Source organism: Staphylococcus sp. EG-SA-15 (genome assembly GCF_017151895.1).
Classification (GTDB): Bacteria; Bacillota; Bacilli; order Staphylococcales; family Staphylococcaceae; genus Staphylococcus; species Staphylococcus aureus.
This window is the reverse complement of the sequence record NZ_JACVZN010000006.1, coordinates 19762-77432: the sequence shown is the minus strand read 5'-3', so window position 1 is coordinate 77432 and position 57671 is coordinate 19762. Positions and strand designations below refer to the sequence as shown.

The following is a 57671-nucleotide window of genomic DNA, read 5'->3' as shown; positions in this document are numbered from 1 at the left end:
GCGTGAAGTTTAGGGATAAAGATAATCGTCAAGTTAATTTGACATTTAAAAAGGATAATGAGATAGCAGATGGCAATCATGTGCTAGCTATTCCAACGTTTAAAAATCAATTGCTTTTTACCAAACATAATTTACGGGGGATTGAATTTCCTGGTGGTAAAAGGGAACGCGGGGAAAGTAGTGCTGAAGCAGTTACACGTGAATTATATGAAGAAACAGGCGCCAAAGTTAAAAATATTCATTACATAGCACAATATACCATTGAAACACATGATCAAACTGATTTTGTAAAAGATGTATATTTTATCGAAGTTGAATCATTGGTAAGCAAGAACGATTATTTAGAAACAGCAGGGCCAGTGTTGTTTAACTGTATCAATGATATTGAACTCGCACAACGGAGTTTCTTACTGCAAGATAGTACCATTTTAAAATGCGTAGAGAGGGTGCAATCACTTGGATTTTATCAAACGTAAACGAATGCCAATTGAATCTTTTACGCATCAATTCGAAGAAATTACATATTTGTCAGATGACTTACAAGTAAAAGCTTTAATGATGACACCACATCATGAAGTAAATCGCATTGTAGTATATTTGCGAGGTGGCAAAGGTCAAGTAGGACGTGTGCGCGCAGGTAGATTAATGCAATTTTCAGATAGTCAAACTTTAGTGATTGGGCCATACTACCGAGGTAACAATGGGAGTGAAGGTAAAGACGAATTTTATCGTGGCGATTTAAATGATGTGACGCAACTATTAAGATTGCTACATGATAAATATCCACATGCATTTATCCACATGGTTGGTTTTTCGCGAGGTGGTTTACAAGGATTGTTGACATTTCAAGACTTACCAGTAACAAGTTATACAATCTGGGGTGGTGTCTCAGATATTGATTTAATGTATGAAGAACGTGTCGATTTAAGAGGCATGCTACGAAGAATGATTGGTCATCCGAAAAAAGATCGAGCGGCATATGAGGCACGCCAAGCGATTCCAAACATTAATGAAAACAGTCCGCCAATATTAATTGTACATGGAGGGAAAGACCAGCAAGTTGGTATTCATCATGCGTATTATTTAGCGGACCAACTAGAGTTAAAAGGTGCCACGCATGAAACATTTTATCAAATGGCAGAAGGACATGTGCCAAGACCACCAGCGATGGTTGAAACATTGACTTATATTAAAGAGTTTATGAACCAAGTAGAGTTGCATAGCTAGTATGAAACGTGGTGTGCGCATGGGAACTATCAAGCTTTGAAGATGTGGTACTACATGCGTTGAATTAGGGATCGGTACTTTATATGAAGACGTGCTGCTTCCATTAAATGAGTGATGCGATTTTGGCATGAAGGTCACCTTAAATGTACATTGTTGTAATAAAATTGCCTATAAATTTTTAGCACATAAAATAAGAGGAGCCAACCATTGTTAGACTATAACAACGGTTGGCTCTTTAATTAGTATTCAAATTTATTTGTTGAAGCTACCTTTTTCAGCAATATGTTCAACTTTTTCACCAAATTTTTCGAAGTTCTTTTCAAAACGTTGAATTAAATCTTCTGCTTGTGCTTTATATTTCTCTTTGTCGCTCCAAGCATTAATTGGATTTAAAATTGTTTTCGGTACATCTTCAATTTCTACAGGAATGCTTAAACCAAACGTACTATCTTTTGTATATTCTGCATTTTTCAATTTGCCAGAAATCGCTTGGTTTACCATTTGACGTGTGTAATGTAAGCTGATTCTACGTCCTACACCATATTTTCCGCCAGTCCATCCAGTATTAACAAGATAAACATCAACATCATGTAAATCGATAAGTTCACCTAATAGATCAGCGTAAACAGTAGGGTGTAACGGGAAGAACGGTGCTCCGAAACATGTTGAGAATGATGGTTCAGGTTCTGTCACACCACGCTCTGTACCAGCTAATTTAGAAGTGAAACCACTCAAGAAATGATACATTGCTTGGTCTTTATTTAACTTTGAAATCGGTGGAATAACACCAAATGCATCCGCAGTTAAGAAAATAATTGTATTTGGATGTGCTGCTTTTGATGGTACTACAATATTGTCAATGTGATTAATTGGATAAGCGGCACGCGTGTTTTCTGTATAACGATTGTCTTCAAAGTCCACTGAACCATCTTCTGCAACTACAGTGTTCTCTAAAATTGCACCATATTTGATTGCGTCAAAAATCTGTGGTTCTTTTTCTTTGGAAAGATTAATTGCTTTTGCATAGCAGCCACCTTCGATATTAAAGACCCCGTTTTTATTCCATCCGTGTTCATCATCACCGATTAGTTTACGGTGTGGGTCAGCCGATAAGGTTGTTTTACCAGTGCCAGATAGACCAAAGAATAATGCAACATCGCCTTTTTCACCAACGTTTGCTGAGCAATGCATGCTCATAATATCTTGCATCGGTAAGAGATAATTCATTACAGAGAAGATACCTTTTTTCATTTCACCAGCGTATTCAGTACCGCCGATTAAAATGACTTTGTGTTTAAATGAAATAATGACAAAGGTTTCAGATTTAGTACCATCAACTTCTGGATCTGCTTTAAAATGTGGTGCAGAAACGATAGTGAAGTTAGGTTTAATCTTTGTAGCTTCTTCTTTTGATTCAGGTCTAATAAACATATTTTTAGCAAATAAATTATGCCATGCTAATTCATTGATGACTGTAAGTTTTAACATTGTATCTTTATCGCTACCAGCGTAGCCTTTAAATACGTATAGTTCATCTTTTTTATCTAAATAGTCTAGTACTTTATGGTATAACTTCAAGAAAGTTTCTTCATCGATAGGTTGATTAATTTCTCCCCAATCAATGTTATCTCTATATGAAGGTTCAGAGACAAAAAATTTGTCTTTAGGCGAACGACCAGTATATTTTCCAGTACTTGCATTAACAGCACCAAGTTCTGTTAATACCCCTTCGTTATTGTCTAAGATTTTATTATAAAGTTGTGTCGTCGAAAGTTGAAAATGTGACGTTGGTTTTTTCAGTAATTTGTCAATTTTAGTTGTTTCAGTGTATGTGTCTACTGACATCCTAAATCCCTCCAAAGCGATAATTTAAATGTAAGCCTTTACATTTAATTAGTATAACACATTAACATAATTAATCTACAATATTTTACTGTAAATTTATTTGTGAAAAATTGACATTAATTCATTAATTAGGTACTATTATTTTTAACGGATTCTCTTATCCTGAGTGGTGGAGGGACATGGACCCAATGAAACCCAGCAACCTCTTTTTTTATAAAAGAAAGGTGCCAAACCGTTTGCAGACAAATAGGTCTGAACGATAAGAGCGAATGGACGTATTAGGCCTTCTCTCTATATTAATAGTTAGAAGGTCTTTTTTATTTAGCTCACAGAGAGAGAATTTTCGTAATATAAATTTAAAGGAGCAAACTATGTTAAATAACAAACGATTATTTACTTCAGAGTCTGTTACAGAAGGACACCCAGATAAAATCGCTGACCAAGTGTCAGATGCAATATTAGATGCTATTTTAAAAGACGACCCAAATGCACGTGTAGCTTGTGAAACAACTGTTACAACAGGTATGGCATTGATCGCCGGCGAAATTTCTACAACAACATATGTTGATATTCCGAAAGTTGTTAGAGAAACAATTAAAGAAATTGGATACACAAGAGCAAAATATGGTTATGATTATGAAACAATGGCAATTTTAACTGCGATTGATGAACAATCACCTGACATTGCACAAGGCGTGGATAAAGCATTAGAGTATCGTGATAAAGATAGCGAAGAAGAAATTGAAGCAACAGGTGCAGGTGACCAAGGTTTAATGTTTGGTTACGCAACGAATGAAACAGAGACATATATGCCTCTAGCAATTTATTTATCACATCAATTGGCAAAACGTTTATCAGATGTGCGTAAAGATGGTACGTTAAATTATTTACGACCAGACGGTAAAGTTCAGGTCACTGTTGAATATGATGAAAATGATAACCCAGTACGTATTGATACGATTGTCGTATCAACACAACATGCTGAGGATGTGACACTTGAACAAATTCAAGAAGACATTAAAGCACATGTCATTTATCCAACTGTTCCAGAAAACTTGATTAATGAACAAACTAAATTCTACATCAATCCTACAGGACGCTTTGTAATCGGTGGACCTCAAGGTGATGCAGGATTAACAGGACGTAAAATCATTGTTGATACGTACGGTGGCTATGCACGTCATGGTGGCGGATGCTTCAGTGGTAAGGATCCTACAAAAGTAGACCGTTCAGCTGCATACGCTGCACGTTATGTGGCTAAAAATATTGTTGCAGCAGGTTTAGCAGATCAATGTGAAGTACAATTGGCATATGCGATTGGTGTTGCAGAACCAGTGTCAATTGCAATTGATACATTTGGAACAGGTAAAGTTTCTGAAGGGCAACTTGTTGAAGCAGTTAGAAAACACTTTGACCTAAGACCTGCTGGTATTATTAAAATGCTTGATTTGAAACAACCAATTTACAAACAAACTGCTGCTTATGGTCATTTTGGACGTACAGATGTCTTATTCCCATGGGAAAAATTAGACAAAGTGGAAGAATTAAAAGACGCAGTAAAATAATAAGATGAATTGAATATAGCTAAATAAAAGATTTTCGATATATAAATGATAATATGTATCGAAAATCTTTAGCTTTTCTATTATAATTAAAGTTATTCATATATTAAAAAGGAGCGTTGTTGTGATGGATTTATCTTCACCGGTAGTCATTGGACTCATTATTGCAGTAGTCATTGCATTAATCTTTTTTGTCCTTTTCTTAGTTGCCTTAGGTAGTAAGAAAAAAGTTAAGCGACAAACAGAAGAAAAGTATGAACAACAAGAACAAAACATTAAAAAGTCTCATGAAGAAGCTTTAGAGAAAGAGCGTATTCAAAATAAAAAGACAATTACAAAACAACAAGAAGATTATAATCACATGGTTAGTACAAAAGATCGTGAGATTGACGCATTAAAATTGTTCTCGAAAAATCATAGTGAATATGTAACGGACATGAGATTAATTGGTATTCGTGAAAGATTAGTTAAAGAAAAACGAATTCGACCAGAAGATATGCACATTATGGCAAATATCTTTTTACCAAAGGATGGCTTTAATAATATTGAACGAATTAGTCATTTAGTATTAACAAGAACTGGTCTTTATATTATTGATTCTCAATTGTTAAAAGGTCATGTTTATAATGGTATTAGTGGCGGTCAATTTAAAGATTTACCACCAATGGAACAAGTATTTGATACATTGGATTTAGATAAATCTAGACCACAAACTATTGTGATGGATCAAAATGATGACAAACGTTCATTATCTTTTGTAAATTATTCAGATCAAATTGAGGCGATTAAACAATTGGCTGAAGACTTACAAAAAGAATTAGGTGCCAAATATACGCCAACTTCAATTTTATACTTTAATCCTAAAAATGAAGGCGATGTAACGATTTCAAATTATAATCAAAATAGTGCTGTCAAAGTGCTTGTCGGTGCTGAACAATTAGACGAGTTCTTTAACAAATTTGTATTCCATGGTCGTATTCAATACAACGTGGAAGACTTACAACAAATGATGGATAAAATTGAATCATTCAACTAAATGTTAGGCTGAAGTGATGACTATATGTTGTGACTTCGGCTTTTTTAGTTTGTCATAATTTAAACAGAATTGCTTTTACATTTTGATTAATGTTTGAGAGATATTACTAGAATTTTAGTGGTTGATTTCTCTAAGTGTTTTTTCTCATGTATTCAACTCAGATTTGTTATGATAACAGGGTATAATACATCAAAAAGGTGAGGCGATATTTATGGAGGTTAAAACATTTTATAATGGAAACACGATGCCACAAATTGGTTTAGGGACATTTCGTGTGGAAAATGATGAAAATTGCATGGAAAGTGTTAAGTATGCCATTGAACAAGGATATCGTAGTATTGATACCGCAAAAGTTTATGGGAATGAAGAACAAGTAGGTGCTGGCATTCGTGCCGGATTGGAGTCAACTGGTATTGCTAGAGAAGACTTATTTATTACTTCAAAATTATATTTTGAGGATTTCGGTCGTGAAAATGTAGCAGTTGCTTACGAAGCTAGTTTATCTAGATTAGGTTTAAAATACTTAGATTTGTATCTAGTACATTGGCCAGGTACGAACGAAGCCGTAATGGTTGATACATGGAAAGGTATGGAAGATTTATATAAAAATAATAAAGTTAAAAATATAGGTGTCAGCAATTTTGAACCTGAACATTTGGAAGCTTTGTTGGCACAAGTGTCAATTAAACCTGTAATTAATCAAGTTGAATATCATCCATATTTAACGCAACATAAATTGAAATTATATTTGGCAGCACAACATATCGTGATGGAATCTTGGTCACCATTGATGAATGCACAAATTTTAAATGATGAGACAATTAAAGACATTGCTCAAGAATTAGGAAAGTCACCTGCCCAAGTTGTTTTAAGATGGAATGTGCAGCATGGTGTGGTTACAATCCCTAAATCGGTAACACCAAACAGAATCTCTGAAAACTTCCAAATATTTGATTTCGAATTATCAGATGAACAAATGACGCGAATTGATGGTTTAAATCAAGATAAGAGAATTGGACCTGATCCAAAAACTTTTGAAGGATAGATTAAAATCACTCAACTGATGAAAAGGTTAGATGGATTGTCACAGGCTGGGACATAAATCAATGTTCTATGCTCTACGAAGTTATATTGGCAGTAGTTGACTGAACGAAAATGCGCTTGTAACAAGCTTTTTTCAATTCTAGTCAACCTTGCCGGGGTGGGACGACGAAATAAATTTTGAGAAAATATCATTTCTGTCCCACTCCCTTTATTTTCGACTAGTTTGGAGAATTTATTGACATTCACATTATTTAAACGGTAACAAAGATTATTGAAATTTGGTAGGCATTTTATGGTGCTAAAAAATTTGCATGAAAATTAAAAAATGCTTCGTTCAGGAAGGTGTCGTAATTTACCTATTTGCTGAATGAAGCATTTTATTTTTAAATATGATAGCCAATATAACAAGCTATAAATCCAATGATGAATTGTAAAAGTGAATAATTGAGAAAAAGGTTAATATTAAATTTTGGCGTCATCATTAGTGTAAGTTCCTTGGCTAACGTTGAGAAAGTTGTTAAGCCACCTAAAAAACCGGTAACAAAGAACGCAGGGAACCATGAGATTGAAATTGATAAGCCTATAGTTAATCCAATTAAAAAACTACCAACTAGATTTACTATCAATGTTGCGATAGGTAACTTTGAAGTAAATTTATGATTAAAATAATCAGTAATGGCACTTCTAGTAATTGCACCGAAACCGCCGCCAATCATGACTAAAATGATTGATATCATGATAAACCACCACCTAGTTTTATACCGACGTAACATAACAAAATACCAAAGACATAACTTGTTACAGCATATAGTAGTAAAGTTATAAATTGTTGATGATCAAACATATGTATTAATTCTAATTGAAATGTTGAAAAAGTCGTTAAAGCACCAAGAAAACCAGTCGTAATAGCTTTTTTTAGCGTCGGATGGTTTGAAAAAAATGCAATTGTTAAGGCTGTTAGCAATCCCATTACAAAGGCACCAGTCAAATTGGCTATCAGTGTTCCGATTGGAAAACCTCCGTCAGTATTCAGAAAAGAAATGAGGTAACGTAATAAAGCGCCTAAAGCACCACCGATAAAAATATATACATATTGCATTTGGTTCACCTCGAAAAGAAGTAGTTTGAATTTAAAAAAGAGGTTTTGGCAACGCGACGACAAAAATTGTCGATGCATTATCAAACCTCATTATATGTTATATCTTGTTGTATAACTATAGCGATTAGATGTATAGTTATGATTTCGAAAATCTAATATTTTTTATACGCAACAACGTCATCAAATTGTTTTACTCATTATAGCATGATACATTGTATTGTTTTGTATTAAGGCTACATTGACATTTTATCTTTTTTAAATAAAACCGAATGTACGAACAATTGAAAAGATATGTACTAAAATAACAATTAGAATAATCCAAGGCAAACTTTTACTCGCAATTCTAATCCAATCTGCATCAGGCTTTAGTGATTTAATTGAACGATCTGCAAAAATTATAGACAAAATTAGTACAATTGAGTTAATAACACTGCAGAAAAGTATTAATTTAATAAAAGAATTAAAAAGTCCACTTAGGAAAACGTTATTTGTATTAAAGAAAAAGCTTAAAATAATCATTAAGCTAGATAAGTAAAAGTATTTTTTTGAACGAGACATGCTAGACCTCCTGGATGGTTATCATTTACATATCGTATCATAAACAATCATAAAACAATAGTTTTATTAACTTGTAGACACAATGTTTACTAAAGTCATTTTTTAAAAATATAGGCAAAAAATTAGCTATATATTATAAAAGCGTGATATAAATGTTTTATATAACAAAGAAATAAAAATCATTTTTTACAAATGGTTGTAAGAAAAAGACATGCAGATGTTGTTAAAATTTTAATAAGAATCAAGGAGGCTATATTATATGGCTAAACTAAATGTAGAAGTATTTGCGGACGGTGCAGATATTGAAGAAATGAAAGCAGCTTATAAAAACAAACAAGTGGATGGTTTTACAACAAATCCTAGTTTAATGGCGAAAGCGGGCGTAACAGATTACAAAGCTTTTGCTGAAGAAGCTGTGAAAGAAATTCCAGATGCTTCAATTTCATTTGAAGTATTTGCAGACGATTTAGAAACTATGGAAAAAGAAGCAGCAATTCTAAAACAATATGGCGAAAATGTATTTGTTAAAATTCCTATTGTAAATACAAAAGGTGAATCAACGATTCCTTTAATTAAAAAGCTTTCAGCTGACAATGTGAGATTAAACGTTACGGCTGTTTACACAATTGAACAAGTTAAAGAAATAACTGAAGCAGTAACTGAAGGTGTGCCAACATATGTTTCAGTATTTGCAGGACGTATTGCAGATACAGGCGTAGATCCATTACCATTAATGAAAGAGGCTGTAAAAGTTACGCATAGTAAAGACGGCGTTAAATTATTATGGGCAAGTTGCCGCGAATTATTCAATGTGATTCAAGCTGATGAAATTGGTGCAGATATTATTACATGCCCTGCAGATGTTGTGAAAAAAGTGAATGCAAACTTAGGTCGCGATATTAACGAATTATCAGTAGATACAGTTAAAGGCTTTGCGAAAGATATTCAATCTTCAGGTCTTTCTATTCTATAATATATAAATATATTTAAACCCTCATAGGCATTGTGCTTATGGGGGGTTTTTCCATAATAGTTATTAATGAAGAAGAAGTCAAAATTCAGCTAAGTAAAAGCTCGAGTTATAAAAAAGTCTAAATTGATTCAACAGGAGTAGAAAAGGAAATTAGTCTCGCATATTTTAGAAAATGAATAAAAACAATTACTATATGCAACTTAAGAATTAAATATTATTTAAGCCACATACCTATTAGAGTACAAAATATACAAGTTGTACTTATATCTAGGTATGTGACTTTTGATTTTAAGCGTAAAGCAAAAGTTTTTATGTTTGTATTAGTTCTAAATTATTTTGCACTTGATGACACGTATTTTTGAGTTTAAGTGGTGACTCAAGTTCAATAAAATAAATATCAGATAGATAATTTGAAAATAATATGAAAGGTTATCTCAAAATTATCCCCATATTATAAAGAGCAGAGCTAACAAGTTATTTAAGAAGTGCATGAATATTACCACTTCTAATCGTTTTGTTTTTATATAAATTATACCAAAAATCAAACCAGAATATAAGTAAGGTAAATAACCAATCCAAGTGTCAGATTCGTGTAATGATGCAAAAACTAAACTAGACACAATTAACCCTAAAAACAAGTGTTTTCTGAAGATAACCCTTATTATCATACCGCGAAAAACAATTTCTTCCACAATAGCGGGGATGATGGTAACAGTGAAAATAGAAATATAGAATGGTGTATTTCGTATTTCTTGCTCTAATTGTTGTTCATTTGCCGGTACGTCATGAAAATATAAATAAAGATTATCTAACCCATAAATTAATAGTGCACCGCCTATAATATAAATAACTTGAGACAATGTTAATTTTTTAAAAGAGAATAAATTGATTTTGAATAGCCTCAATAGAATTAAACCTACTAATACAATTAGCATGCTATAAAGTAAATGTACTTCACTGACAACTATGCCGATAAATAAAATGATAGTAATAAAAAATGCTGCCATTAAAGTTAAAAAATAATTTCCTCGTGTAACCGATAAATCATCGTAAAAAAAGTCTTTGAATTTTTGCATGCTAAATCCTTTCTTTTCATTTTTTAAAATTATTTTGAATGCAATATGTTTAAGGATAGATTCATTATATATGAAACATATATACGATTAAAATTTATCATTGTACCTACCTAAAAAGCATTAGTTTGGAAAATTAGCAGACTGTATTTTAGCGTCAAATCACCATAAATGAAATTGTAATATGGATTTTTGTAGATTTGATACATATATTTCTGTAAAATATATAAAATACACTTTCAATTGACGCTAATGTTTAAAATTACGTCAATATTATAAAGGAGAGAAATCCTTAATTATGAATAAAGCATCATTTGATAAAAAAGTTAAAAAGCAATTATGGTTTTTGAACAAGAAGGAGAAACAAGCATTAGATCAACGATTGTCTTCTATATCTGATGATGACAGCGTTAACTTAAATAAGCCTGTTACCTTTGCTAATGCTTACTTAAGACAAAATGTATTTCGAAATAAAGAAACAAAAAGTTATAGTATGTTTGTTACATTAGTAGTGATGATGTTTGCTTATGTTGCTTTATTAGGCTTGTTTTTATTTGGGCTAATTACAAGTCTATCTGGCGTACAATTTTTCGTTAGTCCTAAGGTAGATTTATCAACAACTGTTGTTATTTTAACAATTATTGGAGCGATTTTATTAATGATTGTTAGCATATATTTTATAAAAATTGTGACATCATACTTTACTAAGAAACTTTTAGAAATTAAATTTAATTCGAAATAGTATTTTCAATGAAGTGCTTCAAAGCTAAACTTTCATGACATTTTTTTGAAACTAGTGAAAATGGCTCATCAACTTCTAGCTGAATGCCTTCTTGAAAATGTATTAATGTTGAATTCTCTATGGCAGTCATACCAACAATATAATGTGCATTGATATAAATTTGTATCGGTGCACGTTTATGTTTTAACGGAAAAAGTATAGTTTTTGGGTTGATGTAAATAGGAACCAGTTTATTAATATTTAGTATGTTTTTTGCAGTCTCAATTAGCACACTTTGTGATGATAAATGCAATTTCGCATAATATGAAACGAGTTTGTTAATTGGAACTTTAAGAATGTAATCGCAATGTAAAAAGACACAATTTGTTTCGAGATGGTTTGAAGTAGCAGTTTGGATATAAAGTAGATATTTAGTAGAATTGTCTTGCAAATATATTACTCCTCGTATAATAAGTTGTTAATTTAATGGTTAAAATAAATTTATATGAAGATGTTAGGGTGTTTCAACATCATTAACACATCGACCGAAATTTCACAATAAACTAATTAAAATTATGTTGGCATTTACGCTTAACGGACATCTTAATTAATTTAATCGTTGAAAGCGATAATGACATGATTTCAGCAATTTCAAATTGCTTGTATCCTTCAAGGTATAGTTTGAGCCATAGTCTTTCTCTTTGATTTAAAAGCTTGAAGATATCTTGTAAACGAAGGTCATGTTCATTAAAGTATGTTGGTTGTTCAGTTAATGTTGGTGAATTATTCTCACATAAAATGACATCTTTTAATTGATTTTGTTGTCTGAATAAATCGATAAGGTAAAAATTTAATCGAGTGAATAAAAAAGAGGATAAAGATTGCTTGCTTGAGGGTTTATATATCTGACTCAATTGCCACATTTTTATCAAGAGTAGTTGATAATACTCATCATAATTATAGCTAATATTATATTTTTTTAAAAGATGGTGTATGATTTTGTGGTGTTTGTTGTATACGTCATTAAATTTCAAGTAGTCATTCTCCAAGTTATACGTATAACAAATATTTCCGGATAAAGTTAGAATAAAATATTTAGAAAAATCATTCATTTGCGTAATCGCTAAATTAAGTGTTAAATATAAGACATAAGTAATTAATTTAATGTGATATGATGTATTATTACTTTGCTAAATAGTAGATAGAACAAAATTTGTAATCGGGAGGTAACAATGGATTACGCACATTTAAATTTAGAACATTTTTTTGCACGAAACGACGATTTAGATGTTATAAGAGATCGCGCTGATTTCGTGATGATAAATAACTTCACTAATGAAATGATGTATCGTGATGGTCAAATTGAAGGCACGATTGATTTAAATCAGTACTATTATAAAAATAGATCAAATGCAGCAAGTTTTATTATGATGGATTATAAAAAAGAAACTAAGTAAACGAACAAAAGAATTTTTTGTTTTTTAATACGTGAATAATAAGATTATTGATATAAAGGTTTTCAAAGGTTATACAAAAAGATAAAACATTTATGATTCGTAGATCAACGTAAAGTAATGTTGATAAATGGTTTAAAACGTTTCATTTACATTACTGTTTATTTATGAATATGTAACAATGCATAGATAAAATTGTTAAACGGTTTTAATAATGTTAAACTTTATTATCGTAGTCAAACTGAATGTATAACAACAATGACCTAAGAGGTGTGGATATGAATAAACACAAGAAAGGTTCTATTTTTGGAATAATAGGACTTGTTGTCATATTTGCTGTTGTCTCATTTTTATTTTTCTCAATGATATCCGATCAGATATTTTTCAAACATGTTAAATCCGACATTAAGATTGAAAAGTTAAATGTTACATTAAACGATGCAGCAAAGAAACAAATAAATAATTATACGAGTCAACAGGTATCAAATAAAAAGAATGATGCATGGAGAGATGCATCTGCAACTGAAATTAAAAGTGCAATGGATAGCGGTACTTTTATCGATAATGAAAAGCAAAAATATCAATTTTTAGATTTATCAAAGTATCAAGGGATTGATAAAAATAGAATTAAACGTATGTTAGTAGATAGACCAACGTTATTGAAACATACGGATGATTTCTTAAAAGCTGCTAAAGATAAGCACGTTAACGAAGTTTATTTAATTTCACATGCATTATTAGAAACTGGCGCAGTTAAAAGTGAATTAGCTAATGGAGTCGAAATTGATGGCAAAAAATACTACAATTTCTATGGAGTAGGAGCCCTTGATAAAGACCCAATTAAAACAGGTGCAGAATATGCTAAAAAGCATGGTTGGGATACACCTGAAAAAGCTATTTCAGGCGGTGCTGATTTCATTCATAAGCACTTCTTATCAAGCACAGATCAAAATACATTGTATAGTATGAGATGGAATCCAAAAAATCCAGGAGAACATCAATATGCTACTGATATTAAGTGGGCAGAAAGTAATGCAACAATTATCGCTGACTTTTATAAGAATATGAAGACTGAAGGAAAATACTTCAAATACTTTGTGTATAAAGATGACAGTAAACATTTGAATAAGTAATTTGATAGAGTTAAGTTATGATATAACTTGCTCAAGTATAAAAAGACGCTTTCTATCGCAATAAATAGAAAGCGTCTTTTTATTTCTTAAAATATGATAAGTGTTAGATACAACCCTATGAGGGTTATAAATAGTACTGGAATTGTAATGATGATACCAGTTTTAAAGTATGTGCCCCAAGAAATCTTAACATCTTTTTGTGTTAAGACGTGTAACCACAGTAATGTAGCTAAAGAGCCTATCGGTGTAATTTTTGGACCTAAATCAGAACCGATAACATTCGCATAAATTAGGCCTTCTTTTAACATGCCATGGACATTTGATTGACCAATAGCAATCGCATCTATTAAAACTGTAGGCATATTATTCATTATTGATGATAAAAACGCTGAAATGAAGCCCATTCCCAAAATGGTGCTAAATAGACCGTAATTGGAAATATATTCTAATATTTTAGCCAATATTAAAGTAATGCCAGCATTTCTTAAGCCGAATACGACGATATACATACCAATTGAAAATAATACTATATTCCAAGGTGCGCCCTTAATGACTTGCTTAATATTTACAGCATTTGATTTACGAGCCAACATTAGAAAAATAAAAGCAATGATTCCAGTGAAAATTGATACCGGAATTTTAGTAAATTCACTGATTAGATAGCCGAAAAGTAATATAACTAGAACAATCCATGAAATTTTAAATAGCTTTAAATCATTAATGGCATCTTTAGGATGCTTTATATTATTATCATCAAACGTTTTAGGTATCGCCTTTCTAAAATATAACCACAATACTATAATACTTGCTAAAAGCGAGAATAAATTAGGTATAATCATTCTACTAAAATATCGAACGAATCCTACATGAAAATAATCAGCAGATATAATATTCACTAGATTGCTCACGATCAAAGGTAAAGAAGTTGTGTCAGCTATAAAACCACTCGCAATAATAAAAGGGAATATGGCCCGCTTACTAAAACCTATATTTTTAACCATCGCTAATACAATAGGCGTTAAGATTAACGCTGCGCCATCATTTGCGAAAAATGCAGCAACAATGGCACCCAATAATATGATATAAACGAACATTTTTAAACCATTTCCTTTTGAAGCATGAAGCATGTGAATAGCTGACCATTCGAATAATCCAACTTTATCTAATATTAATGAAATAAGAATGACTGAGACAAAAGTCAAAGTAGCATTCCAAACAATACCTGTTACTTCGAAAACATCGGAAAAACTTACAACACCAGTAATAACAGCAATAAAGGCACCAGTTAATGCGGTAATGCCAATATCTAGGCCTTTAGGTTGCCATAATACAAATAATAAAGTTACTAGAAAAATGAGTGTCGCTAAAGTTGTCATCATTAGCATTCACCAGTCTTAAGGTTATGACAAAAACATCGTTGGTTAGAGGTATGAACCTTAGACAAGTTATTAATTACGGACTCAAAAATATTATGATTAAGCTGGTATAAATGTTTATTTCCGATTTTTCGTGTCGTAACTAAGTTGGTTTTTACTAATGCTTTCAAATGATAGCTAAGTGTGGGTTGAGAGAATTGAAAATGTGCTAACAAATCACAAGCGCATAACTCTCCACAAGAAAGTAAATCTAGTATTTCTAATCTGCTTGAATCTGATAAAACTTTTAAAAATGTTGCTAGTTCTTTATACGTCATAACATACCTCCTAGACGTTAAATAGATTATCATCTATATAGATGAATGTCTATGTTCCTTTGGTATATTACACGATATGACTATGTAATTTGAATTTGGTTTTAGTATTAAAAGGGTATTAAAGATAAATTATAGATATTGATTTTGCAAAATATACTCTTTGTTTTGCATTGAAAAAGGTGATTAGCCATATCTTGAGTGTATGGCCAATCACCTTAGTTGAATTTATTTTGTAATCAAGGGTATTGATTAAGAAGCTTTGTTTTTACGACTAAAAATCATAAATAGAATTACTAATGAGATTAATATCTTTGCTATAAATTTCAATTTAATTCACCTCGTTAAAAATATTTTAACACAAACACTAAGGTTGATATTAAATGAAAAGTTTTAAATGGTTTAATGGTTGTGAAAGTGAAATAATAGCTTACCTTAATAAATTTTATTGGAAATACCAAATTGCTATAATTATAGGTAATAGTTTAAATATAATATTTTGAATTACAAAAGGATGGATGATATATGCGTGTAGCAATAATAGGCATGGGAACTGCTGGTGTAAGTGTATTGAGAGAGTTAGTTAAGCACCCGAAGTTTAATCAATTAGATATAGATTTATACGATGATAAAGTAAATATGGGACAGGGCGTACCATTTCAAAATGATAGTTCTGAGCTGCTAATTAATATGCCTTCGAAAAAGATGAGTTTAAATTTAGATGATGAGACTGAATTTTGGAAGTGGTATAAACAACAAACTGATTTTAATTTTGATGAACCTGCATATTTACCGAGATTTGTATTCGGACATTATATGAAATCTTATTTATCTATGTTCACGAAAAAATATCCAAATATATCAACTAATTATAATAAAGTTCAAGAGATTTATACAAATTCTAATATCGATGAAACGAATTTAACTTATTACATATGTACTACAAATTCAGAACAATCATGGCAAGCGTACGATTATGTATTTTTAACATGTGGTACATTTGCCTACCATGATCCATATAACTTAAAGGGTAAAAAAGGATATATCGCTACGCCTTATCCAACATATAATACGTTAGACGAAGTAAATGAACTGGACGATATTGCGATTATTGGTACAGGCCTTGCCAGTTTAGATGTTGTCCGTTATGTTGCTGCTCATCATCCGAAATTACCAATTACTATGACGAGTCGTTCTGCTCATTTACCAAGTGTAAGAGGTACAATGATAGACGTGACATTCAAGTACTTAACTAAAGACAAATTAAATGACATTAAAAAACATCATTTCGGCAATGCACCGCTTGATACTATAGTTTCTTTATTTTTAAAAGAATGTGCTGAATATGACATTGATTTTAAAAAATTAGTACATAGACGTACAGGAAATCATATTGCAGATTTGAAGTATGATTTAGCGCGTCCAACAGAAATGGGCATTTTCCAAAGTATGATTGAACATTTGAAAGAGAATTTAAATTGGATATGGAATAGCTTAAGTATTGAAGATCAACATCAATTTAATCAAAAATACTCAAAGATGATTCAATTAAATTCAAATCCAATGCCTCCAAGAACTGCTGAACTAATTATTGAATTAATAGAAAATAAGTCTTTAATTTTGAAAAAAGATTTAGAAGATGTGAAACATGATGGCAAGTTGTATTATTTTTCATACAAAAACCAAGAATCAGTAGACATGTATAATGTTGTCATTAACGCGACAGGTGCAAAAAGTCATTTAAATGAATTGGATCAAGATGATCAATTAATTAAAAATCTTGAAAATAGACAAATTGTACAAGCACATCCAATGGGAGGCATACAAATCATACCGGAAACCAATCAAGTTATTAGTCCAAGGTTTGGAACATTAACAAATATGATTGCGATAGGTCAAATGACAAACGGTGTTAATAAACTACGAAATGGTGTGAAAATGATAGTAGAACAAGTTGCGCATACAGTATCTCAATTATATGATGCTTTAGAATCGAATGAGCAACAACAGCGCAGTTACAATCAATAATTTGTAACTAGAAGATAATAAAGAGAACGCTCTATAGAGACGAATTGAAGGTTTGATTTTAATGTCTGTTAGTAAGAATCATATCAATGAGATGCCTATAGTACTCAGATTATATTAAATTAAAACCGTCATTAATTGTTTTTTCAGAAAACATATAGTATCATTTTAAATGTAGTTGACATACTACGTACTCAAATAATCTATAACAATTTCATATATAATTCTTTCGGGGCAGGGTGAAATTCCCAACCGGCAGTAAATAAAGCCTGCGACCTGCTAATATGTTTCATATTAGTGGCTGATCTAGTGAGATTCTAGAGCCGACAGTTAAAGTCTGGATGGGAGAAAGAATGTTAATTATCGACAAAGATAATGTAGCGTATTTGTAAAAATGTGTACAAATAGGCTTATTTAACGATAAATTTTTCTCCTTGCATCTTAATTCATGATGTGAGGATTTTTGTTTATAGAGGTGATCATTTGAGTCAATTTATGGATTATGCGATTCAACTTGCAAATATGGTACAAGGTCAAACAGGTGTTAATCCACCCGTTGGCGCTGTTGTAGTTAATGAAGGTAGGATTGTTGGTATTGGTGCACACTTGAGAAAAGGTGACAAGCATGCGGAGGTTCAAGCACTTGATATGGCACAACAAAATGCTGAAGGTGCGACGATTTATATTACGTTAGAGCCATGTAGTCATTTTGGTTCAACACCACCCTGTGTTAACAAAATTATTGATTGTAAGATAGCAAAAGTAGTATACGCAACAAAAGACAATTCGTTAGACACACATGGTGATGAGACGTTACGGGCTCACGGTATTGAGGTTGAATGCGTTGATGATGAACGGGCATCACAATTATACCAAGACTTTTTTAAAGCAAAAGCAAAGCAACTGCCACAAATTACAGTGAAAGTATCTGCAAGTTTAGATGGTAAACAAGCGAATGATAATGGACAAAGTCAATGGATTACTAACAAAGAGGTTAAACAAGATGTCTATAAGTTAAGACATCGACACGACGCAGTGTTAACTGGAAGACGTACAGTTGAATTAGATGATCCACAATATACTACACGTATTCAAGATGGAAAAAACCCTATAAAAGTAATATTGTCTAAGTCTGGGAATATTCATTTTAATCAGCAAATTTATCAAGATGAATCAACACCAATTTGGATATATACTGAAAATCCAAATTTAACAAGCAATCAAACACATATTGAAATTATTTACTTGAAGTCTTGTGATTTAACAACAATTCTTCACAATTTATATAAAAGAGGAGTTGGAACTTTGCTAGTCGAGGCAGGTCCAACCACTACTTCAGAATTTCTCCAATCTAATTATATAGATGAATTTATTCTCTATTATGCCCCGAAATTAATTGGCGGATCTGGAAATTATCAATTTTATCAAACAAATGATGTGATTGAGATACCAGATGCGAACCAATTTGAAATTGTTCATTCCGAGTTATTAAATCAAAATGTTAAATTAACTTTACGAAAGAAGTGATGATGCATGTTTACTGGCATCGTTGAAGAAATAGGTGTCGTTAAAAGTGTTCAAATTCGTCAATCAGTCAGGACGATTGAAATTGAAGCACATAAGATTACGGCAGATATGCATATTGGTGATTCCATCAGTGTTAATGGTGCATGTTTAACAGTGATTGATTTTAATCAGACATCTTTTACTGTTCAAGTAATTAAAGGCACTGAAAATAAAACCTATTTAGCAGATGTTAAGCGACAATCAGAAGTAAATTTAGAGCGTGCCATGAGTGGTAACGGTAGGTTTGGTGGACATTTTGTCCTCGGTCATGTAGATGAACTAGGAACAGTTTCAAAAATAAATGAAACAGCCAATGCAAAAATTATTACGATTCAATGTAGCCAACATATTAATAATCAGTTAGTTAAGCAAGGGTCTATTACTGTGGATGGTGTTAGTCTAACGGTATTTGATAAGCATGATAACAGTTTTGACATTCATCTTATTCCAGAAACGAGGCGTTCAACGATTTTATCATCCAAAAAATTAGGAGATAAAGTACATTTAGAAACAGACGTTTTGTTTAAATATGTTGAAAATATTTTAAATAAAGATAAAGACCAATTATCTGTAGATAAATTAAGAGCATTTGGTTTTTAGGAGGGGTAGCATGCAATTCGATAATATTGACAGTGCTTTAATGGCTTTAAAAAATGGAGAACCAATTATTGTAGTAGATGATGAGAATCGTGAAAATGAAGGTGATTTAGTAGCGGTTACTGAATGGATGAACGATAATACCATTAATTTTATGGCGAAAGAAGCAAGGGGATTAATATGCGCACCAGTGTCTAAAGATATTGCACAACGTTTGGATTTGGTACAAATGGTTGATGATAACTCCGACATCTTTGGTACGCAATTTACAGTGAGTATTGATCATGTAGATACAACAACAGGAATTAGTGCTTATGAACGTACATTGACTGCCAAAAAGCTCATTGATCCTAGTAGTGAAGCTAAAGATTTTAATCGTCCTGGTCATTTATTTCCATTAGTAGCACAAGATAAAGGCGTATTAGCTAGAAATGGACACACAGAAGCGGCTGTTGATTTAGCTAAACTTACTGGTGCCAAGCCCGCTGGTGTCATTTGTGAGATTATGAATGATGACGGCACGATGGCGAAAGGACAAGATTTACAAAAGTTTAAAGAAAAACATCAATTAAAGATGATTACGATTGATGATTTAATTGAATATCGTAAAAAATTAGAACCAGAAATTGAATTTAAGGCAAAAGTGAAAATGCCTACAGATTTCGGAACATTTGATATGTATGGTTTTAAAGCGACATACACAGATGAAGAGATAGTTGTACTGACAAAAGGTGCAATTCGACAACATGAAAATGTACGCTTACATTCTGCGTGCCTTACAGGCGATATTTTCCATAGTCAACGTTGTGATTGTGGTGCTCAACTTGAATCGTCTATGAAGTATATCAATGAACATGGTGGCATGATTATTTATCTACCTCAAGAAGGTCGTGGCATAGGATTGTTAAACAAATTACGCGCATATGAATTAATTGAGCAAGGATATGATACAGTAACTGCAAATTTAGCATTAGGTTTTGATGAAGATTTACGAGATTATCATATTGCTGCACAGATTTTAAAATATTTTAACATCGAACATATCAATTTATTAAGTAATAATCCAAGTAAATTTGAGGGATTAAAACAATATGGCATTGATATTGCAGAAAGAATTGAAGTTATCGTACCAGAAACGGTACATAATCATGATTATATGGAAACGAAAAAAATAAAAATGGGTCATTTAATATAGGAGGACTTTAACATGAATTTTGAAGGTAAATTAATTGGAAAAGATTTGAAAGTTGCAATCGTAGTTAGTCGATTTAATGATTTTATCACTGGAAGATTACTTGAAGGTGCAAAAGATACTTTGATTCGACATGATGTTAATGAAGACAATATTGATGTAGCATTTGTGCCAGGTGCGTTTGAAATTCCTTTAGTAGCTAAAAAATTAGCCTCATCAGGAAATTATGATGCAGTAATTACATTAGGATGCGTAATTCGCGGTGCTACGTCTCATTATGATTATGTTTGTAATGAAGTCGCGAAAGGTGTTTCTAAAGTGAATGATCAAACTAATGTACCAGTCATATTTGGTATTTTAACGACTGAAAGTATTGAACAAGCTGTGGAAAGAGCAGGTACGAAAGCTGGCAATAAAGGTGCTGAAGCAGCAGTAAGTGCAATTGAAATGGCTAATTTATTAAAATCTATAAAAGCATAGAGCACTGTTGTGAGTTCATAATCAAAGATTTATAAATGTTTCAGAACTGCCAATATAACATTTAGGAGCCTAGAACATTGATTATTGTTCCAGACTCCTAAATTATTGTTTATGTCTTGCTCTATTTACGGCATAATTTTTTAATTGTACTTAAACCTAACATAACTGTAGCTCCTAAAGCTGCAATTATGCCAACACGTTTTAAGCCAGCAGGTTTCACAAATTCTTTTACAGCAAGAGATAGGTTTTGTGGGCGTTCTGCTAATCTTCTCATAAAATACGCAAACCAATCATCGCCATAAGGTACATAAATAGTGAAATTATAGCCTTCATTTGCGATTTCTTCTGCTAACTCTGATCTAAAACCATAGAGCATTTGGAATTCCATACGATCTTTTTCAATGTGATTTTCTTTCATAAATTGTTTTACATGATTAATGATGCGATGGTCATGTGTTGCAATTGAAGTGAAATTGCGTGCGTTTAACAAACGTTGTTCAATTATTTTGATGTAATTTGCATCTACGTCTTCCTTAGATTGAAATGCAATTGATTCGTTTTCTTTATATGCACCTTTAACCAAACGTAATCGTAAATCTTGGTACTTATCAACTAATTCGTGGCTATCGTATAAATATGCTTGAATTACAGTACCAACATTTCTAAATTCGCCTTTTAAGCGATCTAAAACTTGAACAATTTGTTGCAGGCTAGCATATTTTTCAGTATCAATATTTATATGCATATTGTTGTAAGTATTTGCTTTAAGTAAAATCTCTCTTAAATTTTGGTAAGCTAATTCTAAGTCGAATTCTGCACCTAACTGACTCAATTTAACAGACATATGTGCCTTTACGCCATGTTGATGAAGCGCGTCCATAATTGTTAAAATTTGTTCTTTAGCATGATTACTTTCTTCAACTGTACCGACAAATTCCCCTAAATTGTCTACCGTAACAGCGATATTCTTGTCATTTAAGTATTCGATTGTATTAATTAACTCTGGAATTGTATTTCCGGCAACGACTTTATTGGCGCCCAAACGTGGGCCCACTTTTTTTGCTGCGTTGTTTAAAAAACTATTATTAGATAATCCGATAAAAAAATTCTTTAATAGTGCCATTGCTACTCCTCCAAACCCTTGTGTTTACAATAAGTTTAGCATGAAAAAAATATTCGAGAAAGCGTTTTCATCAAAAACAATCAAAAATAATTATGTATAATTACACTATTATTGATGTTGATTTCATTTATATATAATAATATGGACAACAATAATACTATAAATAGAAATCTACATAGTGAATTTGCTATAATTATGTTATTGAAGATTAATGAAAAAGGGGCAGTATAATAATGTGGAAGTGGGAAGCTGAAAATGATGCGAAAGGCGTCGTTGTTATTGCTCATAATATATTAGAACATACGGGAAGATATGCATATGTTATTACGATGTTAAGAAGAAATGGCTATCATGTGATTATGGGAGATTTGCCTGGTCAAGGTCAAACTTCAAGAGCTAATAAAGGACAAATTGAAAACTTTCAAACGTATCACGAAAGTTTGCTAGACTGGTTAAAGATAGCTAATGAATATAAAATTCCTACTTATGTATTAGGGGTAGGACTTGGCGGTTTGATTTTATTAAATTTACTTGAAAAAGTAGAATTGCCAATCGAGGGGATGATGTTAATTTCTCCTATGCTAGAACTTCAAAAGAATGGAAAAAATCGTAAAGATAAACTTGTTTCAAATATAGGTAAAATTTCAAAAGACACACGTTTTAATGTTGGTGTAGAACCAAAAGATTTAACACGTAATTTAGAAATTGTTGAAGAAACAGTTAACGATGGTTTAATGTTAAAAAAAGCAACGTATCATTGGTATAATACAATTAATGAGACGATGAAAGATACGATGGCTCATATTCATGACATTCAACCAATGCCAACGCTATTAATGTATGGAACGAAGGATTTAATTGTTGATACTAGGGCAATTGATGAGTTTAAAGAAAAATATCAAACACCTGAATTATATTTTAAAGCTTGGCAAGGTTTTTACCACGAGGTTCACAATGAGCCAGAACGTGATGAAGTAATGCGTTATATTCTGACTTTCTTAAATAACAGCGTCAATACAATGGGCTTTATTGTTGAAGATGACGAAATTGTAGAAATTTAATATTCTAAAAAGATGAGACAGTAGATGCTCATCTTTTTTTTTACTTTTTTAAGGTTGAGAATGTATATCACATTTTATACACATTTGATTTGTAAGAAATGTTTTGATTTATACAAATCATATCTTGAAAAATAACCAATTTAGCCTCATTCGGTTTGATTTAATTTGTTAAATTTAAGGCTAACTAATTAATTTAGTTTAATCAATTTTCATGAGAGTTATATGTAATAAAAATTCAATGCGTATCTTTTTTGAAGAAATATATGTAGAATTGTTGCAATTTAATGGTAATATTGATATATTTTCTTTGTATATAAATTATAAAATTAATATGTAATAGAGTGATTTGTTTTATGTACTATTATCTTATTTCTAAATATTAACTCTATTGATTATTGGTTTTTATACTTATTTAATTTTATTCAACTTTGACAATTGAATAGAAAGCAAGTTTATTTACACTTGTAGTTTTATGCATAAGTTAGCACATACAAGTTTCGGGATTGTTGGGATGTTTGTTAATACTTGTATGGTAGCTAAATATGTGATTATTAATTGGGAGATGTTTAGCATGAAAAAAGTAAATAACGACACTGTATTTGGGATTTTGCAATTAGAAACACTTTTGGGTGACATTAACTCAATTTTCAGCGAGATTGAAAGCGAATACAAAATGTCTAGAGAAGAAATTTTAATTTTACTAACTTTATGGCAAAAAGGTTCTATGACGCTTAAAGAAATGGACAGATTTGTTGAAGTTAAACCGTATAAGCGTACGAGAACGTATAATAATTTAGTTGAATTAGAATGGATTTACAAAGAGCGTCCTGTTGACGATGAAAGAACAGTTATTATTCATTTCAATGAAAAGTTACAACAAGAGAAAGTAGAGTTGTTGAATTTCATCAGTGATGCGATTGCAAGTAGAGCAACAGCAATGCAAAATAGTTTAAACGCAATTATTGCTGTGTAAGTTTAATAGCATAAAAAGAGGTTTTCATTAAGTTGAAAACCTCTTTTTGTTGTTGGTATTAATTTTTCAAATGTTGACTACTCAATCCTAAATTATAAATAGTATAGCGCAGCAAATGCTTAAGAAATTTTTTCTATGGCACAAATGAATGGAGCATGATTACGTTGGTTTAAAAATTGATATTGCAAAACTTGCGCATGCTTTTGATCCAAAGTACTCAAGTAATCAAGCAATGCATGCTTCTCAATTTGTCCTTCGCTATGACCATGATATATAACAAGTACAATAATACCTTCAATTGACATTAATGATAGCAATGAATTAATAGCTTGGATTGTCGTGTCAGGCTTTGTCACGATAGATTTATCACCTTTAGGCAAATAACCTAGGTTAAAGATGGCTGCATCAATATGACCTTTATGTGCATCATTTATATGATGTTCAATATTTTCATGTCCATCTTTTATTAAAGAAACATGATTGAAATCCTTAACTTTATCACGTGTATTTTCCAAAGCTAAATCTTGAATGTCGAAACCATAAACATGTCCTTCTGGTACTTGTTCGGCTAAAAATAAAGTGTCATTGCCGTTACCGCAAGTTGCGTCTACAACAATACTTTCTGGTGTTATATGTTGTTTAATAAGTGTTTTTGAAAAAGGGAGTATACGTTCTAATTTCATTGCTTCACCTTAGACTTGTAACGCAAGCCTTGATAAGAATTTCTACGTGCTAATTCAGCATCGATGCCATTTAATACTTCCCATTTATTAACACTCCACATTGGACCTACCATGATATCTATTGGACCATCACCGGTAATTCGGTGAACGATCATTTCAGGGGGAATCACTTCTAATTGGTCCACAACTAGGTTTGTGTACTCTTCTTGAGTCATAAAAGTTAATAAACCTTTATCGTATTGTTTTACCATCGGTGTACCTTTTAACAAATGAAGTAAATGAATTTTAATACCTTGTACATCCATTTGTGCAACTTCTTTGGCAGTAGCCATCATCATGTCATAGTCTTCGCCAGGTAAGCCATTAATGATGTGTGTACATACATTGATATTATGCTTACGTAATTTTGCCACACCATCATAATAAGTTTTCATATCATGGGCACGATTGATTAAATCAGATGTTGACTGATGGATTGTTTGTAGTCCTAATTCAACCCATAAGTATGTTCGTTGATTCAAATCTGCTAAATATTCGACAACATCGTCTGGTAGACAGTCAGGACGCGTACCAATAGATAATCCCACAACACCCGGTTCTTTAAGTACAGGTTCGAATTTTTCTTTTAATACTTCAACCGGTGCATGTGTATTTGTAAATGCCTGAAAATAAGCAATATATTTTCCTTCGTGCCATTTCTCATGCATCTTTTCTTTAATTTCTTTAAATTGTACTGCGATTGAATCTGCACGATTACCTGCAAAGTCTCCGCTACCTGCAGCAGAACAAAATGTACATCCACCATGTGCTACAGTGCCATCGCGGTTAGGACAGTCAAACCCGCCATCCAATGCAACTTTAAATATTTTTTGTCCAAATTTATTTTTTAAATGGTAATTCCATGTGTGATAACGTTTGTTTTCAAAAGCGTATTGGAAATGATTGCCCATATGTCATTTTCCTTTCTATAAAAAAAGAGTTCTAAGTACAGATTTTAACATATTTTAATGTTATAGTGTTTATTATAGTTTGACAAAAAAGAGAGAGGAACTATGAAATATGAATATACCTAAATCAGTCTGGTGGCTAGTAATTGGCATGGCGTTAAATATTACTGGTTCCAGTTTTTTGTGGCCTTTAAATACAATTTATATGAAACAAGAACTTGGAAAAAGTTTAACTGTTGCTGGTTTAGTGCTAATGATAAATTCATTTGGCATGGTTATTGGAAACTTATTAGGTGGTTCACTATTTGATAAATTAGGTGGATACAAGACGATTTTAATTGGAACTTTCACTTGTCTTTGTAGTACAACGCTACTTAATTTCTTTCACGGGTGGCCTTGGTATGCTGTATGGCTTGTAATGTTAGGGTTTGGTGGCGGAATGATTATTCCTGCGATATACGCTATGGCTGGAGCAGTGTGGCCAAATGGCGGAAGACAAACGTTTAATGCGATATACTTAGCGCAAAATATTGGTGTGGCTGTCGGTGCTGCAATGGGCGGCTTTGTCGCAGAATTTAGCTTTAACTATATCTTTTTAGCCAATCTTATTATGTATGTTGTGTTTGCGCTTGTCGCGGTAACGCAATTTAATATTGAAATTAATGCGAAAGTTAAATATCCAACTCATTTAGATATTACTGGTAAAAAGAATAAAGCAAGATTTATTTCATTAGTACTAATTTGTGCAATGTTTGCAATTTGTTGGGTTGCATATATTCAATGGGAGTCTACAATCGCTTCATTTACACAATCTATTAATATTTCAATGGCACAATATAGTGTTTTATGGACAATTAACGGAATAATGATTTTAGTAGCACAACCATTAATTAAACCGATTCTCTATCTGTTAAAAGGAAACTTAAAGAAGCAAATGTTTGTCGGCATCATCATTTTTATGTTGTCGTTCTTTGTCACGAGTTTTGCCGAAAACTTTACAATATTTGTTGTCGGTATGATTATTTTAACTTTTGGAGAAATGTTTGTATGGCCAGCAGTTCCAACTATAGCCAATCAGTTAGCGCCAGATGGTAAGCAAGGACAGTACCAAGGTTTTGTGAATTCAGCTGCTACAGTAGGAAAAGCATTTGGTCCATTTCTTGGTGGTGTATTAGTTGATGCGTTTAATATGCGCATGATGTTTATCGGTATGATGCTACTACTTGTATTTGCATTAATATTATTAATGGTTTTCAAGGAGAATAATACGCAACCTAAAAAAATAGATGCATAATGAGTAAATAGAATTAACGTTATAGACTTGAAATAAATGTCGTTATAACATAATATTAATTTGTATAATTTAATTTCGTTTGGAGCTTTTCTACAGAAAGCTAGTGATGCTGAGAGCTAGTGTTAAGGACTAAATGTAAATCGTATTAATTTTAAATTGAATGAATGACATCTCTTACTATTAAAATGAGTGCACAATTTTTGTGAAATAGGGTGGTAACGCGGCAAATGTCGTCCCTATGTAAATAGAATAGTTAGAGGTGTCTTTTTTATTGAATAGGAGGAAATGTGTTGAATTACAACCACAATCAAATTGAAAAGAAATGGCAAGACTATTGGGACGAAAATAAAACATTTAAAACAAATGATAACTTAGGTCAAAAGAAATTTTATGCTTTAGACATGTTTCCATATCCATCAGGTGCTGGTTTACATGTTGGACATCCTGAGGGCTATACAGCAACAGATATCATTTCAAGATATAAAAGAATGCAAGGATATAATGTATTACATCCGATGGGGTGGGATGCATTCGGATTACCAGCAGAGCAATATGCTTTAGACACTGGCAACGACCCACGTGAATTTACAAAGAAAAATATCCAAACTTTTAAACGACAAATTAAAGAATTAGGGTTCAGTTATGATTGGGATCGTGAAGTTAATACAACAGATCCAGAATACTATAAATGGACACAGTGGATTTTCATACAGTTATATAACAAAGGTTTAGCATACGTTGATGAAGTTGCAGTTAACTGGTGTCCAGCATTAGGCACTGTTTTATCTAACGAAGAAGTGATTGATGGTGTCTCTGAACGTGGTGGACATCCAGTTTATCGTAAGCCGATGAAACAATGGGTACTTAAAATCACAGAATATGCAGATCAATTATTAGCAGATTTAGATGATTTAGATTGGCCTGAATCTTTAAAAGATATGCAGCGCAATTGGATTGGACGTTCTGAAGGGGCCAAAGTTTCATTTGATGTAGATAATACGGAAGGAAAAGTAGAAGTATTTACGACTAGACCAGATACAATCTATGGTGCATCATTCTTAGTCTTAAGTCCTGAACATGCATTAGTTAATTCAATTACAACTGATGAATATAAAGAAAAAGTAAAAGCTTATCAAACAGAAGCTTCTAAAAAGTCGGATTTAGAACGTACAGATTTAGCAAAAGATAAATCAGGTGTGTTTACTGGTGCATATGCAATTAATCCTTTATCTGGTGAAAAAGTACAAATTTGGATTGCTGATTATGTATTATCAACATATGGTACTGGAGCAATTATGGCAGTACCAGCGCATGATGACAGAGATTATGAATTTGCTAAAAAGTTTGATTTGCCAATCATTGAAGTCATCGAAGGTGGAAATGTTGAAGAAGCAGCATACACTGGTGAAGGTAAACATATTAATTCTGGTGAACTTGATGGTTTAGAAAATGAAGCGGCAATTACTAAAGCTATTCAATTATTAGAGCAAAAAGGTGCTGGCGAAAAGAAAGTTAATTACAAATTAAGAGATTGGTTATTCAGTCGTCAGCGTTATTGGGGCGAACCAATTCCTGTCATTCATTGGGAAGATGGAACAATGACAACTGTTCCTGAAGAAGAGCTACCATTGTTGTTACCTGAAACAGATGAAATCAAGCCATCAGGGACTGGTGAGTCTCCACTAGCTAATATTGATTCATTTGTAAATGTTGTAGATGAAAAAACAGGTATGAAAGGACGTCGTGAAACAAATACAATGCCACAATGGGCAGGTAGTTGTTGGTATTATTTACGTTACATCGATCCTAAAAATGAAAATATGTTAGCAGATCCTGAAAAATTAAAACATTGGTTACCTGTTGATTTATATATCGGTGGAGTAGAACATGCGGTTCTTCACTTATTATATGCAAGATTTTGGCATAAAGTCCTTTATGATTTGGGTATCGTACCTACTAAAGAACCTTTCCAAAAATTATTTAACCAAGGTATGATTTTAGGAGAAGGTAATGAGAAGATGAGTAAATCTAAAGGAAATGTAATCAATCCTGATGATATAGTACAGTCTCATGGTGCAGATACTTTACGTCTTTACGAAATGTTTATGGGACCTTTAGATGCTGCAATTGCATGGAGTGAAAAAGGATTAGATGGGTCTCGTCGATTCTTAGATCGCGTATGGCGTTTAATGGTAAATGAAGATGGGACATTGAGTTCAAAAATTGTAACTACAAATAATAAATCTTTAGATAAAGTTTATAACCAAACTGTTAAAAAGGTAACAGAAGACTTTGAAACATTAGGATTTAATACTGCTATTAGTCAATTAATGGTATTTATTAATGAGTGTTATAAAGTTGATGAAGTTTATAAACCTTACATTGAAGGCTTCGTTAAAATGTTAGCACCTATTGCACCACATATCGGTGAAGAATTATGGTCAAAATTAGGACATGAAGAGTCTATTACGTACCAACCTTGGCCAACTTATGACGAAGCACTACTTGTAGATGATGAAGTAGAAATCGTTGTTCAAGTGAATGGTAAATTGAGAGCTAAAATTAAAATTGCTAAAGATACATCAAAAGAAGAAATGCAAGAAATTGCCTTATCTAATGACAATGTTAAAGCGAGTATTGAAGGTAAAGACATCATGAAAGTCATCGCTGTTCCTCAAAAATTAGTCAATATTGTAGCTAAATAATGTTTTAAGGAGGACTTTGAAATGAAGTCAATTACTACAGATGAATTAAAAAACAAACTTTTAGAATCTAAACCAGTTCAAATTGTTGATGTTCGTACTGACGAAGAAACAGCAATGGGATATATTCCTAATGCAAAGTTGATTCCAATGGATACCATTCCGGATAATTTAAATTCATTTAATAAAAATGAAATATATTATATTGTATGTGCTGGTGGAGTTCGAAGCGCTAAAGTTGTAGAATATTTAGAGGCAAATGGCATTGATGCTGTAAATGTCGAAGGCGGCATGCACGCATGGGGCGATGAAGGTTTGGAAATAAAAAGTATTTAAAGTAGTGACATAATTTAAAATAATATTACATTTGTAATGACACCAAGTAACGTTTCGGTTGCTTGGTGTTTTTTGGTATGAATTACTTTCTGTTACAAAACAATCTAAAGCGTTCTTGTTATGTTTTATTAAGATTTTAATTACAAAACGGAAACTAAATTGTAATAAAATAAAACTTTATTTTATAAAATGATGATGATAAAATTGAGTGAACTTAAAATATTGTACAAAATAATATAGCTATAAACATAATATGAGGGAGCGTATATTTTTAGCATAATTCTTAACAACACAGCAGAGAACAGACAACCAGGAGGAAAATGAAATGAATTTGTTAAAGAAAAATAAATATAGTATTAGGAAGTATAAAGTAGGCATATTCTCTACTTTAATCGGAACAGTTTTATTACTTTCAAACCCAAATGGTGCACAAGCCTTAACTACGGATAATAATGTACAAAGCGATACTAATCAAGCAACACCTGTAAATTCACAAGATAAAGATGTTGCTAATAATAGAGGTTTAGCAAATAGTGCGCAGAATACACCTAATCAATCTGCAACAACCAATCAAGCAACGAATCAAGCATTGGTTAATCATAATAATGGTAGTATAGTAAATCAAGCTACGCCAACATCAGTGCAATCAAGTACGCCTTCAGCACAAAACAATAATCATACAGATGGCAATACAACAGCAACTGAGACAGTGTCAAACGCTAATAATAATGATGCAGTGTCGAATAATACCACATTAAATGTACCAAATAAAACAAATGAAAATGGTTCAGGAGGACATCTAACTTTAAAGGAAATTCAAGAAGATGTTCGTCATTCTTCAGATAAACCAGAGCTAGTTGCAATTGCTGAACCAGCATCTAATAGACCGAAAAAGAGAAGTAGACGTGCGGCACCGGCAGATCCTAATGCAACTCCAGCAGATCCAGCGGCTGCAGCGGCAGGAAACGGTGGTGCACCAGTTGCAATTACAGCGCCATACACGCCTACAACTGATCCTAATGCCAATAATGCAGGACAAAATGCACCTAACGAAGTGCTGTCATTTGATGACAATGGTATTAGACCAAGTACCAACCGTTCTGTACCATCAGTAACAGTTGTTGATAATTTACCAGGCTTTACACTTATCAATGGTGGTAAAGTAGGTGTGTTTAGTCATGCGATGGTTAGAACAAGTATGTTTGATTCAGCTGATGCTAAGAACTATCAAGCACAAGGAAATGTAATTGCATTAGGTCGTATACATGGAACTGATACGAATGACCATGGCGATTTTAATGGTATCGAGAAAGCATTAACAGTAAATCCGAATTCTGAATTAATCTTTGAATTTAATACAATGACTACTAAAAACGGTCAAGGCGCAACAAATGTTATTATCAAAAATGCTGATACTAATGATACGATTGCTGAAAAGACTGTTGAAGGCGGTCCAACTTTGCGTTTATTTAAAGTACCTGATAATGTGAGAAATCTCAAAATTCAATTTGTACCTAAAAATGACGCAATAACAGATGCGCGTGGCATTTATCAACTAAAAGATGGTTACAAATACTATAGCTTTGTTGACTCTATCGGACTTCATTCTGGGTCACATGTTTATGTTGAAAGACGAACAATGGATCCAACAGCAACAAATAATAAAGAGTTTACTGTAACAACATCATTAAAGAATAATGGTAATTCTGGTGCTTCTCTAGATACAAATGACTTTGTATATCAAGTTCAATTACCTGAAGGTGTTGAATATGTGAACAATTCATTGACTAAAGATTTTCCAAGTAACAATTCAGGCGTTGATGTTAATGATATGAATGTTACATATGATGCAGCAAATCGTGTGATAACAATTAAAAGTACTGGAGGAGGTACAGCAAACTCTCCGGCACGACTTATGCCTGATAAAATACTCGATTTAAGATATAAATTACGTGTAAATAATGTGCCGACACCAAGAACAGTAACATTTAACGAGACATTAACGTATAAAACATATACACAAGATTTCATTAATTCAGCTGCAGAAAGTCATACTATAAATACAAATCCATATACTATCGATATCATCATGAATAAAGATGCATTACAAGCCGAAGTTGACAGACGTATTCAACAAGCTGATTATACATTTGCGTCATTAGATATCTTTAATGGTCTGAAACGACGCGCACAAACGATTTTAGATGAAAATCGTAACAATGTACCATTAAATAAAAGAGTTTCTCAAGCAGATATTGATTCATTAACTAATCAAATGCAACATACGTTAATTCGAAGTGTTGATGCTGAAAATGCAGTTAATAAAAAAGTTGACCAAATGGAAGATTTAGTTAATCAAAATGATGAATTGACAGATGAAGAAAAACAAGCAGCAATACAAGTTATCGAGGAACATAAAAATGAAATAATTGGTAATATTGGTGACCAAACGACTGATGATGGCGTTACTAGAATCAAAGATCAAGGTATACAGACCTTAAGTGGGGATACTGCAACACCGGTTGTTAAACCAAATGCTAAAAAAGCAATACGTGATAAAGCAACGAAACAAAGGGAAATTATCAATGCAACACCAGATGCTACTGAAGACGAGATTCAAGATGCAATAAATCAATTAGCTACGGATGAAACAGATGCTATTGATAATGTTACGAATGCTACTACAAATGCTGACGTTGAAACAGCTAAAAATAATGGCATCAATACTATTGGAGCAGTTGTTCCTCAAGTAACTCATAAAAAAGCTGCAAGAGATGCAATTAACCAAGCAACAGCAACGAAAAGACAACAAATAAATAGTAATAGAGAAGCAACTCAGGAAGAGAAAAATGCAGCATTGAACGAATTAACTCAAGCAACCAACCATGCTTTAGAACAAATCAATCAAGCAACAACAAATGCTGATGTTGATAACGCCAAAGGAGATGGTCTAAATGCCATTAATCCAATTGCTCCTGTAACTGTTGTTAAGCAAGCTGCAAGGGATGCTGTATCACATGATGCACAACAACATATCGCAGAGATCAATGCTAATCCTGATGCGACTCAAGAAGAAAGACAAGCAGCAATTGACAAAGTGAATGCTGCTGTAACTGCAGCAAACACAAACATTTTAAACGCTAATACCAATGCTGAAGTGGAACAAGTGAAGACAAATGCGATACAAGGAATACAAGCAATTACACCAGCTACAAAGGTAAAAACAGATGCAAAAAATGCCATTGATAAAAGTGCGGAAACGCAACATAATACGATATTTAATAATAATGATGCGACGCTCGAAGAACAACAAGCAGCACAACAATTACTTGATCAAGCTGTAGCCACAGCGAAGCAAAATATTAATGCAGCAGATACGAATCAAGAAGTTGCACAAGCAAAAGATCAGGGCACACAAAATATAGTTGTGATTCAACCGGCAACACAAGTTAAAACGGATGCTCGCAATGTTGTAAATGATAAAGCGCGAGAGGCGATAACAAATATCAATGCAACACCTGGCGCGACTCGAGAAGAGAAACAAGAAGCGATAAATCGTGTCAATACACTTAAAAATAGAGCATTAACTGATATTGGTGTGACGTCTACTACTGCGATGGTCAATAGTATTAGAGACGATGCAGTCAATCAAATCGGCGCAGTTCAACCGCATGTAACGAAGAAACAAACTGCTACAGGTGTATTAAATGATTTAGCAACTGCTAAAAAGCAAGAAATTAATCAAAACACAAATGCAACAACTGAAGAAAAGCAAGTGGCTTTAAATCAAGTGGATCAAGAGTTAGCAACGGCAATTAATAATATAAATCAAGCTGATACAAATGCGGAAGTAGATCAAGCGCAACAATTAGGTACAAAAGCAATTAATGCGATTCAGCCAAATATTGTTAAAAAACCTGCAGCATTAGCACAAATCAATCAGCATTATAATGCTAAATTAGCTGAAATCAATGCTACACCAGATGCAACGAATGATGAGAAAAATGCTGCAATCAATACTTTAAATCAAGACAGACAACAAGCTATTGAAAGTATTAAACAAGCTAACACAAATGCAGAAGTAGACCAAGCTGCGACAGTAGCAGAGAATAATATCGATGCTGTTCAAGTTGGCGTAGTAAAAAAACAAGCAGCGCGAGATAAAATCACTGCTGAAGTGGCGAAGCGTATTGAAGCGGTTAAACAAACACCTAATGCAACTGACGAAGAAAAGCAGGCTGCTGTTAATCAAATCAATCAACTTAAAGATCAAGCATTTAATCAAATTAATCAAAACCAAACAAATGATCAGGTAGACGCAACTACAAATCAAGCGGTAAATGCTATAGATAATGTTGAAGCTGAAGTAGTAATTAAACCAAAGGCAATTGCAGATATTGAAAAAGCTGTTAAAGAAAAGCAACAGCAAATTGATAATAGTCTTGATTCAACAGATAATGAGAAAGAAGTTGCTTCACAAGCATTAGCAAAAGAAAAAGAAAAAGCACTTGCAGCTATTGACCAAGCTCAAACGAATAGTCAGGTGAATCAAGCAGCAACAAATGGTGTATCAGCGATTAAAATTATTCAACCTGAAACAAAAGTTAAACCAGCTGCACGTGAAAAAATCAATCAAAAAGCGAATGAATTACGTGCTAAGATTAATCAGGATAAAGAAGCAACAGCAGAAGAAAGACAAGTAGCACTAGATAAAATCAATGAATTTGTAAATCAAGCCATGACAGATATTACGAATAATAGAACAAATCAACAAGTTGATGATACAACAAGTCAAGCGCTTGATAGCATTGCTTTAGTAGCGCCTGAACATATTGTTAGAGCAGCTGCTAGAGATGCAGTAAAGCAACAATATGAGACTAAAAAGCAAGAAATAGAGCAAGCTGAACATGCGACTGATGAAGAAAAACAAGTTGCTTTAAATCAATTAGCGAATAATGAAAAACTTGCATTACAAAACATCAATCAAGCAGTAACGAATAATGATGTGAAACGTGTTGAAACAAATGGCATTGCTACACTAAAAGGTGTACAACCTCATATTGTAATTAAGCCTGAAGCACAACAAGCAATAAAAGCAAGTGCAGAAAATCAAGTAGAATCAATAAAAGATACACCACATGCAACAGTTGATGAATTAGATGAAGCGAATCAATTAATTAGCGACACACTCAAACAAGCGCAACAAGAAATAGAAAATACAAATCAAGATGCTGCTGTTACTGATGTTAGAAATCAAACAATCAAGGCAATAGAGCAAATAAAACCTAAAGTAAGACGTAAACGAGCTGCGCTTGATAGCATTGAAGAAAATAATAAAAATCAACTCGATGCAATCCGAAATACGTTGGATACTACTCAAGATGAAAGAGATGTTGCTATTGATACTTTAAATAAAATTGTAAATACAATTAAAAATGACATTGCACAAAACAAAACGAATGCAGAAGTGGATCGAACTGAGACTGATGGCAACGACAACATCAAAGTGATTTTACCTAAAGTTCAAGTTAAACCAGCAGCGCGTCAATCTGTTGGTGTAAAAGCCGAAGCTCAAAATGCACTAATCGATCAAAGCGATTTATCAACTGAAGAAGAAAGACTAGCTGCTAAACATTTAGTAGAACAAGCACTTAATCAGGCTATTGATCAGATCAATCATGCAGATAAGACTGCCCAAGTTAATCAAGATAGTATAAATGCTCAAAATATTATTTCAAAAATTAAACCAGCGACAACAGTTAAAACAACAGCATTACAACAAATTCAAAATATCGCTACAAATAAAATTAATTTAATTAAAGCAAATAACGAAGCGACAGATGAAGAACAAAATATTGCAATTGCACAAGTTGAAAAAGAGTTAATTAAAGCTAAACAACAAATTGCTAGTGCAGTGACTAATGCTGATGTGGCATATTTATTGCATAATGAAAAAAACGAAATTCGTGAAATCGAACCTGTTATTAACAGAAAGGCGTCTGCTCGAGAACAATTGACAACATTATTCAACGATAAAAAACAAGCAATTGAAGCGAATATTCAAGCAACGGTAGAAGAAAGAAATAGTATATTAGCACAGTTACAAAATATTTATGACACTGCTATTGGACAAATTGATCAAGATCGTAGCAATGCACAAGTTGATAAAACAGCATCATTAAATCTACAAACAATACATGATTTAGATGTACATCCTATTAAAAAGCCAGATGCTGAAAAAACGATTAATGATGATCTTGCACGCGTCACTGCTTTAGTGCAAAATTATCGAAAAGTAAGTGATCGTAATAAGGCTGATGCATTAAAAGCTATAACTGCTTTAAAATTACAAATGGATGAAGAATTAAAAACAGCACGCACTAATGCTGATGTTGATGCAGTTTTAAAACGATTTAATGTTGCATTAAGCGATATAGAAGCAGTAATTACTGAAAAAGAAAATAGCTTACTGCGCATTGATAACATTGCTCAACAAACATATGCGAAATTCAAAGCGATCGCAACACCAGAACAATTAGCTAAAGTAAAAGTATTAATTGATCAATATGTTGCAGATGGCAATAGAATGATTGATGAAGATGCGACATTAAATGACATCAAACAACACACGCAATTCATTGTTGATGAAATTTTAGCAATTAAATTACCAGCTGAAGCGACGAAAGTATCACCAAAAGAAATTCAGCCAGCTCCAAAAGTTTGTACGCCTATTAAAAAAGAAGAGACACATGAATCGCGCAAAGTTGAAAAAGAACTTCCAAATACAGGTTCTGAAGGAATGGATTTACCATTGAAAGAATTTGCACTGATTACAGGTGCGGCTTTGTTAGCTAGAAGACGTACTAAAAACGAAAAAGAATCATAATTAACGAAATGACCTTAATATAACGACACTTTTTAGTGACTCAGTTATATTAAGGTCATTTTTATTTGAATGAAAAAGTTGATCTACTAAAGAGAATCGAACCAAATTTTATACTATTATTCCATTGATGCATGTGAGTAATGTCCGGCATATAATCCAGCGACATGTCCTGTTACGAGTGCACTTGTAATATTATAACCACCAGTATAACCATGTATATCTAATACTTCACCACATAAAAATAATCCCGGAACTAATTTAGACATCATTGTTTTAGGTTGAATTTCTTTAAGTGACACACCACCACCTGTGACAAATGCCTTATCTATAGGTAATGTCCCGTTCACCTTAAATACAAACCCTTTAAACATATTTACTAAGTCGTTCAATTGTTGATTTGATAAGTGATGTGATGTGGTATTTTCATCGATTCCTGCTTGTTCCAGCATGAACAGTAAGTAGCGCTCTTCAATTAGACCATGCAAACTGTTTTTAATGATTTTATCTGGTGTGTCCGATAATAATGATGTGATGTGTTGTTTTAATTGTTCATGGTTTAATTCAGGAAATGCATCGATTGCCATAGAAATGTGCTGTGTCTTTTGATTTTTTTGTTCTTTATAAACAAACTGACTACATCTTAATGCAGCTGGACCACTGATACCAAAATGAGTAAATAACATATCCATTTGATGACTGATGCGTTTTTTACCATTTTTCTTAAGTACTGACAATTCAACATCTTTTAAACTTAAACCTTTTAGACGATTGGATTTGATGAAAGGTTCAGCTGATGTAATTGGAACTTCGGTCGGGAATAACTCAGTAATGGTATGACCTAAATCTTGTGCGAACTTATAACCATCACCAGTTGAACCAGTTTGAGGGACACTTGTACCACCTGTAGCAATCACTAGCGAATGGCTTTCATAACTATTATTTTGAGTATGTACAGTGAAAGTTTGGTCTGTATTAACTTCGATTCTACTAACAGCTTCTTCTTCTTTAATCGTTACATGTTGGCGTTCGATAGTTGTCACTAATGTATCAACCACGTCTTGTGCTTTGTTGGAAACTGGAAACATACGCCCGTGATCTTCTTCTTTTAATTTAACACCCCTAGACTCAAAAAAATCTATGATGGATTCATTATCAAAAATTGAAAAGGGACTATATAAAAATTTCCCATTTCCAGGAATGTTCTTAATAATTTCAGCATATGGTAATCGATTAGTTACGTTACATCTACCGCCACCAGATATTTTGAGTTTACGACCTAGACCTTTCTTTTTTTCAATGAGTAACACACTGCTACTTTGTTCGCTTGCAGCTACTGCCGCCATTAAGCCGCTAGGTCCGCCTCCGATAATAATTGTTTGATACATATACGCTTCCTCCAAATTTGTTACTGGACATTCAATTGCTATTTTATAGTACTTTTTTAAACTTTGCTATATCTCTTGTGTTATGAGATGACAATTATGTTGAATATATTTATAATGTGAACTTCATAAAAAATGAAGATGTATGTGTATGATAAGAATGATTTTTCTACTGTTATGCGATGTTCATCTCAAATAGTAGTATAATGTTTATATGAAATTTCGTAATATTCTAATCAAAATCTAGTATTCAATGACAATGTGTTGATAATTTTGTTATGATAATTCATTGAATATACGACAATGAAATAAAGTTTTGTGATATATTCATAATAATGAAAAATGATTTTACAGAGAAACAGCTTTTAGTTTACAAAACTTTAATAAACATGAGATAGGGAGATTCGTAATGAGTGAAAGTAAAGAAATGGTGCGTGGAACCTTTTTAATTACCATTAGTATATTAATTACCAAGGTATTGGGCGTACTTTTTATCATTCCATTCAACTATTTAATTGGTGGACAAGAAAATATGGCGCCGTTCACATACGCTTATGCACCATATAATATTGCAATTGCAGTTGCGACAGCAGGTGTACCATTAGCAGCTTCGAAATATGTTGCGAAATATAATGCTATTGGGGCATATAAAGTAAGTCAGAAATTTTATAAATCGAGTTTTATTGTAATGAGTATTACCGGTGTTTTAGGTTTCTTGGTACTGTATTTCTTAGCACCTTATATTTCTGAATTAACATTAGCTAGAAACATTCATGATAAAAACGGTTGGTCAGTCGATGATATTACTTGGATTATAAGAATCATTAGTATGGTTGTTATCTTTATTCCTGTATTAGCGACATGGAGAGGGATATTCCAAGGTTATAAATCTATGGGGCCAACAGCAGTGTCAGAAGTAACTGAGCAAATTGCACGCGTGATTTTCATATTAATCGGAAGTTATTTAGTACTAAATGTCTTTGATGGCTCTATTTTATTAGCCAATGGTATTGCTACTTTTGCAGCAGCAGTTGGTGCGATTATTGGTATATTCACACTCTGGTATTACTGGAGAAAGCGTAAGCATAATATTGATCGTATGGTCGAATCTGATTACACAGATATAGATGTGTCATATGGCAAGATGTATAAAGAAATTATTGCTTATAGTATACCGTTCGTTATTGTAAGTTTGAATTATCCATTATTTAACTTAGTAGATCAATTTACACATAACGGTGCTTTATCTTTAGTTGGTATACCTTCACAGTTACAAGATATATTCTTTAATATGCTAAATATGTCAACTAATAAAATTGTAATGATTCCGACATCATTAAGTGCTGGTTTTGCAGTGAGTTTAATTCCTTATATTACAAAAACATTTGCAGAAGGTCGCTTACATGAAATGCATCATCAAATTAGAACATCTATTGGTGTATTAATGTTTATAACTGTTCCAGCTAGTATTGGAATTATGGCCTTGGCACAACCATTATTCACAGTTTTCTATGGTTACGATCCAATTGTTTTAGGTCATGACCCTAACCATGATGGTAGTCGCTTATTATTCTATTATGCGCCTGTAGCAATACTAATTTCACTATTAAGTGTAACGGCATCAATGTTACAAGGTATAGATAAACAGAAATTAACAGTTTATGTTATTTTAGCTTCTGTAGTTATCAAGTTAGCGTTAAACTATCCATTAATTATGTTATTCCATACACCTGGTGCAATTTTAAGTACTAGTATCGCATTATTATTTGCAATTGGATGTAATTTCTATATTCTTAAAAAATATGCGAAGTTTAAATTCAGCTATAGTTGGATTCATTTTGCAAAAATATTCTTGTATTCATTTATTATGATGCTAGGTGTAGAATTAGTATTCTTCCTTGCAAATCTATTCTTAGAACCTACTAAACTTGGTTACTTAATCATTATTATTTTAGGTGTTACAGTAGGTATTCTAATTTACGGTACAATCACAATTAAAACGCGTCTTGCGGACGAATTCTTAGGTGAAATTCCTGAAAAATTAAGACGTAGAGTTAGGTTTTTACGATGAGAATAGATAAATTTTTAGCAAATATGGGCGTTGGTACACGTAATGAGGTCAAACAGTTACTTAAAAAAGGCCTTGTAAATGTCAACGAACAAGTAATTAAATCACCAAAAACACATATAGAACCAGAAAACGATAAGATAACAGTTCGTGGAGAATTAATAGAATACATTGAAAATGTCTATATTATGTTAAATAAGCCAAAAGGTTATATATCAGCAACTGAAGATCATCATTCAAAAACCGTTATTGATTTAATACCTGAATACCAACATCTAAATATTTTTCCGGTTGGTCGTCTTGATAAAGATACAGAAGGGCTTTTATTGATAACGAATGATGGTGATTTTAATCATGAATTAATGAGTCCAAACAAACATGTTTCTAAAAAATATGAAGTTATTTCAGCAAATCCTATCACTGAAGACGACATTCAAGCTTTTAAAGAGGGTGTAACACTGTCTGATGGCAAGGTTAAGCCTGCAATTTTAACTTATATTGATAATCAAACGTCACACGTAACAATTTATGAAGGAAAATATCATCAAGTTAAACGAATGTTTCATAGCATTCAAAATGAGGTATTACATTTAAGACGTATCAAAATTGCTGATTTAGAATTGGACAGCAATCTAGATTCAGGAGAATATCGTTTATTAACTGAAAATGATTTTGACAAATTAAATTATAAATAAAAGGGAGACGATTGATATGGCAAAAGGTAATTTATTTAAAGCGATTTTAGGTATAGGTGGCGCTGTAGCAGCTGTACTTGTTACACGTAAAGATAGTCGTGACAAGCTGAAAGCAGAATATAATAAATATAAACAAGATCCTCAAAGCTATAAAGATAATGCTAAGGATAAAGCGACGCAATTAGGAACAATTGCTAATGAAACAATTAAAGAAGTAAAAACAAATCCGAAAGAATATGCTAATAGATTAAAAAATAATCCAAAAGCATTTTTCGAAGAAGAAAAATCAAAATTTACCGAATATGACAATAAGACTGACGAAAGTATTGAAAAAGGTAAATTTGATGATGAAGGTGGCGCAGCACCAAATAATAATTTACGTATCGTCACTGAAGAAGATTTAAAAAAGAATAAAAATGCATTATCTGATAAAGAATAAGGCATACAATTAATAAGTTGGTATTGAACTGGCATATTAAATTAAATTAATACAGAAAAGGAACAAAGCAGCTATTTATGATTTGTGTCATATCGATAGCATCGTTTTGTTCCTTTTTATTATTTTCTGACATCTTATTGTAGTTTTTATATCATTTCATGTAAAATAGAATTTAACTTATAGAAAAAAGGAAGTCGATTTCGAATGTGGAAAGAAAAAGTTCAACAATACGAAGATCAAATCATTAATGACTTAAAAGGATTATTAGCAATTGAAAGTGTGAGAGATGATGCAAAAGCATCAGAAGACGCACCAGTTGGTCCAGGTCCTCGTAAGGCATTAGACTACATGTATGAAATTGCACATAGAGATGGATTTACAACACATGATGTGGATCATATTGCAGGAAGAATTGAGGCAGGTAAAGGAAGTGACGTATTAGGTATCTTATGTCATGTTGACGTTGTTCCTGCTGGTGATGGATGGGATAGTAATCCGTTCGAGCCGGTTGTAACAGAAGATGCTATCATAGCTAGAGGTACACTTGATGACAAAGGTCCAACAATTGCTGCTTATTATGCAATTAAGATATTAGAAGATATGAATGTGGATTGGAAGAAACGTATTCATATGATTATTGGTACGGATGAAGAATCTGATTGGAAATGTACGGATCGCTATTTTAAAACAGAAGAAATGCCAACATTAGGTTTTGCACCAGATGCAGAATTTCCGTGTATTCATGGTGAAAAAGGCATTACAACATTTGACTTAGTTCAAAATAAGCTTGCTGAAGATCAAGATGAACCTGATTATGAATTAATAACTTTTAAATCTGGTGAACGTTACAACATGGTGCCTGATCATGCAGAAGCAAGAGTGCTTGTTAAAGAAAATATGACAGATGTTATTCAAGACTTTGAGTACTTTTTAGAACAAAATCATTTACAAGGTGATAGTACTGTTGATAGTGGCATTCTAGTTTTAACAGTTGAAGGTAAAGCGGTTCATGGTATGGATCCATCTATCGGTGTGAATGCGGGTCTTTACTTACTAAAATTCTTAGCATCATTAAATCTTGATAATAATGCACAAGCGTTTGTAGCATTTAGTAATCGCTACTTATTTAATTCAGATTTTGGTGAAAAGATGGGAATGAAATTCCATACAGATGTCATGGGTGACGTGACAACTAACATTGGTGTTATTACATATGATAATGAAAACGCAGGTCTTTTCGGTATCAACTTACGCTACCCAGAAGGATTTGAATTTGAAAAAGCTATGGATCGTTTTGCAAATGAGATTCAACAATATGGCTTTGAAGTGAAATTAGGTAAAGTCCAACCACCACATTATGTTGATAAAAATGATCCTTTTGTACAAAAGTTAGTTACTGCATATAGAAATCAAACAAATGATATGACTGAACCTTATACTATAGGTGGCGGTACTTATGCGAGAAACTTAGACAAGGGTGTAGCATTTGGCGCAATGTTTAGTGATTCTGAAGATTTAATGCATCAGAAAAATGAATATATCACTAAAAAACAGTTATTTAACGCAACTAGTATTTACTTAGAAGCAATTTATTCATTATGCGTGGAGGAATAATATATGGAAAAAATTTTTTTAAATGGTGAGTTTGTAAGTCCAAGTGAAGCAAAGGTTTCATACAACGACAGAGGATACGTATTTGGCGATGGTATTTATGAATACATTCGAGTATATAATGGTAAGTTATTTACAGTAACAGAACATTATGAAAGATTTTTACGTAGTGCCAATGAGATTGGTTTAGATTTAAATTATTCTGTAGAAGAATTAATTGAACTATCTCGTAAATTAGTTGATATGAATCAAATTGAAACTGGGGCAATTTATATTCAAGCAACGCGTGGTGTAGCTGAAAGGAATCATAGCTTCCCGACACCTGAAGTAGAACCAGCAATTGTTGCTTATACAAAGAGTTATGATCGTCCTTATGATCATTTAGAAAATGGTGTGAATGGTGTTACCGTTGAAGATATCCGATGGTTACGTTGCGACATTAAAAGCTTGAACTTATTAGGAAATGTATTAGCAAAAGAATATGCTGTGAAATATAATGCAGTTGAAGCAATTCAACATCGAGGTGAAACTGTAACTGAAGGATCTTCAAGTAATGCTTATGCAATTAAAGACGGTGTGATTTATACACATCCGATTAACAACTATATTCTTAATGGTATTACACGAATTGTAATTAAAAAAATTGCCGAAGACTATAACATCCCATTTAAAGAAGAAACGTTTACTGTAGATTTCTTGAAAAACGCAGATGAAGTTATTGTTTCAAGTACTTCAGCTGAGGTTACACCTGTTATTAAATTAGATGGTGAACCAGTTAATGATGGTAAAGTTGGCCCAATTACACGTCAACTACAAGAAGGATTTGAAAAGTATATAGAGTCACACAGTATTTAAAATTCTTTCATCATATTTTTAGATTAAATTACTTAAATTTATCAACTTTCGTAAGTGAATTATGTTATAATTTAAAACGAAGCTTAAAAGTGTTGTTTAGAAAACACATATTAGTAAAAAGTGCCATTTTTTTTCTCATTTTCAGTTGAAATATAATGATAAAAATTATAAAATTTTCTATGAGTTACAAATATGATGTGCATCATATTTTACTAAGTACGTAAATGTTACAGTTCATAAATTTATGCTAACCATGAAAATGGGATAGCAATTATTTTGAAAACTAGAGTTTATCGCCTACAGAGATTCAAAAACATGTAGTTTTAGACACGGTAACATTATATGTCAAGTAAGTGACTATAGAATGTATGGTGTCAATGACAGACATTACGATTTGAATTTAGTCGTGTAATGTAGGCATTGGTTGAGGATTTACAATAATTATCTGGACATAATATTTGTACCAGTATGGTGTTATAAATTAGAATATATGGCTCTTGAAAAACCTATTTCTAGAGCCATTTTCTAATTGAAAGTGAGGTGGACGAGTTGGAGCAGTTTTATCAATTAGGGTGGACACTTGATTCAGCAGGTGGTGCATCTGGTGAAGCATATATGGCTGAACAAGATGGACAAAAGTTGTTTTTAAAACGAAATTCAAATCCATTTATTGCGGCATTATCAGCAGAAGGTATTGTGCCCAAATTAGTATGGACGAAACGCATAGAAACAGGCGAGGTTGTTACAGCACAACATTGGAAAAATGGGCGTGAACTATCTTCAAACGAAATGAAGCAAACAAGAGTTGCACATTTATTAAAGAAGATACACAATTCTAGACCTTTATTAAGTATGTTAAAGCGTATGGAAATGGAACCTATTACTCCTGAGATTATGCTTAATAAAATTAATGCCTCTTTATCAAGAGAAGTTTTAACACATCATATTGTGAGAAAATCATTAACCTATTTAGAAGAGCATATACCGAGTTTAGATTCGCGTTTTTTCACTGTTGTACATGGTGATGTGAATCATAATAATTGGTTATTATCCGATCGAGATGAACTATTTTTAGTTGATTGGGAAGGTGCAATGATTGCAGACCCGGCAATTGATATCGGAATGCTGCTTTACAACTATGTTCCACAACAACAATGGTCTGAATGGCTTGAAACATATGGTGTTCAAGAGAGCTTGAATTTAAATAAACGTATGAAATGGTATACGGTAATTCAATCTATAGGTCTTGTTCAATGGTATGAAGAGCAAAAAAGATATAAGGATATGAACACTTGGCTTAAATTCCTAAATGAAGTTATGAATAGTAACATGTTTATTTAAGAGGAGAATAAAATATGAGAGTTCGATACAAACCATGGGCTGAAGATTATTTAAAAGATCATCCTGAATTGGTTGACATGGACGGTCAACATGCAGGGAAAATGACTGAATGGTTTGATAAAACGCAACCGATACACATTGAAATTGGTTCGGGTATGGGGCAGTTTATTACAACATTAGCTGCTCAAAATCCTCATATTAACTATATTTCAATGGAACGTGAGAAAAGTATCGTTTATAAAGTATTGGATAAAGTTAAAGAGATGGGTTTAACAAATTTAAAGATTATTTGTAATGACGCCATTGAATTAAATGAATATTTTAAAGACGGCGAAGTTTCGCGTATTTATTTGAACTTTTCAGATCCATGGCCAAAAAATCGTCATGCAAAACGACGTTTAACGTATCATACGTTTTTAGCGTTGTATCAACAAATCTTAAATGATGAAGGAGATTTACATTTTAAAACTGATAACAGAGGACTATTTGCCTACAGTTTAGAAAGTATGTCTCAATTTGGAATGTATTTTACAAAAATAAATCTAAATTTACATCAAGAAGACGATGGCAGTAATATTTTAACAGAATATGAAAAGAAATTTTCGGATAAAGGGTCACGTATTTATCGTATGGAAGCGAAATTCCATTCACAAAAATAGAGCACTTATGAGGGTATGTACACATACAATCATAAGTGTTTTTTCGTACTATAATGGTTCTATAGATAAAGGTTCTATAATAAATCGGACTGATGGAAAAAGTTTTTAACTTTTCATCTGTCCGATTTTTTGATTTTGAATATAAAAAAAGCGCAATTATCTCTATAATTAAAAGTGACTAAACAAATAACTAAAGGAGATAATGCGCCTATGAACAATGTTATACTAAATACCTTTGATTTAAAAGAATAAAGCTTGCATTTTACTTGTAAATTTTAATTATTAATTTAAAATTACAGGCCGATGGTTATGATGCATTTACATATAATATGATTGCATTAATCTTTATAAGTAGTTAGAAGTGTATTAGTGTGGGACGTTTCGTTTTTGTTCGCATTTATGAATAGTGATATGATGTAATAAACACATGCTAATTGTAATAACGAATACAGAAAGAATAGGTGATGTTATGAAGATCGGGGATATATCTATTCATTATCTAAATGGTGGCAATACAAAAATGGATGGCGGTGCAATGTTTGGTGTTGTTCCGAAGCCGTTGTGGTCAAAGCAATACAATGCAAATGAACGAAATCAAATCAATTTACCGACACATCCAATTTTGATTCAAACGGCTCAATATAATTTGATTATAGATGCGGGTATTGGTAATGGTAAATTATCTGAAAAGCAATTACGTAATTTTGGAGTAGATGAAGAAAGTCATATAATTGCTGATTTGGCAAATTATAATTTAACGCCAAAGGATATTGATTATGTGCTAATGACACATATGCATTTTGATCATGCTGCCGGTTTGACTGATCAAGCGGGACATGCAATTTTTGAAAATGCGATTCATGTTGTGCAACAAGATGAGTGGCATGAGTTTATTGCACCTAATATAAGAAGTAAATCAACTTACTGGGATAAGAATAAAGGCGATTATAGTAACAAGTTGATTTTATTCGAAAAACATTTTGAACCGGTTCCGGGTATCAAGATGCAACATAGTGGAGGTCATAGCTTTGGCCACACGATTATTACGATTGAAAGTCAAGGAGATAAAGCAGTTCATATGGGTGATATATTCCCAACTACTGCACATAAAAATCCTCTATGGGTAACGGCATATGATGATTATCCTATGCAATCGATTCGTGAAAAAGAACGCATGATACCATATTTTATTCAGCAACAATATTGGTTCTTGTTTTATCATGATGAAAACTACTTTGCTGTAAAATACAGCGATGATGGTGAAAACATAGATGCATATATTTTACGTGAAACATTAGTTGATAATAACTAAAATAAAGATGTATTACTAAACAAATTTTCAAAAATAAAAAATTGAGCCACATCCAATCTTACTAATTAGGGTGTGGCTCATTTTTAAGTTTTACGATCCAAATCAAATATGGATAAAATTCGTATTAACGCTCTACAATGTTAATGACTTCACCAGTATATGCATCTGCATAAAAATCATAATGAATATTTTGACCATTTTTAATAGTTGTAATTCCACCTTGATAAACTAAACGGTATTTATCAGTTTCAGGATGAACGAATGGTTCATAAACGATATATGAGCCTTTGACATTCATAAAATATGATTTTACTTCATTAAGTACTTTAACGGGATTATAGCGTTTACGATTAATATATTGGATGATTGAAATGGTAGAAATAATTACAATGGCTACTGCAATTATTGTTGGAATTATATATTTCAGTTTAGTCATCATTTATGCTCCCTTGATTTCAAATTCATATCATTAGTTTACCATATTGAAGATGATATAATAACTTATAAGGAGTGAGAACTTTTATGAACATAAATAAAAAAGTAACATTACAACGAATTCAAACTTTAACTGAGCTTCATGGGGCACCAGGTTTTGAAGAAGAAGTAAAAAATTATATGACTCAGCAAATGGCGCCGTACGTAGATGAATTTATTGAAAATCGTATGGGTGGATTTTTTGGTGTGAAAAAATCTAAAAATCCAAATGCAAAACGTGTAATGATTGCAGCACATATGGATGAAATCGGATTTATGATTACAAATATCACTAAAAATGGAATGATTCAATTCACAAATTTAGGTGGTGTTGCAAATGATATTTGGCAAGGACAACGCTTAGTAATTAAAAATAGAAATGGCGATAAAATTATCGGTGTTGTTTCTAATATACCTAAACATTTTCGTACTGGTAGTGAAGGTGCACCGGAAATTAAAGATTTAACATTAGATATAGGTGCTCAAAATGAAGATGAGGTGCGTGAGCGCGGAATAGATATAGGAGATACAATTGTACCTCACACGCCATTCACACAGTTATCTGAACATCGATATAGTGCTAAAGCATGGGATAATCGTTATGGTTGTGTCTTGGCAATTGAAATACTAGAATTATTAAAAGATATAGAATTAGATGTAGACTTGTATGTTGGCGCAAATGTTCAAGAAGAGGTTGGATTACGAGGTGCGAAAGCATCTGCAGAGATGATAGACCCAGACGTTGCATTTGTAGTTGATTGTTCACCTGCCAATGACGTTAAAGGAAACCAACCATTATCTGGTGAACTTGGTAAAGGGACGTTAATTCGCATAAAAGACGGTACAATGATTTTAAAGCCTGTATTTAGAGACTATTTATTAAAGTTAGTAGAAGCACATGACATTGAACATCAATACTATATGTCACCAGGTGGAACAGATGGTGGAGAAATTCATAAAGCTAATATTGGTATTCCGACTGCAGTTATTGGTGTATGTGCACGATATATTCATAGTACAGACTCAGTATTTGATATAAGAGACTATTTTGCAGCTAGATCTTTACTTTCAGAAGCCATTTGTAATTTAGATAATAATCAAATAGAAACATTACAATATAAATAATCGGGTAATAACAACTATTATCTCTAAATAGTTATATATAATCATTAATTAAGGAGACATAAAAATGAAACAACTTGAATCAGAACAACAATTTGAATCTTTAAAACTAGGTGCTACAGTATTTGAATTCACTGCAGGCTGGTGTCCAGATTGTAGAGTGATAGAACCAGATTTACCGGAATTAGAAGCGAGATATCCTATGTTTGACTTCGTATCAGTAGACCGTGATAAATTTATGGATATTTGTATTGAAAATGGTATTATGGGGATTCCAAGTTTTCTAGTATATAAAAATGGAGAACTGCTTGGAAGTTATATTGGAAAAGAACGAAAATCAATTGAACAGATAGATGCATTTTTAGCTCAATACGTGTAATTTAGACTAGAGAAAAACGGGGTAATGCTCGTTTTTCTCTGTTACTATGTGTTGATTTATTGTAAACTATTATAAGGTGCGAAATTAGGAGTGTTACATATGAATACCTTTCAAATGAGAGATAAATTAAAGGAACGTTTAAGCCATTTAGACGTTGATTTTAAATTTAATCGTGAAGAAGAAACTTTGCGTATTTATCGAACAGATAATAACAAAGGTATCACGATTAAACTTAACGCTATAGTCGCAAAATATGAAGATAAAAAAGAAAAAATTGTAGATGAAATTGTTTATTACGTTGATGAAGCTATTGCACAAATGGCAGATAAAACCCTTGAGAGTATATCATCTAGTCAAATTATGCCTGTCATTAGAGCGACTAGCTTTGATAAAAAAACTAAACAAGGTGTTCCTTTTATCTATGATGAGCATACTGCAGAAACAGCAGTTTATTATGCAGTCGATTTAGGGAAATCATATCGTCTAATTGACGAAAGCATGTTAGAGGATTTGAAGTTAACTGAACAACAAATAAGAGAAATGTCTCTGTTTAATGTTAGAAAATTGTCAAATTCATATACGACTGATGAAGTAAAAGGTAATATTTTTTATTTTATTAACTCAAATGACGGGTATGATGCAAGTAGGATACTAAATACTGCATTTTTAAATGAAATTGAGGCACAATGTCAAGGCGAAATGCTCGTAGCAGTGCCACACCAAGATGTGTTAATTATTGCAGATATACGCAATAAAACAGGATATGATGTGATGGCACATTTAACAATGGAATTTTTCACTAAAGGTCTAGTTCCAATTACATCATTATCCTTTGGATATAAACAGGGTCATCTTGAACCGATATTTATTTTAGGTAAAAATAATAAACAAAAAAGAGATCCAAACGTGATTCAGCGTTTAGAAGCAAATCGTCGTAAATTTAATAAAGATAAATAGAAATAATTGGATAAGGAGTTTTGTCATAATGAATTTATTTTACAATCCTAAATATGTAGGAGATGTCGCATTTTTACAAATTGAACCAGTTGAAGGTGAATTAAACTACAATAAAAAAGGTAATGTTGTTGAAATTACTAATGAAGGTAATGTTGTAGGTTATAATATTTTTGAAATTTCAAAAGATATAACAATTGAAGAAAAAGGTCATATTAAATTAACTGATGAACTTGTAAATGTATTCCAAAAGCGTATTTCAGAAGCTGGTTTTGATTATAAATTAAATGCTGATTTATCACCGAAATTTGTAATTGGCTACGTTGAAACTAAAGACAAACATCCTGATGCAGATAAATTAAGTGTACTAAATGTAAACGTTGGAAATGACACATTACAAATTGTATGTGGCGCGCCTAACGTTGAAGCTGGACAGAAAGTTGTTGTTGCTAAAGTAGGTGCAGTGATGCCTAGCGGTATGGTAATTAAAGATGCTGAATTACGTGGTGTTGCCTCAAGCGGTATGATTTGTTCAATGAAAGAATTGAATTTACCTAATGCACCTGAAGAAAAAGGTATTATGGTATTAAATGACAGCTATGAAATTGGACAAGCATTTTTTGAATAATTAAGGAAGGTAGTGAAAATATGAGCTGGTTTGATAAATTATTCGGCGAAGATAATGATTCAAATGATGACTTGATTCATAGAAAGAAAAAAAGACGTCAAGAATCACAAAATATAGATAACGATCATGACTCATTACTGCCTCAAAATAATGATATTTATAGTCGTCCGAGGGGAAAATTCCGTTTTCCTATGAGCGTAGCTTATGAAAATGAAAATGTTGAACAATCTGCAGATACTATTTCAGATGAAAAAGAACAATACCATCGAGACTATCGCAAACAAAGCCACGATTCTCGTTCACAAAAACGACATCGCCGTAGAAGAAATCAAACAACTGAAGAACAAAATTATAGTGAACAACGTGGGAATTCTAAAATATCACAGCAAAGTATAAAATATAAAGATCATTCACATTACCATACGAATAAGCCAGGTACATATGTTTCTGCAATTAATGGTATTGAGAAGGAAACGCACAAGTCAAAAACACATAATATGTATTCTAATAATACAAATCATCGTGCTAAAGATTCAACTCCAGATTATCACAAAGAAAGTTTCAAGACTTCAGAGGTACCGTCAGCTATTTTTGGCACAATGAAACCTAAAAAGTTAGAAAATGGTCGTATCCCTGTAAGTAAACCTTCAGAAAAAGTTGAGTCAGATAAACAAAAATATGATAAATATGTAGCTAAGACGCAAACGTCTCAAAATAAACAATTAGAACAAGAAAAACAAAATGATAGTGTTGTCATACAAGGAACTGCATCTAAATCATCTGATGAAAATGTATCATCAACAACAAAATCAATGCCTAATTATTCAAAAGTTGATAATACTATCAAAATTGAAAATATTTATGCTTCACAAATTGTTGAAGAAATTAGACGTGAACGAGAACGTAAAGTGCTTCAAAAGCGTCGATTTAAAAAAGCGTTGCAACAAAAGCGTGAAGAACATAAAAACGAAGAGCAAGATGCAATACAACGTGCAATTGATGAAATGTATGCTAAACAAGCGGAACGCTATGTTGGTGATAGTTCATTAAATGATGATAGTGACTTAACAGATAATAGTACAGATGCTAGTCAGCTTCATACAAATGGCATAGAGAATGAAACTGTATCAAATGATGAAAATAAACAAGCGTCAATACAAAATGAAGACACTAATGACACTCATGTAGATGAAAGTCCATACAATTATGAGGAAGTTAGTTTGAATCAAGTATCGACAACAAAACAATTGTCAGATGATGAAGTTACGGTTTCGAATGTAACGTCTCAACATCAATCAGCACTACAACATAACGTTGAAGTAAATGATAAAGATGAACTAAAAAATCAATCCAGATTAATTGCTGATTCAGAAGAAGATGGAGCAACGAATAAAGAAGAATATTCAGGAAGTCAAATCGATGATGCAGAATTTTATGAATTAAATGATACAGAAGCAGATGAGGATACTACTTCAAATATCGAAGATAATACCAATAGAAACGCGTCTGAAATGCATGTAGACGCTCCTAAAACGCAAGAGCACGCAGTAACTGAATCTCAAGTTAATAATATCGATAAAACGGTTGATAATGAAATTGAATTAGCACCGCGTCATAAAAAAGATGACCAAACAAACTTAAGTGTCAACTCATTGAAAACGAATGATGTGAATGATGGTCATGTTGTGGAAGATTCAAGCATGAATGAAATAGAAAAGAATAACGCAGAAATTACAGAAAATGTGCAAAACGAAGCAGCTGAAAGTGAACAAAATGTCGAAGAGAAAACTATTGAAAACGTAAATCCAAAGAAACAGACTGAAAAGGTTTCAACTTTAAGTAAAAGACCATTTAATGTTGTCATGACGCCATCTGATAAAAAGCGTATGATGGATCGTAAAAAGCATTCAAAAGTCAATGTGCCTGAATTAAAGCCTGTACAAAGTAAGCAAGCTGTGAGTGAAAGAATGCCTGCGAGTCAAGCCACACCATCATCAAGCACTGATTCACAAGAGTCAAATACAAATGCATATAAAACAAATAATATGACATCAAACAATGTTGAGAACAATCAACTTATTGGTCATGCAGAAACAGAAAATGATTATCAAAATGCACAACAATATTCAGAGCAGAAACCTTCTGTTGATTCAACTCAAACGGAAATATTTGAAGAAAGTCAAGATGATAATCAATTGGAAAATGAGCAAGTTGATCAATCAACTTCGTCTTCAGTTTCAGAAGTAAGCGACATAACTGAAGAAAGCGAAGAAACAACACATCCAAACAATACTAGTGGACAACAAGATAATGATGATCAACAAAAAGATTTACAGTCATCATTTTCAAATCAAAATGAAGATACAGCTAATGAAAATAGACCTCGGACGAACCAATCAGATGTTGCAACAAATCAAGCTGTACAAACATCTAAGCCGATGATTCGTAAAGGCCCAAATATTAAATTGCCAAGTGTTTCATTACTAGAAGAACCACAAGTTATTGAGCCGGACGTGGACTGGATTACAGATAAAAAGAAAGAACTGAATGACGCATTATTTTACTTTAATGTACCTGCAGAAGTACAAGATGTAACTGAAGGTCCAAGTGTTACAAGATTTGAATTATCAGTTGAAAAAGGTGTTAAAGTTTCAAGAATTACGGCATTACAAGATGACATTAAAATGGCATTGGCAGCGAAAGATATTCGTATAGAAGCGCCAATTCCAGGAACTAGTCGTGTTGGTATTGAAGTTCCGAACCAAAATCCAACGACGGTCAACTTACGTTCTATTATTGAATCTCCAAGTTTTAAAAATGCTGAATCTAAATTAACAGTTGCGATGGGGTATAGAATTAATAATGAACCATTACTTATGGATATTGCTAAAACGCCACACGCACTAATTGCAGGTGCAACTGGATCAGGGAAATCAGTTTGTATCAATAGTATTTTGATGTCTTTACTATATAAAAATCACCCTGAGGAATTAAGATTATTACTTATCGATCCAAAAATGGTTGAATTAGCTCCTTATAATGGTTTGCCACATTTAGTTGCACCGGTAATTACAGATGTCAAAGCAGCTACACAGAGTTTAAAATGGGCCGTAGAAGAAATGGAACGACGTTATAAGTTATTTGCACATTACCATGTACGTAATATAACAGCATTTAACAAAAAAGCACCATATGATGAAAGAATGCCAAAAATTGTCATTGTAATTGATGAGTTGGCTGATTTAATGATGATGGCTCCGCAAGAAGTTGAGCAGTCTATTGCTAGAATTGCTCAAAAAGCGAGAGCATGTGGTATTCATATGTTAGTAGCTACGCAAAGACCATCTGTCAATGTAATTACAGGTTTAATTAAAGCCAACATACCAACAAGAATTGCATTTATGGTATCATCAAGTGTAGATTCGAGAACGATATTAGACAGTGGTGGAGCAGAACGCTTGTTAGGATATGGCGATATGTTATATCTTGGTAGCGGTATGAATAAACCGATTAGAGTTCAAGGTACATTTGTTTCTGATGACGAAATTGATGATGTTGTTGATTTTATCAAACAACAAAGAGAACCGGACTATCTATTTGAAGAAAAAGAATTGTTGAAAAAAACACAAACACAATCACAAGATGAATTATTTGATGATGTTTGTGCATTTATGGTTAATGAAGGACATATTTCAACATCATTAATCCAAAGACATTTCCAAATTGGCTATAATAGAGCAGCAAGAATTATCGATCAATTAGAGCAACTCGGTTATGTTTCGAGTGCTAATGGTTCAAAACCAAGGGATGTTTATGTTACGGAAGCAGATTTAAATAAAGAATAATTATGAGTAAGGAGTTTTATATAATGACACACTATCATTTTGTCGGAATTAAAGGTTCTGGCATGAGTTCATTAGCACAAATCATGCATGATTTAGGACATGAAGTTCAAGGATCGGATATTGAGAACTACGTATTTACAGAAGTTGCTCTTAGAAATAAGGGGATAAAAATATTACCATTTGATGCTAATAACATAAAAGAAGATATGGTAGTTATACAAGGTAATGCATTCGCGAGTAGCCATGAAGAAATAGTACGTGCACATCAATTGAAATTAGATGTTGTAAGTTATAATGATTTTTTAGGACAGATTATTGATCAATATACTTCAGTAGCTGTAACTGGTGCACATGGTAAAACTTCTACAACAGGTTTATTATCACATGTTATGAATGGTGATAAAAAGACTTCATTTTTAATTGGTGATGGCACAGGTATGGGATTGCCTGAAAGTGATTATTTCGCTTTTGAGGCATGTGAATATAGACGTCACTTTTTAAGTTATAAACCTGATTACGCAATTATGACAAATATTGATTTCGATCATCCTGATTATTTTAAAGATATTAATGATGTTTTTGATGCATTCCAAGAAATGGCACATAATGTTAAAAAAGGTATTATTGCTTGGGGTGATGATGAACATCTACGTAAAATTGAAGCAGATGTTCCAATTTATTACTATGGATTTAAAGATTCGGATGACATTTATGCTCAAAATATTCAAATTACGGATAAAGGTACTGCTTTTGATGTGTATGTGGATGGTGAGTTTTATGATCACTTCCTGTCTCCACAATATGGTGACCATACAGTTTTAAATGCATTAGCTGTAATTGCGATTAGTTATTTAGAGAAGCTAGATGTTACAAATATTAAAGAAGCATTAGAAACGTTTGGTGGTGTTAAACGTCGTTTCAATGAAACTACAATTGCAAATCAAGTTATTGTAGATGATTATGCACACCATCCAAGAGAAATTAGTGCTACAATTGAAACAGCACGAAAGAAATATCCACATAAAGAAGTTGTTGCAGTATTTCAACCACACACTTTCTCTAGAACACAAGCATTTTTAAATGAATTTGCAGAAAGTTTAAGTAAAGCAGATCGTGTATTCTTATGTGAAATTTTTGGATCAATTAGAGAAAATACTGGCGCATTAACGATACAAGATTTAATTGATAAAATTGAAGGTGCATCGTTAATTAATGAAGATTCTATTAATGTATTAGAACAATTTGATAATGCTGTTGTTTTATTTATGGGTGCAGGTGATATTCAAAAATTACAAAATGCATATTTAGATAAATTAGGCATGAAAAATGCGTTTTAATATGTTTATAATAGAGTAGTATGGGTATTTATTATTAATGACATTATTACATGTTAATTAGGAGGCGTTTTTAATGGATTGGATTTTACCAATTGCTGGAATTATCGCTGCGATTGCATTCTTAATTTTATGTATCGGTATCGTAGCTGTATTAAATTCTGTTAAGAAAAACTTAGATTATGTTGCAAAAACACTTGACGGTGTAGAAGGTCAAGTTCAAGGTATTACTCGTGAAACAACAGATTTACTTCATAAAGTAAACCGTTTAACTGAGGATATCCAAGGTAAAGTAGATCGTTTAAACTCAGTTGTAGATGCTGTTAAAGGTATCGGTGACTCAGTACAAACGTTAAACAGCTCTGTAGATCGTGTAACAAATTCAATTACACATAATATTTCTCAAAATGAAGATAAAATCTCACAAGTTGTTCAATGGTCAAATGTTGCAATGGAAATTGCAGACAAATGGCAAAATAGACACTACCGTCGTGGAAGTGCAAATTACAAAGCTAATAATGTAGCAACTGATGCAAATCATAGCTATACTTCTCGAGTAGATAAATAATTAATAATTAAACAAATGCACTTAAATGAGGTTGTTACTTATTTAAGTGCATTTGTTATAGGAGGATATAAATATGACGCAACAACAAAATAATAAAAGAACATTAAAAAATAAACATACTTACCAAAATGAAGCCTTACCTAATCGTAAAGATTTTGTTGTTAGTTTTATAACAGGTGCCCTTGTAGGATCAGCTCTAGGTTTGTATTTTAAAAATAAAGTTTATCAAAAAGCAGATGATTTAAAAGTCAAAGAACAAGAACTGTCGCAAAAGTTTGAAGAAAGAAAAACGCAACTTGAAGAAACGGTTGCCTATACAAAAGAACGTGTTGAAGGATTTTTAAACAAATCTAAAAATGAGCAAGCGGCATTAAAGGCACAACAAGCAGCGATAAAAGAAGAAGCAAGTGCAAATAATTTAAGTGATACATCACAAGAAGCACAAGAGATTCAAGAAGCTAAAAAAGAAGCACAAACAGAAACGGATAAAAGTGCAGAAGTATCAAATGAAGAATCAAAAGCAGTGGCATTAAAAGCACAACAAGCAGCAATAAAAGAAGAAGCAAGTGCAAATAATTTAAGTGACACGTCACAAGAGGCACAAGAGATTCAAGAAGCTAAAAAAGAAGCACAAGCAGAAACAGATAAAAGTGCAGCTGTATCAAATGAAGAACCAAAAGCAGTGGCATTGAAAGCACAACAAGCAGCGATAAAAGAAGAAGCAA

The 57671-nt window shown here is 32.5% G+C and carries 50 protein-coding genes, 1 pseudogene and 2 riboswitches; of the genes and pseudogenes, 37 read left to right on the top strand and 14 right to left on the bottom strand.

Features of this window, described 5'->3' with window-relative positions:
* The first annotated feature begins 2 nt into the window (after window positions 1–2).
* Both ytkD and IDG64_RS05135 read left to right on the top strand, forming a co-directional pair.
* Window positions 3–476 carry an RNA deprotection pyrophosphohydrolase gene (gene ytkD, locus IDG64_RS05140; RefSeq protein WP_000672013.1) on the top strand — a complete coding sequence of 158 codons (474 nt, stop codon included), beginning with the start codon at window positions 3–5 and terminating at the stop codon, window positions 474–476.
* 4 nt (window positions 477–480) lie between these two features.
* Entirely contained in the window at window positions 481–1227 is a 747-nt protein-coding gene (locus IDG64_RS05135) for an alpha/beta hydrolase family protein (RefSeq protein ID WP_016169057.1), read from the top strand.
* A 252-nt stretch (window positions 1228–1479) separates the two neighbouring features.
* On the opposite strand, the gene pckA is transcribed toward IDG64_RS05135, so the two are convergent.
* Window positions 1480–3072: a phosphoenolpyruvate carboxykinase (ATP) gene (gene pckA / locus IDG64_RS05130; RefSeq protein ID WP_000109906.1), complete on the bottom strand. Its 1593-nt coding sequence runs from the start codon at window positions 3070–3072 to the stop codon at window positions 1480–1482.
* A 154-nt stretch (window positions 3073–3226) separates the two neighbouring features.
* Window positions 3227–3338, top strand: a riboswitch (SAM riboswitch).
* Window positions 3339–3443: 105 nt separating this feature from the next.
* Here pckA and metK point away from each other — a divergent pair.
* From metK to IDG64_RS05115, 3 genes are all read left to right on the top strand, one after another.
* The gene (metK, locus tag IDG64_RS05125) at window positions 3444–4637 is read left to right on the top strand and encodes a methionine adenosyltransferase (RefSeq protein WP_000933822.1); all 1194 of its coding nucleotides are present in this window, start codon (window positions 3444–3446) and stop codon (window positions 4635–4637) included.
* A 124-nt stretch (window positions 4638–4761) separates the two neighbouring features.
* Window positions 4762–5670, top strand: coding sequence for a nuclease-related domain-containing protein (locus tag IDG64_RS05120; RefSeq protein WP_000366163.1), 909 nt, complete (start codon window positions 4762–4764; stop codon window positions 5668–5670).
* 211 nt (window positions 5671–5881) lie between these two features.
* Window positions 5882–6715 carry an aldo/keto reductase gene (locus IDG64_RS05115; RefSeq protein WP_000453323.1) on the top strand — a complete coding sequence of 278 codons (834 nt, stop codon included), beginning with the start codon at window positions 5882–5884 and terminating at the stop codon, window positions 6713–6715.
* A gap of 382 nt (window positions 6716–7097) precedes the next feature.
* Here IDG64_RS05115 and IDG64_RS05110 read toward each other — a convergent pair whose 3' ends face one another.
* The 3 genes from IDG64_RS05110 to IDG64_RS05100 form a co-directional block, all read right to left on the bottom strand.
* The gene (locus IDG64_RS05110; protein WP_000623478.1) at window positions 7098–7451 is read right to left on the bottom strand and encodes a fluoride efflux transporter FluC; all 354 of its coding nucleotides are present in this window, start codon (window positions 7449–7451) and stop codon (window positions 7098–7100) included.
* Window positions 7448–7813 (bottom strand): fluoride efflux transporter CrcB, encoded by a 366-nt coding sequence (crcB, locus tag IDG64_RS05105; RefSeq protein WP_001200542.1) that lies wholly within the window; start codon window positions 7811–7813, stop codon window positions 7448–7450. The genes IDG64_RS05110 and crcB overlap by 4 nt, the downstream gene beginning before the upstream one ends.
* A 255-nt stretch (window positions 7814–8068) precedes the next feature.
* Window positions 8069–8371: a hypothetical protein gene (locus IDG64_RS05100; RefSeq protein ID WP_000091445.1), complete on the bottom strand. Its 303-nt coding sequence runs from the start codon at window positions 8369–8371 to the stop codon at window positions 8069–8071.
* A 259-nt stretch (window positions 8372–8630) separates the two neighbouring features.
* On the opposite strand from IDG64_RS05100, the gene IDG64_RS05095 reads away from it, so the two are divergent.
* Window positions 8631–9344 carry a transaldolase gene (locus IDG64_RS05095; protein ID WP_001096493.1) on the top strand — a complete coding sequence of 238 codons (714 nt, stop codon included), beginning with the start codon at window positions 8631–8633 and terminating at the stop codon, window positions 9342–9344.
* 440 nt (window positions 9345–9784) lie between these two features.
* Here IDG64_RS05095 and sdpA read toward each other — a convergent pair whose 3' ends face one another.
* A complete protein-coding gene (gene sdpA, locus IDG64_RS05090) occupies window positions 9785–10420 on the bottom strand; it encodes a CPBP family intramembrane glutamic endopeptidase SdpA (protein ID WP_001168907.1) in 636 nt (211 codons plus the stop codon).
* A gap of 295 nt (window positions 10421–10715) precedes the next feature.
* Here sdpA and IDG64_RS05085 point away from each other — a divergent pair, with 295 nt between their 5' ends.
* Entirely contained in the window at window positions 10716–11159 is a 444-nt protein-coding gene (locus tag IDG64_RS05085) for a hypothetical protein (protein WP_001030469.1), read from the top strand.
* On the opposite strand, the gene IDG64_RS05080 is transcribed toward IDG64_RS05085, so the two are convergent.
* Both IDG64_RS05080 and sigS read right to left on the bottom strand, forming a co-directional pair.
* The gene (locus IDG64_RS05080; protein ID WP_001153742.1) at window positions 11146–11589 is read right to left on the bottom strand and encodes a competence protein ComK; all 444 of its coding nucleotides are present in this window, start codon (window positions 11587–11589) and stop codon (window positions 11146–11148) included. The two genes, IDG64_RS05085 and IDG64_RS05080, sit on opposite strands and share 14 nt — an antisense overlap.
* Window positions 11590–11701: 112 nt before the next feature.
* Window positions 11702–12172: an RNA polymerase sigma factor SigS gene (gene sigS / locus IDG64_RS05075; protein WP_000671052.1), complete on the bottom strand. Its 471-nt coding sequence runs from the start codon at window positions 12170–12172 to the stop codon at window positions 11702–11704.
* A gap of 198 nt (window positions 12173–12370) precedes the next feature.
* On the opposite strand from sigS, the gene IDG64_RS05070 reads away from it, so the two are divergent.
* Together IDG64_RS05070 and sagB are read left to right on the top strand one after the other, a co-directional pair.
* Window positions 12371–12595 carry a hypothetical protein gene (locus IDG64_RS05070; protein ID WP_000384171.1) on the top strand — a complete coding sequence of 75 codons (225 nt, stop codon included), beginning with the start codon at window positions 12371–12373 and terminating at the stop codon, window positions 12593–12595.
* A gap of 275 nt (window positions 12596–12870) precedes the next feature.
* On the top strand, window positions 12871–13725 hold the full coding sequence (sagB, locus tag IDG64_RS05065; protein WP_001032833.1) for a peptidoglycan release complex glucosaminidase SagB: 855 nt from the start codon (window positions 12871–12873) through the stop codon (window positions 13723–13725).
* Window positions 13726–13811: 86 nt separating this feature from the next.
* On the opposite strand, the gene arsB is transcribed toward sagB, so the two are convergent.
* Window positions 13812–15104, bottom strand: a complete 1293-nt coding sequence (gene arsB / locus IDG64_RS05060) for an arsenite efflux transporter membrane subunit ArsB (RefSeq protein WP_000989121.1) — start codon at window positions 15102–15104, stop codon at window positions 13812–13814.
* The gene (locus IDG64_RS05055) at window positions 15104–15418 is read right to left on the bottom strand and encodes an ArsR/SmtB family transcription factor (protein WP_000221177.1); all 315 of its coding nucleotides are present in this window, start codon (window positions 15416–15418) and stop codon (window positions 15104–15106) included. Before IDG64_RS05055 ends, arsB begins: the two co-directional genes overlap by 1 nt.
* A 522-nt stretch (window positions 15419–15940) precedes the next feature.
* Here IDG64_RS05055 and IDG64_RS05050 point away from each other — a divergent pair.
* The 5 genes from IDG64_RS05050 to ribH all read left to right on the top strand — a co-directional run bounded on the left by IDG64_RS05050 (window position 15941) and on the right by ribH (window position 21275).
* Window positions 15941–17443, top strand: a complete 1503-nt coding sequence (locus IDG64_RS05050) for an FAD/NAD(P)-binding protein (protein ID WP_001261668.1) — start codon at window positions 15941–15943, stop codon at window positions 17441–17443.
* A 218-nt stretch (window positions 17444–17661) separates the two neighbouring features.
* Window positions 17662–17797: riboswitch (FMN riboswitch) on the top strand.
* 126 nt (window positions 17798–17923) lie between these two features.
* Window positions 17924–18967, top strand: a complete 1044-nt coding sequence (gene ribD / locus IDG64_RS05045) for a bifunctional diaminohydroxyphosphoribosylaminopyrimidine deaminase/5-amino-6-(5-phosphoribosylamino)uracil reductase RibD (protein WP_000077358.1) — start codon at window positions 17924–17926, stop codon at window positions 18965–18967.
* Window positions 18968–18973: 6 nt separating this feature from the next.
* The gene (locus IDG64_RS05040) at window positions 18974–19606 is read left to right on the top strand and encodes a riboflavin synthase (RefSeq protein ID WP_000493892.1); all 633 of its coding nucleotides are present in this window, start codon (window positions 18974–18976) and stop codon (window positions 19604–19606) included.
* A 10-nt stretch (window positions 19607–19616) separates the two neighbouring features.
* On the top strand, window positions 19617–20798 hold the full coding sequence (gene ribB / locus IDG64_RS05035) for a 3,4-dihydroxy-2-butanone-4-phosphate synthase (protein WP_001159022.1): 1182 nt from the start codon (window positions 19617–19619) through the stop codon (window positions 20796–20798).
* Between the two features lie 12 nt (window positions 20799–20810).
* A complete protein-coding gene (gene ribH, locus IDG64_RS05030; protein ID WP_001008551.1) occupies window positions 20811–21275 on the top strand; it encodes a 6,7-dimethyl-8-ribityllumazine synthase in 465 nt (154 codons plus the stop codon).
* Between the two features lie 121 nt (window positions 21276–21396).
* Here the strand turns inward: ribH and IDG64_RS05025 are convergent, their stop codons facing one another.
* Window positions 21397–22398, bottom strand: a complete 1002-nt coding sequence (locus tag IDG64_RS05025; RefSeq protein WP_001196354.1) for a proline dehydrogenase family protein — start codon at window positions 22396–22398, stop codon at window positions 21397–21399.
* A 111-nt stretch (window positions 22399–22509) separates the two neighbouring features.
* On the opposite strand from IDG64_RS05025, the gene IDG64_RS05020 reads away from it, so the two are divergent.
* The 3 genes from IDG64_RS05020 (at window position 22510) to IDG64_RS05010 (ending at window position 24432) form a co-directional block, all read left to right on the top strand.
* The gene (locus tag IDG64_RS05020) at window positions 22510–22629 is read left to right on the top strand and encodes a hypothetical protein (RefSeq protein WP_001790712.1); all 120 of its coding nucleotides are present in this window, start codon (window positions 22510–22512) and stop codon (window positions 22627–22629) included.
* A 2-nt stretch (window positions 22630–22631) separates the two neighbouring features.
* Complete coding sequence (locus tag IDG64_RS05015) at window positions 22632–23459, top strand: alpha/beta fold hydrolase (RefSeq protein WP_000266096.1); 828 nt, start codon at window positions 22632–22634, stop codon at window positions 23457–23459.
* Between the two features lie 571 nt (window positions 23460–24030).
* A complete protein-coding gene (locus tag IDG64_RS05010; RefSeq protein WP_000757543.1) occupies window positions 24031–24432 on the top strand; it encodes a transcriptional regulator, SarA/Rot family in 402 nt (133 codons plus the stop codon).
* A gap of 119 nt (window positions 24433–24551) precedes the next feature.
* On the opposite strand, the gene mnmM is transcribed toward IDG64_RS05010, so the two are convergent.
* Entirely contained in the window at window positions 24552–25115 is a 564-nt protein-coding gene (mnmM, locus tag IDG64_RS05005) for a tRNA 5-(aminomethyl)-2-thiouridylate-methyltransferase MnmM (RefSeq protein ID WP_000764419.1), read from the bottom strand.
* Window positions 25112–26065 (bottom strand): tRNA modification radical SAM protein MnmL/YtqA, encoded by a 954-nt coding sequence (gene mnmL, locus IDG64_RS05000; RefSeq protein ID WP_000526539.1) that lies wholly within the window; start codon window positions 26063–26065, stop codon window positions 25112–25114. Before mnmL ends, mnmM begins: the two co-directional genes overlap by 4 nt.
* A gap of 109 nt (window positions 26066–26174) precedes the next feature.
* Between mnmL and IDG64_RS04995 the strand changes: the two genes are divergently transcribed.
* The 4 genes from IDG64_RS04995 (at window position 26175) to sasC (ending at window position 37280) form a co-directional block, all read left to right on the top strand.
* Window positions 26175–27356: an MDR family MFS transporter gene (locus tag IDG64_RS04995; RefSeq protein ID WP_001025061.1), complete on the top strand. Its 1182-nt coding sequence runs from the start codon at window positions 26175–26177 to the stop codon at window positions 27354–27356.
* A 287-nt stretch (window positions 27357–27643) separates the two neighbouring features.
* On the top strand, window positions 27644–30061 hold the full coding sequence (gene leuS, locus IDG64_RS04990) for a leucine--tRNA ligase (protein ID WP_001557386.1): 2418 nt from the start codon (window positions 27644–27646) through the stop codon (window positions 30059–30061).
* A 21-nt stretch (window positions 30062–30082) separates the two neighbouring features.
* Window positions 30083–30394, top strand: a complete 312-nt coding sequence (locus IDG64_RS04985; protein ID WP_000836465.1) for a rhodanese-like domain-containing protein — start codon at window positions 30083–30085, stop codon at window positions 30392–30394.
* 325 nt (window positions 30395–30719) lie between these two features.
* Window positions 30720–37280 (top strand): LPXTG-anchored aggregation protein SasC, encoded by a 6561-nt coding sequence (sasC, locus tag IDG64_RS04980; protein ID WP_001050536.1) that lies wholly within the window; start codon window positions 30720–30722, stop codon window positions 37278–37280.
* A gap of 116 nt (window positions 37281–37396) precedes the next feature.
* Here the strand turns inward: sasC and IDG64_RS04975 are convergent, their stop codons facing one another.
* Entirely contained in the window at window positions 37397–38665 is a 1269-nt protein-coding gene (locus IDG64_RS04975; RefSeq protein ID WP_000285019.1) for a BaiN/RdsA family NAD(P)/FAD-dependent oxidoreductase, read from the bottom strand.
* Between the two features lie 406 nt (window positions 38666–39071).
* On the opposite strand from IDG64_RS04975, the gene IDG64_RS04970 reads away from it, so the two are divergent.
* From IDG64_RS04970 to IDG64_RS04935, 8 genes are all read left to right on the top strand, one after another.
* A complete protein-coding gene (locus IDG64_RS04970; protein ID WP_000004335.1) occupies window positions 39072–40733 on the top strand; it encodes a putative polysaccharide biosynthesis protein in 1662 nt (553 codons plus the stop codon).
* Window positions 40730–41425: a pseudouridine synthase gene (locus tag IDG64_RS04965; RefSeq protein WP_001217124.1), complete on the top strand. Its 696-nt coding sequence runs from the start codon at window positions 40730–40732 to the stop codon at window positions 41423–41425. The genes IDG64_RS04970 and IDG64_RS04965 overlap by 4 nt, the downstream gene beginning before the upstream one ends.
* Before the next feature lie 16 nt (window positions 41426–41441).
* Window positions 41442–41864: a YtxH domain-containing protein gene (locus tag IDG64_RS04960; RefSeq protein ID WP_001051856.1), complete on the top strand. Its 423-nt coding sequence runs from the start codon at window positions 41442–41444 to the stop codon at window positions 41862–41864.
* A gap of 204 nt (window positions 41865–42068) precedes the next feature.
* Window positions 42069–43478: an Mn(2+)-dependent dipeptidase Sapep gene (sapep, locus tag IDG64_RS04955; RefSeq protein WP_000265422.1), complete on the top strand. Its 1410-nt coding sequence runs from the start codon at window positions 42069–42071 to the stop codon at window positions 43476–43478.
* 3 nt (window positions 43479–43481) lie between these two features.
* Window positions 43482–44330 carry a D-amino-acid transaminase gene (gene dat, locus IDG64_RS04950; RefSeq protein ID WP_000411085.1) on the top strand — a complete coding sequence of 283 codons (849 nt, stop codon included), beginning with the start codon at window positions 43482–43484 and terminating at the stop codon, window positions 44328–44330.
* 549 nt (window positions 44331–44879) lie between these two features.
* Window positions 44880–45671, top strand: a complete 792-nt coding sequence (locus IDG64_RS04945) for a phosphotransferase family protein (protein ID WP_000434765.1) — start codon at window positions 44880–44882, stop codon at window positions 45669–45671.
* 14 nt (window positions 45672–45685) lie between these two features.
* Window positions 45686–46330, top strand: coding sequence for a tRNA (guanosine(46)-N7)-methyltransferase TrmB (trmB, locus tag IDG64_RS04940; RefSeq protein WP_001266157.1), 645 nt, complete (start codon window positions 45686–45688; stop codon window positions 46328–46330).
* A 469-nt stretch (window positions 46331–46799) separates the two neighbouring features.
* Complete coding sequence (locus IDG64_RS04935; protein ID WP_000689582.1) at window positions 46800–47642, top strand: YtnP family quorum-quenching lactonase; 843 nt, start codon at window positions 46800–46802, stop codon at window positions 47640–47642.
* A gap of 124 nt (window positions 47643–47766) precedes the next feature.
* Here the strand turns inward: IDG64_RS04935 and IDG64_RS04930 are convergent, their stop codons facing one another.
* On the bottom strand, window positions 47767–48078 hold the full coding sequence (locus IDG64_RS04930) for a PepSY domain-containing protein (protein WP_000163829.1): 312 nt from the start codon (window positions 48076–48078) through the stop codon (window positions 47767–47769).
* Between the two features lie 86 nt (window positions 48079–48164).
* Between IDG64_RS04930 and IDG64_RS04925 the strand changes: the two genes are divergently transcribed.
* From IDG64_RS04925 to IDG64_RS04890, 8 genes and pseudogenes are all read left to right on the top strand, one after another.
* A complete protein-coding gene (locus IDG64_RS04925; RefSeq protein WP_001024576.1) occupies window positions 48165–49241 on the top strand; it encodes a M42 family metallopeptidase in 1077 nt (358 codons plus the stop codon).
* 64 nt (window positions 49242–49305) lie between these two features.
* The gene (locus tag IDG64_RS04920) at window positions 49306–49617 is read left to right on the top strand and encodes a thioredoxin family protein (RefSeq protein WP_000811160.1); all 312 of its coding nucleotides are present in this window, start codon (window positions 49306–49308) and stop codon (window positions 49615–49617) included.
* A gap of 99 nt (window positions 49618–49716) precedes the next feature.
* Window positions 49717–50574, top strand: a complete 858-nt coding sequence (locus IDG64_RS04915) for a DUF1444 domain-containing protein (RefSeq protein WP_001091387.1) — start codon at window positions 49717–49719, stop codon at window positions 50572–50574.
* Between the two features lie 28 nt (window positions 50575–50602).
* Entirely contained in the window at window positions 50603–51199 is a 597-nt protein-coding gene (gene ytpR / locus IDG64_RS04910; RefSeq protein ID WP_206171290.1) for a YtpR family tRNA-binding protein, read from the top strand.
* Window positions 51200–51219: 20 nt separating this feature from the next.
* Entirely contained in the window at window positions 51220–55044 is a 3825-nt protein-coding gene (locus tag IDG64_RS04905; protein WP_000118304.1) for a DNA translocase FtsK, read from the top strand.
* A gap of 23 nt (window positions 55045–55067) precedes the next feature.
* Window positions 55068–56381: a UDP-N-acetylmuramate--L-alanine ligase gene (murC, locus tag IDG64_RS04900; RefSeq protein WP_000150169.1), complete on the top strand. Its 1314-nt coding sequence runs from the start codon at window positions 55068–55070 to the stop codon at window positions 56379–56381.
* A gap of 73 nt (window positions 56382–56454) precedes the next feature.
* Complete coding sequence (locus IDG64_RS04895; RefSeq protein ID WP_000383814.1) at window positions 56455–56946, top strand: DUF948 domain-containing protein; 492 nt, start codon at window positions 56455–56457, stop codon at window positions 56944–56946.
* 73 nt (window positions 56947–57019) lie between these two features.
* Window positions 57020–57671: pseudogene (locus IDG64_RS04890) on the top strand (hypothetical protein); the annotation flags it as partial.

Coding starts and splice junctions, on each gene's coding strand:
- IDG64_RS05115 (WP_000453323.1), top strand. CDS start 5,882: ATGGAGGTTAAAACATTTTATAATGGAAACACGATGCCACAAATTGGT.
- dat (WP_000411085.1), top strand. CDS start 43,482: ATGGAAAAAATTTTTTTAAATGGTGAGTTTGTAAGTCCAAGTGAAGCA.
- sagB (WP_001032833.1), top strand. CDS start 12,871: ATGAATAAACACAAGAAAGGTTCTATTTTTGGAATAATAGGACTTGTT.
- sasC (WP_001050536.1), top strand. CDS start 30,720: ATGAATTTGTTAAAGAAAAATAAATATAGTATTAGGAAGTATAAAGTA.
- IDG64_RS04970 (WP_000004335.1), top strand. CDS start 39,072: ATGAGTGAAAGTAAAGAAATGGTGCGTGGAACCTTTTTAATTACCATT.
- ribB (WP_001159022.1), top strand. CDS start 19,617: ATGCAATTCGATAATATTGACAGTGCTTTAATGGCTTTAAAAAATGGA.
- ribH (WP_001008551.1), top strand. CDS start 20,811: ATGAATTTTGAAGGTAAATTAATTGGAAAAGATTTGAAAGTTGCAATC.
- IDG64_RS05010 (WP_000757543.1), top strand. CDS start 24,031: ATGAAAAAAGTAAATAACGACACTGTATTTGGGATTTTGCAATTAGAA.
- metK (WP_000933822.1), top strand. CDS start 3,444: ATGTTAAATAACAAACGATTATTTACTTCAGAGTCTGTTACAGAAGGA.
- IDG64_RS04920 (WP_000811160.1), top strand. CDS start 49,306: ATGAAACAACTTGAATCAGAACAACAATTTGAATCTTTAAAACTAGGT.
- IDG64_RS04930 (WP_000163829.1), bottom strand. CDS start 48,078: ATGACTAAACTGAAATATATAATTCCAACAATAATTGCAGTAGCCATT.
- IDG64_RS05110 (WP_000623478.1), bottom strand. CDS start 7,451: ATGATATCAATCATTTTAGTCATGATTGGCGGCGGTTTCGGTGCAATT.
- ytpR (WP_206171290.1), top strand. CDS start 50,603: ATGAATTTATTTTACAATCCTAAATATGTAGGAGATGTCGCATTTTTA.
- IDG64_RS05055 (WP_000221177.1), bottom strand. CDS start 15,418: ATGACGTATAAAGAACTAGCAACATTTTTAAAAGTTTTATCAGATTCA.
- IDG64_RS04905 (WP_000118304.1), top strand. CDS start 51,220: ATGAGCTGGTTTGATAAATTATTCGGCGAAGATAATGATTCAAATGAT.
- IDG64_RS05050 (WP_001261668.1), top strand. CDS start 15,941: ATGCGTGTAGCAATAATAGGCATGGGAACTGCTGGTGTAAGTGTATTG.
- pckA (WP_000109906.1), bottom strand. CDS start 3,072: ATGTCAGTAGACACATACACTGAAACAACTAAAATTGACAAATTACTG.
- IDG64_RS04985 (WP_000836465.1), top strand. CDS start 30,083: ATGAAGTCAATTACTACAGATGAATTAAAAAACAAACTTTTAGAATCT.
- IDG64_RS04965 (WP_001217124.1), top strand. CDS start 40,730: ATGAGAATAGATAAATTTTTAGCAAATATGGGCGTTGGTACACGTAAT.
- IDG64_RS04915 (WP_001091387.1), top strand. CDS start 49,717: ATGAATACCTTTCAAATGAGAGATAAATTAAAGGAACGTTTAAGCCAT.
- crcB (WP_001200542.1), bottom strand. CDS start 7,813: ATGCAATATGTATATATTTTTATCGGTGGTGCTTTAGGCGCTTTATTA.
- IDG64_RS04935 (WP_000689582.1), top strand. CDS start 46,800: ATGAAGATCGGGGATATATCTATTCATTATCTAAATGGTGGCAATACA.
- IDG64_RS05095 (WP_001096493.1), top strand. CDS start 8,631: ATGGCTAAACTAAATGTAGAAGTATTTGCGGACGGTGCAGATATTGAA.
- IDG64_RS05015 (WP_000266096.1), top strand. CDS start 22,632: ATGTGGAAGTGGGAAGCTGAAAATGATGCGAAAGGCGTCGTTGTTATT.
- IDG64_RS05085 (WP_001030469.1), top strand. CDS start 10,716: ATGAATAAAGCATCATTTGATAAAAAAGTTAAAAAGCAATTATGGTTT.
- mnmL (WP_000526539.1), bottom strand. CDS start 26,065: ATGGGCAATCATTTCCAATACGCTTTTGAAAACAAACGTTATCACACA.
- mnmM (WP_000764419.1), bottom strand. CDS start 25,115: ATGAAATTAGAACGTATACTCCCTTTTTCAAAAACACTTATTAAACAA.
- IDG64_RS04895 (WP_000383814.1), top strand. CDS start 56,455: ATGGATTGGATTTTACCAATTGCTGGAATTATCGCTGCGATTGCATTC.
- IDG64_RS05025 (WP_001196354.1), bottom strand. CDS start 22,398: ATGGCACTATTAAAGAATTTTTTTATCGGATTATCTAATAATAGTTTT.
- IDG64_RS05135 (WP_016169057.1), top strand. CDS start 481: ATGCCAATTGAATCTTTTACGCATCAATTCGAAGAAATTACATATTTG.
- IDG64_RS05040 (WP_000493892.1), top strand. CDS start 18,974: ATGTTTACTGGCATCGTTGAAGAAATAGGTGTCGTTAAAAGTGTTCAA.
- IDG64_RS04975 (WP_000285019.1), bottom strand. CDS start 38,665: ATGTATCAAACAATTATTATCGGAGGCGGACCTAGCGGCTTAATGGCG.
- IDG64_RS05100 (WP_000091445.1), bottom strand. CDS start 8,371: ATGTCTCGTTCAAAAAAATACTTTTACTTATCTAGCTTAATGATTATT.
- sapep (WP_000265422.1), top strand. CDS start 42,069: ATGTGGAAAGAAAAAGTTCAACAATACGAAGATCAAATCATTAATGAC.
- IDG64_RS04995 (WP_001025061.1), top strand. CDS start 26,175: ATGAATATACCTAAATCAGTCTGGTGGCTAGTAATTGGCATGGCGTTA.
- murC (WP_000150169.1), top strand. CDS start 55,068: ATGACACACTATCATTTTGTCGGAATTAAAGGTTCTGGCATGAGTTCA.
- sdpA (WP_001168907.1), bottom strand. CDS start 10,420: ATGCAAAAATTCAAAGACTTTTTTTACGATGATTTATCGGTTACACGA.
- IDG64_RS04960 (WP_001051856.1), top strand. CDS start 41,442: ATGGCAAAAGGTAATTTATTTAAAGCGATTTTAGGTATAGGTGGCGCT.
- trmB (WP_001266157.1), top strand. CDS start 45,686: ATGAGAGTTCGATACAAACCATGGGCTGAAGATTATTTAAAAGATCAT.
- IDG64_RS05070 (WP_000384171.1), top strand. CDS start 12,371: ATGGATTACGCACATTTAAATTTAGAACATTTTTTTGCACGAAACGAC.
- IDG64_RS05120 (WP_000366163.1), top strand. CDS start 4,762: ATGGATTTATCTTCACCGGTAGTCATTGGACTCATTATTGCAGTAGTC.
- IDG64_RS04925 (WP_001024576.1), top strand. CDS start 48,165: ATGAACATAAATAAAAAAGTAACATTACAACGAATTCAAACTTTAACT.
- arsB (WP_000989121.1), bottom strand. CDS start 15,104: ATGATGACAACTTTAGCGACACTCATTTTTCTAGTAACTTTATTATTT.